The sequence below is a fragment of the Alteripontixanthobacter maritimus genome, assembly GCF_003340475.1.
GTDB lineage: Bacteria > Pseudomonadota > Alphaproteobacteria > Sphingomonadales > Sphingomonadaceae > Alteripontixanthobacter > Alteripontixanthobacter maritimus.
The window spans coordinates 171844-228240 of record NZ_QBKA01000002.1 but is presented as its reverse complement, the minus strand read 5'-3'; the positions used below and the strand labels follow the sequence as shown (position 1 = coordinate 228240).

The 56397-nt window shown below is 61.8% G+C and carries 50 protein-coding genes, 2 tRNA genes and 2 pseudogenes (2 of these 54 cut by a window edge); 22 read left to right on the top strand and 32 right to left on the bottom strand.

Translation table 11 applies throughout. The features are described from left to right. A tRNA-Ser gene (locus HME9302_RS01235) sits at positions 1-53 on the top strand; it begins 37 nt to the left of the window's first position. Between the two features lie 373 nt (positions 54-426). Here the strand turns inward: HME9302_RS01235 and HME9302_RS01230 are convergent. The 5 genes and pseudogenes from HME9302_RS01230 to HME9302_RS01210 all read right to left on the bottom strand — a co-directional run bounded on the left by HME9302_RS01230 (position 427) and on the right by HME9302_RS01210 (position 4048). Then, positions 427-2028 carry a recombinase family protein gene (locus HME9302_RS01230; RefSeq protein WP_115365497.1) on the bottom strand — a complete coding sequence of 534 codons (1602 nt, stop codon included), beginning with the start codon at positions 2026-2028 and terminating at the stop codon, positions 427-429. Beyond that, positions 2025-2429, bottom strand: coding sequence for a DUF2924 domain-containing protein (locus tag HME9302_RS01225; RefSeq protein WP_115365496.1), 405 nt, complete (start codon positions 2427-2429; stop codon positions 2025-2027). Before HME9302_RS01225 ends, HME9302_RS01230 begins: the two co-directional genes overlap by 4 nt. Further along, a complete protein-coding gene (locus tag HME9302_RS13390) occupies positions 2426-2647 on the bottom strand; it encodes a DUF3489 domain-containing protein (RefSeq protein WP_230079819.1) in 222 nt (73 codons plus the stop codon). The genes HME9302_RS01225 and HME9302_RS13390 overlap by 4 nt, the downstream gene beginning before the upstream one ends. Positions 2648-2959: 312 nt before the next feature. Then, positions 2960-3481: pseudogene (locus HME9302_RS01215) on the bottom strand (chloramphenicol phosphotransferase CPT family protein). Between the two features lie 132 nt (positions 3482-3613). Further along, positions 3614-4048 carry a GNAT family N-acetyltransferase gene (locus tag HME9302_RS01210; protein WP_115365494.1) on the bottom strand — a complete coding sequence of 145 codons (435 nt, stop codon included), beginning with the start codon at positions 4046-4048 and terminating at the stop codon, positions 3614-3616. A 289-nt stretch (positions 4049-4337) separates the two neighbouring features. Here HME9302_RS01210 and HME9302_RS01205 point away from each other — a divergent pair. After that, positions 4338-4970, top strand: a pseudogene (locus HME9302_RS01205) (tyrosine-type recombinase/integrase). Between the two features lie 165 nt (positions 4971-5135). Here the strand turns inward: HME9302_RS01205 and HME9302_RS01200 are convergent. Beyond that, positions 5136-6296: a copper resistance protein B gene (locus tag HME9302_RS01200; RefSeq protein WP_407641327.1), complete on the bottom strand. Its 1161-nt coding sequence runs from the start codon at positions 6294-6296 to the stop codon at positions 5136-5138. An 83-nt stretch (positions 6297-6379) separates the two neighbouring features. Beyond that, positions 6380-8191, bottom strand: a complete 1812-nt coding sequence (locus HME9302_RS01195; protein WP_115365492.1) for a copper resistance system multicopper oxidase — start codon at positions 8189-8191, stop codon at positions 6380-6382. Positions 8192-8282: 91 nt separating this feature from the next. Here HME9302_RS01195 and HME9302_RS01190 point away from each other — a divergent pair, with 91 nt between their 5' ends. Genes HME9302_RS01190 through HME9302_RS01170 form a run of 5 tightly spaced genes read left to right on the top strand, consistent with a single transcriptional unit; the run spans position 8283 to position 10944 of the window. Beyond that, positions 8283-8558, top strand: a complete 276-nt coding sequence (locus HME9302_RS01190; protein WP_115365491.1) for a metal-sensitive transcriptional regulator — start codon at positions 8283-8285, stop codon at positions 8556-8558. Beyond that, positions 8555-9145, top strand: a complete 591-nt coding sequence (locus HME9302_RS01185) for a DUF2231 domain-containing protein (protein ID WP_147270739.1) — start codon at positions 8555-8557, stop codon at positions 9143-9145. The genes HME9302_RS01190 and HME9302_RS01185 overlap by 4 nt, the downstream gene beginning before the upstream one ends. 13 nt (positions 9146-9158) lie before the next feature. Then, entirely contained in the window at positions 9159-9635 is a 477-nt protein-coding gene (locus HME9302_RS01180; protein WP_115365489.1) for a DUF411 domain-containing protein, read from the top strand. Next, entirely contained in the window at positions 9635-10393 is a 759-nt protein-coding gene (locus HME9302_RS01175; RefSeq protein WP_115365488.1) for a glutaredoxin family protein, read from the top strand. The genes HME9302_RS01180 and HME9302_RS01175 overlap by 1 nt, the downstream gene beginning before the upstream one ends. Before the next feature lie 23 nt (positions 10394-10416). After that, on the top strand, positions 10417-10944 hold the full coding sequence (locus HME9302_RS01170) for a DUF305 domain-containing protein (RefSeq protein WP_115365487.1): 528 nt from the start codon (positions 10417-10419) through the stop codon (positions 10942-10944). A 507-nt stretch (positions 10945-11451) separates the two neighbouring features. Here HME9302_RS01170 and HME9302_RS01165 read toward each other — a convergent pair. Continuing rightward, complete coding sequence (locus tag HME9302_RS01165; RefSeq protein WP_230080017.1) at positions 11452-13752, bottom strand: TonB-dependent receptor; 2301 nt, start codon at positions 13750-13752, stop codon at positions 11452-11454. Positions 13753-13942: 190 nt separating this feature from the next. On the opposite strand from HME9302_RS01165, the gene HME9302_RS01160 reads away from it, so the two are divergent. Beyond that, on the top strand, positions 13943-14566 hold the full coding sequence (locus tag HME9302_RS01160; RefSeq protein WP_115365485.1) for a TetR/AcrR family transcriptional regulator: 624 nt from the start codon (positions 13943-13945) through the stop codon (positions 14564-14566). Between the two features lie 201 nt (positions 14567-14767). Here HME9302_RS01160 and HME9302_RS01155 read toward each other — a convergent pair whose 3' ends face one another. Further along, positions 14768-15928, bottom strand: coding sequence for an acyl-CoA dehydrogenase family protein (locus tag HME9302_RS01155; protein WP_115367379.1), 1161 nt, complete (start codon positions 15926-15928; stop codon positions 14768-14770). A gap of 80 nt (positions 15929-16008) precedes the next feature. On the opposite strand from HME9302_RS01155, the gene HME9302_RS01150 reads away from it, so the two are divergent. The 3 genes from HME9302_RS01150 to HME9302_RS01140 are packed head-to-tail and all read left to right on the top strand — an operon-like array spanning position 16009 to position 19500. Then, positions 16009-17574, top strand: coding sequence for an acetyl-CoA acetyltransferase (locus HME9302_RS01150; protein WP_115365484.1), 1566 nt, complete (start codon positions 16009-16011; stop codon positions 17572-17574). 49 nt (positions 17575-17623) lie between these two features. Beyond that, complete coding sequence (locus HME9302_RS01145; protein WP_115365483.1) at positions 17624-18631, top strand: cupin-like domain-containing protein; 1008 nt, start codon at positions 17624-17626, stop codon at positions 18629-18631. A 17-nt stretch (positions 18632-18648) separates the two neighbouring features. Then, positions 18649-19500 carry an aldose 1-epimerase gene (locus HME9302_RS01140; RefSeq protein ID WP_181815640.1) on the top strand — a complete coding sequence of 284 codons (852 nt, stop codon included), beginning with the start codon at positions 18649-18651 and terminating at the stop codon, positions 19498-19500. A gap of 36 nt (positions 19501-19536) precedes the next feature. Here the strand turns inward: HME9302_RS01140 and HME9302_RS01135 are convergent. The 4 genes from HME9302_RS01135 to HME9302_RS01120 form a co-directional block, all read right to left on the bottom strand. Next, a tRNA-Lys gene (locus HME9302_RS01135) sits at positions 19537-19612 on the bottom strand. Continuing rightward, positions 19603-20160 carry a 2-amino-4-hydroxy-6-hydroxymethyldihydropteridine diphosphokinase gene (gene folK, locus HME9302_RS01130; RefSeq protein ID WP_115365481.1) on the bottom strand — a complete coding sequence of 186 codons (558 nt, stop codon included), beginning with the start codon at positions 20158-20160 and terminating at the stop codon, positions 19603-19605. Before folK ends, HME9302_RS01135 begins: the two co-directional genes overlap by 10 nt. Then, complete coding sequence (gene aguB, locus HME9302_RS01125; protein WP_115365480.1) at positions 20157-21035, bottom strand: N-carbamoylputrescine amidase; 879 nt, start codon at positions 21033-21035, stop codon at positions 20157-20159. The genes folK and aguB overlap by 4 nt, the downstream gene beginning before the upstream one ends. Before the next feature lie 28 nt (positions 21036-21063). Next, positions 21064-21873 (bottom strand): class I SAM-dependent methyltransferase, encoded by an 810-nt coding sequence (locus HME9302_RS01120; protein ID WP_115365479.1) that lies wholly within the window; start codon positions 21871-21873, stop codon positions 21064-21066. A gap of 142 nt (positions 21874-22015) precedes the next feature. Here HME9302_RS01120 and msrA point away from each other — a divergent pair, with 142 nt between their 5' ends. After that, positions 22016-22573, top strand: coding sequence for a peptide-methionine (S)-S-oxide reductase MsrA (gene msrA / locus HME9302_RS01115; RefSeq protein WP_115365478.1), 558 nt, complete (start codon positions 22016-22018; stop codon positions 22571-22573). Positions 22574-22610: 37 nt separating this feature from the next. On the opposite strand, the gene HME9302_RS01110 is transcribed toward msrA, so the two are convergent. Further along, positions 22611-23891: an RsmB/NOP family class I SAM-dependent RNA methyltransferase gene (locus HME9302_RS01110; RefSeq protein WP_115365477.1), complete on the bottom strand. Its 1281-nt coding sequence runs from the start codon at positions 23889-23891 to the stop codon at positions 22611-22613. A 53-nt stretch (positions 23892-23944) separates the two neighbouring features. On the opposite strand from HME9302_RS01110, the gene HME9302_RS01105 reads away from it, so the two are divergent. Continuing rightward, a complete protein-coding gene (locus tag HME9302_RS01105) occupies positions 23945-24136 on the top strand; it encodes a DUF1674 domain-containing protein (RefSeq protein WP_115365476.1) in 192 nt (63 codons plus the stop codon). 15 nt (positions 24137-24151) lie between these two features. On the opposite strand, the gene HME9302_RS01100 is transcribed toward HME9302_RS01105, so the two are convergent. The 4 genes from HME9302_RS01100 to HME9302_RS01085 are packed head-to-tail and all read right to left on the bottom strand — an operon-like array spanning position 24152 to position 30032. Further along, the gene (locus HME9302_RS01100) at positions 24152-25567 is read right to left on the bottom strand and encodes a cytochrome P450 (protein WP_115365475.1); all 1416 of its coding nucleotides are present in this window, start codon (positions 25565-25567) and stop codon (positions 24152-24154) included. 57 nt (positions 25568-25624) lie between these two features. Then, positions 25625-26659, bottom strand: coding sequence for a ferrochelatase (gene hemH, locus HME9302_RS01095; protein WP_115365474.1), 1035 nt, complete (start codon positions 26657-26659; stop codon positions 25625-25627). Further along, complete coding sequence (locus tag HME9302_RS01090) at positions 26656-28956, bottom strand: molybdopterin cofactor-binding domain-containing protein (protein WP_115365473.1); 2301 nt, start codon at positions 28954-28956, stop codon at positions 26656-26658. Before HME9302_RS01090 ends, hemH begins: the two co-directional genes overlap by 4 nt. Next, on the bottom strand, positions 28956-30032 hold the full coding sequence (locus HME9302_RS01085; protein ID WP_115365472.1) for an Mrp/NBP35 family ATP-binding protein: 1077 nt from the start codon (positions 30030-30032) through the stop codon (positions 28956-28958). Before HME9302_RS01085 ends, HME9302_RS01090 begins: the two co-directional genes overlap by 1 nt. A gap of 76 nt (positions 30033-30108) precedes the next feature. Here HME9302_RS01085 and hflK point away from each other — a divergent pair, with 76 nt between their 5' ends. From hflK to HME9302_RS01070, 3 genes are all read left to right on the top strand, one after another. Next, entirely contained in the window at positions 30109-31329 is a 1221-nt protein-coding gene (hflK, locus tag HME9302_RS01080) for a protease modulator HflK (RefSeq protein ID WP_230079818.1), read from the top strand. Position 31330: 1 nt separating this feature from the next. Then, complete coding sequence (gene hflC / locus HME9302_RS01075; protein ID WP_115365471.1) at positions 31331-32179, top strand: protease modulator HflC; 849 nt, start codon at positions 31331-31333, stop codon at positions 32177-32179. A 163-nt stretch (positions 32180-32342) separates the two neighbouring features. Then, positions 32343-33875, top strand: a complete 1533-nt coding sequence (locus tag HME9302_RS01070; RefSeq protein ID WP_230079817.1) for a Do family serine endopeptidase — start codon at positions 32343-32345, stop codon at positions 33873-33875. A gap of 81 nt (positions 33876-33956) precedes the next feature. Here the strand turns inward: HME9302_RS01070 and HME9302_RS01065 are convergent, their stop codons facing one another. The 5 genes from HME9302_RS01065 to HME9302_RS01045 form a co-directional block, all read right to left on the bottom strand. Next, entirely contained in the window at positions 33957-34346 is a 390-nt protein-coding gene (locus tag HME9302_RS01065) for a hypothetical protein (RefSeq protein WP_115365470.1), read from the bottom strand. A 120-nt stretch (positions 34347-34466) separates the two neighbouring features. After that, positions 34467-36791, bottom strand: coding sequence for a transglycosylase domain-containing protein (locus HME9302_RS01060; protein ID WP_115365469.1), 2325 nt, complete (start codon positions 36789-36791; stop codon positions 34467-34469). A 149-nt stretch (positions 36792-36940) separates the two neighbouring features. Continuing rightward, a complete protein-coding gene (gene msrB, locus HME9302_RS01055; RefSeq protein ID WP_115365468.1) occupies positions 36941-37339 on the bottom strand; it encodes a peptide-methionine (R)-S-oxide reductase MsrB in 399 nt (132 codons plus the stop codon). 61 nt (positions 37340-37400) lie between these two features. After that, positions 37401-38075 carry a glutathione S-transferase family protein gene (locus HME9302_RS01050; protein WP_115365467.1) on the bottom strand — a complete coding sequence of 225 codons (675 nt, stop codon included), beginning with the start codon at positions 38073-38075 and terminating at the stop codon, positions 37401-37403. Between the two features lie 65 nt (positions 38076-38140). After that, entirely contained in the window at positions 38141-38539 is a 399-nt protein-coding gene (locus HME9302_RS01045; protein ID WP_115365466.1) for a hypothetical protein, read from the bottom strand. 122 nt (positions 38540-38661) lie between these two features. Here HME9302_RS01045 and HME9302_RS01040 point away from each other — a divergent pair, with 122 nt between their 5' ends. Then, on the top strand, positions 38662-40092 hold the full coding sequence (locus tag HME9302_RS01040; RefSeq protein ID WP_115367376.1) for an NAD-dependent succinate-semialdehyde dehydrogenase: 1431 nt from the start codon (positions 38662-38664) through the stop codon (positions 40090-40092). Positions 40093-40136: 44 nt separating this feature from the next. On the opposite strand, the gene arfB is transcribed toward HME9302_RS01040, so the two are convergent. The 3 genes from arfB to pabB are packed head-to-tail and all read right to left on the bottom strand — an operon-like array spanning position 40137 to position 43088. Further along, the gene (gene arfB / locus HME9302_RS01035; protein ID WP_407641302.1) at positions 40137-40541 is read right to left on the bottom strand and encodes an alternative ribosome rescue aminoacyl-tRNA hydrolase ArfB; all 405 of its coding nucleotides are present in this window, start codon (positions 40539-40541) and stop codon (positions 40137-40139) included. Next, positions 40534-41250 carry an RluA family pseudouridine synthase gene (locus HME9302_RS01030; protein WP_115365464.1) on the bottom strand — a complete coding sequence of 239 codons (717 nt, stop codon included), beginning with the start codon at positions 41248-41250 and terminating at the stop codon, positions 40534-40536. Before HME9302_RS01030 ends, arfB begins: the two co-directional genes overlap by 8 nt. Continuing rightward, a complete protein-coding gene (pabB, locus tag HME9302_RS01025) occupies positions 41247-43088 on the bottom strand; it encodes an aminodeoxychorismate synthase component I (protein WP_115367375.1) in 1842 nt (613 codons plus the stop codon). The genes HME9302_RS01030 and pabB overlap by 4 nt, the downstream gene beginning before the upstream one ends. 61 nt (positions 43089-43149) lie before the next feature. Between pabB and HME9302_RS01020 the strand changes: the two genes are divergently transcribed. Next, positions 43150-44736 carry a helicase HerA-like domain-containing protein gene (locus HME9302_RS01020; RefSeq protein WP_115365463.1) on the top strand — a complete coding sequence of 529 codons (1587 nt, stop codon included), beginning with the start codon at positions 43150-43152 and terminating at the stop codon, positions 44734-44736. Here HME9302_RS01020 and HME9302_RS01015 read toward each other — a convergent pair. The 5 genes from HME9302_RS01015 to HME9302_RS00995 all read right to left on the bottom strand — a co-directional run bounded on the left by HME9302_RS01015 (position 44733) and on the right by HME9302_RS00995 (position 50079). Beyond that, the gene (locus HME9302_RS01015) at positions 44733-46205 is read right to left on the bottom strand and encodes a sensor histidine kinase (RefSeq protein WP_115365462.1); all 1473 of its coding nucleotides are present in this window, start codon (positions 46203-46205) and stop codon (positions 44733-44735) included. The genes HME9302_RS01020 and HME9302_RS01015 overlap by 4 nt on opposite strands. Further along, positions 46202-46945 (bottom strand): response regulator, encoded by a 744-nt coding sequence (locus HME9302_RS01010; protein ID WP_115365461.1) that lies wholly within the window; start codon positions 46943-46945, stop codon positions 46202-46204. The genes HME9302_RS01015 and HME9302_RS01010 overlap by 4 nt, the downstream gene beginning before the upstream one ends. Before the next feature lie 96 nt (positions 46946-47041). Continuing rightward, the gene (locus HME9302_RS01005) at positions 47042-47632 is read right to left on the bottom strand and encodes an EF-hand domain-containing protein (RefSeq protein WP_115365460.1); all 591 of its coding nucleotides are present in this window, start codon (positions 47630-47632) and stop codon (positions 47042-47044) included. 213 nt (positions 47633-47845) lie between these two features. Continuing rightward, positions 47846-48250 carry a cupin gene (locus HME9302_RS01000; protein WP_230079815.1) on the bottom strand — a complete coding sequence of 135 codons (405 nt, stop codon included), beginning with the start codon at positions 48248-48250 and terminating at the stop codon, positions 47846-47848. Further along, positions 48247-50079, bottom strand: a complete 1833-nt coding sequence (locus HME9302_RS00995) for an aminopeptidase P family protein (RefSeq protein WP_115367374.1) — start codon at positions 50077-50079, stop codon at positions 48247-48249. The genes HME9302_RS01000 and HME9302_RS00995 overlap by 4 nt, the downstream gene beginning before the upstream one ends. 133 nt (positions 50080-50212) lie before the next feature. On the opposite strand from HME9302_RS00995, the gene HME9302_RS00990 reads away from it, so the two are divergent. Continuing rightward, on the top strand, positions 50213-52399 hold the full coding sequence (locus tag HME9302_RS00990; protein ID WP_230079814.1) for a S9 family peptidase: 2187 nt from the start codon (positions 50213-50215) through the stop codon (positions 52397-52399). Then, a complete protein-coding gene (locus tag HME9302_RS00985) occupies positions 52396-52821 on the top strand; it encodes an acyl-CoA thioesterase (protein WP_115365457.1) in 426 nt (141 codons plus the stop codon). The genes HME9302_RS00990 and HME9302_RS00985 overlap by 4 nt, the downstream gene beginning before the upstream one ends. Here the strand turns inward: HME9302_RS00985 and ald are convergent. Continuing rightward, a complete protein-coding gene (ald, locus tag HME9302_RS00980) occupies positions 52818-53948 on the bottom strand; it encodes an alanine dehydrogenase (RefSeq protein WP_115365456.1) in 1131 nt (376 codons plus the stop codon). The genes HME9302_RS00985 and ald overlap by 4 nt on opposite strands. Positions 53949-54110: 162 nt before the next feature. Here ald and HME9302_RS00975 point away from each other — a divergent pair, with 162 nt between their 5' ends. Both HME9302_RS00975 and HME9302_RS00970 read left to right on the top strand, forming a co-directional pair. Continuing rightward, positions 54111-55664, top strand: a complete 1554-nt coding sequence (locus HME9302_RS00975; RefSeq protein ID WP_147270738.1) for a DUF2868 domain-containing protein — start codon at positions 54111-54113, stop codon at positions 55662-55664. Beyond that, positions 55661-56397, top strand: the 5' portion of a protein-coding gene (locus HME9302_RS00970) for a GTPase domain-containing protein (protein ID WP_115365454.1). It continues 724 nt past the right edge of the window; 737 of the gene's 1461 nt are visible here — the first part of the coding sequence; it begins with the start codon at positions 55661-55663; its stop codon lies beyond the right edge, outside the window. Before HME9302_RS00975 ends, HME9302_RS00970 begins: the two co-directional genes overlap by 4 nt.

The window sequence follows — 56397 nt, the reverse complement described above, 5'->3', positions numbered from 1 at the left end:
AAGGAACCATAGGAGTAATCCTATCGAGGGTTCGAATCCCTCCGTCTCCGCCACCTACCCCCAGCACTAGTCTCTGATTGCGCGCTATGCGCTGAAGCCCGCGGAACAGGAGGGTTTGCAGAGGCCATTCCGTAACGAGCACATCATTTCGGCGGTCTCTTCTGCGCGAACAGGCCGCGTTTGGCGGGCCCGTCTCTGTCGGGATGACAATCGGTTGGGTTTCCCTGCTTAACAGGGAATAACAGGGTAAAATGCTCATTTGAGGCAAATAGCAGGTGGATTTGACCGATTTCGAGGGATCTTGCTATCGAGAAACGACCATATTTCAGTAGGTTATACAGGCAAAAAGAGGGTTTTCCCTGTTATTCGACGAAACAGGGAGTTTGATCGTCGCAACAGGGGCCTATATGGACCATAGCAGGGGTATTAATCGGCAGAACAGGGATTTTCGGTTTCGCTAAATCCCAGCACTTTGCGCTGCCGGGACCATGATAGTGGGAAGTCGATTTTCTTCATTGTCTCGAGGTTGAGATGATACGGCTGGCGTCCTTCGAGCAGCGCGCGTTGAATGTCCGGCGCCAGGAATGCGAGCCGCAGGATGTTGCGATCATAGGGCGAGGTTGGCACTGTACTGATCATCGGCATACCGCGTTCGGTGTCCAGCATCGCGTGAGCTTTGCGGAGCGCTGCTACAAGGATCGGATCGGGCTGAGTGCGGCGCTGGACTGATGGCACGACAAGCCTCTTGCCGCCGCGCATTGGCAATGCGACCGGCAATAGCACGGTGGTGTAATCAGCGGTGTGATCCGCGATTGTTTCATCACCGGTCAGCGCTCTAGCGATGCTTCCACCATCTTTCGCCTCGATCGAAACATGCAGCCCGCGCGCCGACATGTGGACCGAGCGCAAGATTGCAAACGGATCAGAAGCTCTCGGTACCCAGCGCTGGATCGCTTCGCCGACAACCCGCTCAATCTCTAAAGCTGAAAGGCGTTGGAGCGATGTCTCATCTGCTGGCCTGGTACGCTGCTGCAACGATGCAGACACATAATAGCGATAGCGCTTGCCCGACTTGCCGCGCGAGGTGGTCGGACTCATCGGCTCGCCCGCCGCATCAAACAGCTTGCCCATCAGCGGAGCTACGACCTTGCGGCGACCGGCTTTCGCGCGATGCCGCCGTGCATTGCCATCGAGATGCTGCTGGACTTGGTCGAACAAATCTTGGTGAACGATCGCAGCATGACCTCCCTCGTGCACTTGGTCCTTGTGAACGATCTGCCCGAGGTAAAGTTGGTTGCGCAGAAGATGGAACAGCGCCCCTCGGCTGAACGCTTTGGCTCCCATGATCCTGCCTTTTTCGGTTATCCATCGCTTGGAGCAAATTCCCCGTTCAGCAAGGCTAAGCTGAAGAGCATGAACCGAGCCGAGCCCAAGATATTGCGTAAACATATCGCGGACGATTTTAGCTTCTACCTCGTTCACGCGAAGGATACGCCTATCATCCTCGGGCTTGTCGTAGCCTAGCGGAGGGTTGCCACCCATCCACATGCCCTTCGCTTTCGACGCCGCAATTTTGTCGCGGATCCGCTCGCCGGTGACCTCGCGCTCGAACTGGGCGAAGGAGAGCAGAACGTTGAGCATCAGCTTGCCCATCGAACCGGTGGTGTTGAACGACTGGATCACCGAGACAAAGCTACACTCTGCAGCGTCGAAGATTGCAACGATGCGCGCGAAGTCGGCAAGGCTGCGGGTCAGCCGGTCAATTTTGTAAACGACGACAACATCAACGCGTCCCGCTTCAATGTCGTCAAGCAGCGCCTTCAATCCAGGACGCGTGGTGTTGCCGCCGGAGAACCCGCCATCGTCGTAGCGGTTTGGCAATGCCTCCCAGCGTTCGCTGGCTTGGCTCAGCACGTACGACTCGCAAGCCTCGCGCTGTGCATCAAGGCTGTTGAACGATTGTTCGAGGCCTTCCTCAGAGCTTTTGCGAGTATAGATGGCACAGCGCTTAGTTGTCTCGAGTATCAACTTTCCCTCAGGCCAAAGAACCGAGGCCCGTTCCAGCGAGAGCCAGCAATCGCGGTAGCCGCTGCCGAGAGGCTGGGGAACATCTCACCCTTCCACCGGAACCCAGTTTCCTCGACCACAACGGTCACTTCCCGTCCTTTCCAGTGGCGGGTTAATCTCGCGCCGATGCCAAGATGCTTGCCTTCCGGCTGCACAGAGCCGGATCGCGCCAGTGTCTTGCGGATCTCGGTATTCAAACCGCCAAACGCTTCGGACTGTATTCGCCATCCTAGTAGTTGCCGCATTAGAAGAGTTGAACGGAGCATGGGAGGAGCGCCGTAGCGGCTCCTCCACGTGGTGCGCAGTGCTTCGAGATCCATTTCTGCGATTTTGGTCACGGCATTCTCGACATCTGCAGTCATTGTGACGCCTCGATCCGATAGCGGCGCACTCCATCGGTGTTGTCTGAAGTAATTGCATATCCGCGCTTCTTCAGCGCGCCTGCCACCGCACCGCGCACCGAATGTTGCTGCCAGCCCGTTGCTTTCATCATCTCGGCGATGCTCGCGCCGTTCTTGCGCTTCAGCAACTTCTCGAGCGTATCGAGTTTAGTTGGCGGGTTTGTGGTTTTGTTGGTCATCACTGTTCTCCGGTTTAAACGGAGGCCGCAATTGGCCGCCGCTACCGAAGCGAACCCGGACTGGCCGGGCGCAGGAACAGCAATGCTCGAAAGAGGGGCGTAGTCCAGTCGAAAGGGAGGATTCCGCGACAAGTCCTCACGCGTTGGCAATAGGCGTAGAGTTGCTTGGGAAACATCAGTTGTTGGGCCGGAAGCAGTCGGTCCGGTTTCGATACCTTGACGGTGGAAAGCTGCCATTCGGCTTTCGACCCCAATGTCAGCCGTTCGAGATCTTCTATTGAGGACCCAAGAACGGACAAGCCTCGCGGTAAGTTAGAGGGAGAAAGCCTTACAAATTTCTTGAGCAATCTGATCCGGGGAGTTGTGCGAGGTGTCCAACTCAAGATCATAAACTCGGTTCCTGTGGACACGATCATACTGGCCTTTCGCTAGGCCAATATCCCTATCTCCGCGTATGCGTTCCCGCTCCTACACAACCTCCAGCGGTGCGAAAAGCCCAACCAACCGAACATCATATTGCTTTAGCAATCGGCGGTAATCAGCGTCTTCGTCCGCAAAAAATACGTCGTCGACTACCATGTCGTTGCCGCATTCAGCCATCGAGGCGACGGCATTGCGCATGCCAGCCAGAGCGCGCTCGACCAGATCGCCGGATTGCACATCAATCGTATGACTGTCGATGCGTTTGAAAATCAGTCCTTCTTGGCCCTCAAAAGCACGGCGGGGAAGCATCCTCAAGAAATCATCCATTTGTACATGCAGAAAAGCTCTGCTCGCGTGATTTTGAATTGCCTTGGCCACAGACGTCTTACCAACGCTGCTAACCCCATTCATCACGACGATCTTGGGTGGCATGAACCGTTTTGTCTTCACGTTTTCCATAAGCGAGAGAATTGCTCGATCATGTCCGATTGGCAATACTGGTGCTCAGAACCAGACCTTCCGCTTTCCACCCAATCGTGAATGTCAGGATAACCGGAAACGGTGCACGACGGTTGTCATAGGACTCGTTTCTGCTGCCTCCGCAACTGAACGGTATAGCCGGTTCGCTGCCAAGTTATCGGGCTCTGTCAGAACCCACGCTTCCTGACACCCAAGCGATCTGCCGTGATCGAACATCATAGTCAGCAGACGGCTCGCTATACCGTGTTGCCGCCAGGTTGCCGCCACACCGACCTCGTTCAACCAAAGCTCATGGGGTTTATCGGGGTGAAAATAGTCTACTGCCGAAACAAAGCCTACAATGTGGCCTTCGTCTATTGCGACCACGATATGATGTCGCTCGTCTGTCAGGAACTGATGAAGCGAAACGGCGGAGATTGCCTCATCAAAAACATCTTCATCGACCTGATTAAACAGAGCCTTATCTTTGGTGGAAGCGAAGCGGTATTCGATCGGCATTACCCAATACTAATACATGCCGCGGCGGATGTCAGCTATCGACCCGCCAAGAGCTGAAACCGGACAGTCCGCTTGCCACCCCAAACTCCGATATTCCATGCTCCAAATCGTGAAGCTGAAAGCTGCCGATCACAATCAATTCACGTTGCGGCAGAAAATGGGTCGTTAGCTGAACGACAGCTTATCACGTTCTACGTGCCATAACCGGACTGACCGCTTACGACCCCACAAACAGCTACCTCACTTCTGCGTTATCTTCGAAGGCCAATTCCGGCCTTGGAGAACGAACATGGGCTACTCACGATATGATCCTGCGATGCACGCTCGCGCGCCTTGGAACCATGGTAAAACCGTAGGCGTCAAACGGCCTCTCACACAGAAGCAGATTTGGGCGATACGCTTCTTTCTGGATCGCGAGGTGCGATTGCGGGACCGCGCGCTTTTCGATTTGGCAATCGATAGCAAGCTCCGCGGTTGCGACTTAGTGAAAATGAAGATCGGAGACATCGTTGCCGGCGAAGAAATTTGAACACGCGCGATCGTCATTCAGCAAAAGACCAACAAGCCGGTTCAGTTTGAATTGACCGGCGATGTCCGCGCCTCCCTCTTATCGTGGCTGGAACGGCGTGGTGGAACCTTGACCGACTACATCTTTCCCAGTCGTGTCGACCACGCGAAGCCTATGAGCACTCGTCAGTATGCTCGCTTGTTGGATGAATGGGTAACAGCGATAGGCCTGCGCAAAGCAGAATACGGGACACACTCCCTCCGTCGCACCAAAGCTGCAATGATCTATCGTGCCACCGGAAACATTCGGGCGATCCAGATTTTGCTTGGTCATTCAAAGATTGAGAACACGGTTCGGTATCTCGGCGTCGATGTCGAAGACGCGTTGCTGTTAGCGGAACGGACCGAAATCTGACCTTCGGGGCGGTCATTCCGCTATGTGAAATGGCCGCTTCCGAGACATTTTACAAAGCCGCCGCCTGTAGCTTCCAGCATACGTTGAACCACAGCTGAAAAGACGAAATGGCTGGATCGGATAATCATTCAAGCAAGCCGCATCAGTTACGGAGGTTGCGTCATATCAAAACCAGAATCTCAAACCCACGACATAGTTTGTGACGCTTGGGTCTTCCCCGGTCATGCGAGCATAGTCCGCGCTGCCATCGACTTTCCATTCCTGCTCTATGCCGATGTAGGGTGCGAATTCTCGGGCGAACTCGTAGCGCAGACGTAGCCCGGCTTCAATCGTGTCTAATCCGGCTCCGATGCCCACTTCCGGAACATCCTGCGCGGCCAGATTTATTTCCGCTCGCGGTTGCAGGACTAGCCGCTGAGTGATTTTCTGGTCCAATTCGACCTCGATCCGGGCGGTCAGGTCACCTTGGTCGGACAGGAATGCAGCCGCATCTACTTCAAACAGATATGGCGCGAGACCTTGAATGCCGACCACGGCATAGGTTCGGTCAATCGGCGCGAAATCCTGACGTATACCGGTTTGCAGATCGAAGAACGGCGCGATCGCGCGGCTGTAGAGGGCTTGGACTTCTGCGCCTTCAATCTCCTCGCCAAAACTGCCTTCGCCTTCGGACTTGAACCAGAATTTGTCCAGGTCACTGCCGTAGTAACCTTGCACATCCCACAGATAACCATCGCGTCCTTCGCGTGCGCGATATTCCAAGCGGTCGCCCTGGAACCAGAGCGTTTTCATCCCGCCGTTTTCTTGGGCGAGCGCTTTGCGGCTGTCACGCATGGCTTCCGCGCCCCAGATCGCATCGGCGGCGCGTGGGGGACCGGCTCCAGCCGCAGCAGGAGGCGGCCCGGAGGGGATCGCCGTATCGCTGGCGTGACCCCACATTGAATGACCCATCGCGGCGTGATCCATGGGGGCGTCAGCAGTGCCCATATCCATTTCCCCATTTTCCATAGGCTCACAGCTATCGGCGGGAACCGTGTGGCCCATCGCGCGGTGGCGGGCCGCTTCCGCCTCGCACTCCGTAACTGCATCAGCGGCTACCTGAACTGTTTGCGGTGCTTGGTCCGGAGCGCATTGGTTCGGCGGGACGGGATGGCCCATTGCCCGATGTCTCGCAGCTTCAGCTTCGCATTCAGCGTTAGTATCAACAGATCGCTGCGGGACGTCTTCTGCTGAGGCCGGCGCGCACTGGCCCGCAGGCACAGGGTGCCCCATCGCGCGGTGACGGGCCGCTTCAGCTTCGCAATCGCTCAACTCTTGGGCCGGCATTGCGGCGTGACCTGAATGATCCTGAGCCGACGCGGCGCTCGGAAATGTGACGGCCAGCGCGACTGCGGCGTATGATAGGCGGATCATGCTCCGGTTCCTTCCGGTGTGACCGTTACGATCTGAAACATGCCCGAATGCATGTGATAGAGCAGATGGCAGTGGAAGGCCCAGTCGCCTTCCTCATTCGCGGTGAGATCGAACGTTGCGCTGCCGCCGGGCTGGACGATCACCACGTTCTTGTGCGGCTGGAAGCCATCGGGTGCCCCATTGACCAGTTCGAAGAACAATCCATGCAAATGGATTGGATGCGCCATCATGGTGTTATTGACCAGCTTCACCCGGACCCGCTCGTTATAGGCGAACCGGATCGGATCGTCGCTGACGGCAGTGAACTTCTGCCCGTCGAACGACCACATGTAGCGTTCCATGTTACCGGTGAGATGGATCTCCATCTGCCGCGATGGCGTTCGCCGATCCGAATTGGGCCGGAGCGCGACCAGATCGTTGTAGGTCAGAACGCGGTGATCGACATCGCCGAGGCCAATGCCAGGATCGCCCATCCGATCGACCGGGTTCATCGATACCATGTCGATGCCAGGCCCGACCTTTACATCCGGCGGCAGCAGGGACGTGTCGCGCATGTTCATGCCGTCCATGGACACACCCGCCATCGAACCCGCGTCCGCATCATCGCCATGACCCATCGCCGAATGGTCCATGCCGGACATCGGCTCAGCTTTTCCGGCAGCGGCCATGTCGCCATGACCCATACCACCGTGATCCATTCCGCTCATGCCCATATCCGCCATCGTCAGAAGCGGCGGATCGCGCAGGGCGGGGATCGCCGCCCGCGCACCCGGCGTGCTTGCCAGCGTGGCCAGCGCCATGCCGGAACGGTCCATCGATTCCGCAACGATGGTCACGGCTTCGCCTACCGGCTCCACCAGCACATCATAGGTTTCGGCGGTGCCAATCTGGAACTCCTGCACCGGCACCGGGCGCACCGGCAGTCCGTCCGCTGCGACAACGTTCATTGTCGCGCCGGGAATCCGGATGTTAAAGAAACTCATCGCGCTGCCGTTGATGATGCGCAGCCGCACGCTCTCGCCGGGATTGAAGAGGAACTCGGGCATCTCGTCCGGCCCGAAGCCGTTGGCGAGGTAGGTATAGGTCGATCCGGTCACATCGATAATGTCCGTCGGCATCATCCGCATCTCGGCCCACATGCGGCGCTCTTCGGCAGACAGGGGATAATCATCCGTCATCGTGCGCTGCTGATAGTTGAAGTAGCCTTCTCCCTTCTTCAGCTTGCTCATGATCGTATGTGGGTGGAGCGGCGTGAACTCGCTCAGCAACAGCACATATTCCCGGTCCGCCTGGATCGGATCGGGTCCGGCAGGATCGATAATGAGGGGGCCGTAATGTCCGGACTGTTCCTGCATGCCCGAATGCGAATGCCACCAATAGGTCCCCGCCTGCCGGATCGGCGGTAGGTCATAGACGAACGTTTGTCCGGGCATGATACCGGGGAAGCTCACACCTGGAACGCCATCAAATTGAAATGGAACGAGCAGTCCGTGCCAGTGGATCGAGCTATCCTCGTCCAGCATGTTGGTCACGTTAAGCTTGACCGGTTCGCCTTCCTTCAGGCGGATAAGAGGGCCGGGAACGCTGCCATTGACCGCGATCCCATGACCGCGCCGACCCTGCACGATGCGTCTGCCTTCCGCGATGGTCAGATCGATGCTGGAGCCGGAGACTTCATCGAACCCCTGACGTAGCATACCGCCGTGGCTAATATCGCCGCCCCTTGCCCATGCGGGAACCGCAAGGGAGGCTGCGCCGACTACGCCCGCGCCCAGCAAATGCCGCCGGGAAATCGATAGATCGGTCATGGGTCTTGCATCTCCTTTGGAAGCTCCTCTATATACCCCCCATATGTATTGCAAGATACCCAGTAGGGTATTTTCATATGAGGAGTTTTATATGGCCGGCGCGCAAGACAAGAAGATCGTGAACCGGCTTCGGCGGGTCGAAGGGCAGGTTCGCGGCGTGGCGCAAATGGTCGAGGACGACCGTTATTGTATCGACATTCTCAACCAGATCCAGGCCGTGAAATCCGCCCTTGGGCGCGCGGAAAGCGAAATTCTCAAACGCCATGCCGCCTGCTGCGTCACCGAAGCCATCGGCAGCGGCGATGCGGAAGAGCAGAAAGTCAAGTTCAACGAGTTGATCGACCTGTTCGAAAAGGCGAAGCGTTGAAGCGCCTACTTTTCCTGTTGATTGCCCTAATGGTGGTTATGTCCGGTCAGGCAGTGTCAGCGCATGGCCCCGACGAGCACGAAGGGCGGCAAACCGCGCAGGTTACTGCGGCAGCCGAAGCGGCAGCCACGCCCGTTTCGCCAGAAAGCATCAGGCCTGCGCGCGACGCTGGCGACGATGCGCAGGATGGCTCCATTCTCAGCAACATTCATCCCGCAACCGTTCATTTTCCGATTGCCCTCCTGTTGATGGCAGCCCTAACTGAGCTTGCGGTGATGGTCCGTCCGTCCCCAGCGCTTCAGGGAACGGCGCGCATCATGCTGTGGGACGGCGCAGTCGGCGCAGTCGTGACCGCGATGTTCGGGTGGTTTCACACCGGCATTTGGTTCGGTGGAAGCGGAACGATGCAATGGCACCGGTGGATCGGCACATCCATCGCCATCGTCGCCCCGCTTGCGGCCTTCTTGGCCGGGCGCGGTCATATCGCGATCTCAAGATTGCTTCTGTTTGGATGCGCTGCGCTCATTCTCGCTCAAGGTTATCTCGGTCCCGAGCTTGCCCACGGTCCCAATCATCTCGGTTTCTGACAGGAGTATCCCCATGTTCAACACTATCCGTTCCGCAATCGCCCGTCGTTCCCTCGCCGGCATGCTCGCGCTCGGCGCGACGCTCTCGGCCTGCGCTGCCCAGGCGGCGGCCATCACTATGTATCGCGATCCGAATTGCGGATGCTGCCTCGCTTGGGCGGCGCATCTGGAGAATGGCGACGCGCATAGTGTTGAGACGGTCGACCACCCCGATATGGCTTCGGTCAAAACGGAACACGGCGTGCCGGACGGCCTACGATCCTGTCATACGGCGATCGCCGATGGATACGTGATCGAAGGCCATGTTCCCGCCGCTGACATCGAACGGCTGCTGGCCGAACGCCCAGAAGGCATTGCTGGTCTCGCGGTGGCCGGAATGCCCATGGGTTCGCCCGACATGGAGCACAGGACGCATCGCGAGGCCTATCAGGTCATCGCCTTCGGTCCGTCCGGCACGAGCGTATGGGCCGACTACGGAGGGACCATGTAATGCCGCAAAAGAAGACCGCGACCGTCTACCGTATGGTGATGCCGGACCATACCTGCCCCTACGGCCTGAAAACGATCGACCTGCTCGAACGCGAAGGGTTCGCCATTGATGATCACCATCTGGAAACGCGCGAGGAAACGGACGCGTTCAAAGCTAAGCACGATGTCGAAACCACGCCGCAGACCTTCATCGATGGCGAGCGGATCGGCGGTTATGACGATTTGCGCGAATATTTCGGCAAGAGCGTTAAAGAAGAAGGCGCGACCAGCTATCAGCCGGTGATCGCGATCTTCGGAATGGCGCTGCTGATGGCTCTGGCTTTGAGCTGGGCAGCGTATGAAGAGTTGCTGACCCTGCGCGCAGCCGAGTGGTTCGTCAGCCTGTCCATGTGCCTGCTGGCGATACAGAAACTGCAGGACGTGCGGAGCTTCTCGACCATGTTCCTCAATTACGACCTGCTCGCCAAACGGTGGGTGCCCTACGGCTTCGTCTATCCGTTCGCGGAAGCGCTAGCGGGAATCCTGATGACCGCGCATGCGCTGCCCATCATTTCCGTCCCTGTCGCGCTGTTCATCGGCGGCGTTGGGGCGTTCAGCGTCTTTAAGGCGGTCTATATCGATAAGCGCGAACTAAAATGCGCGTGCGTCGGCGGCGGCTCCAACGTGCCCCTCGGCTTTGTATCGCTGACCGAGAACCTGTTCATGATCGGCATGGGCCTGTGGATGGGTGCGAAGGCGCTGGGATGGATCGCGATTTAACACCGCAAAGGAAGGAGAATGCCATGGCCCGCAACGAAAAACAGCATGATGACGGCAATTATGGACGGTTCATGGCGATGGTCGGAACCTCGACCGCGATCATGTTCGGCCTGATGTATCTGAACACTTTTGTGCTTGATCATGTGTTCTGGAGCGAAACGCGCTTCTGGATGACGTTCGTCATGGGCGCGGTAATGGCGGTGGTTATGCTGCTCTTCATGCGGGGCATGTATCGCAACGCGGCGAAGAACTGGGTCATTCTGGGCACCGCCGCAGTCGTCTTCGCGGGCGCGCTGTTCCTGGTTCGCAGCCAAGCAACCATCGACGACAGCGAGTGGATGTCAGCCATGATCCCGCACCACTCGATCGCCATTCTGACGAGCGAGCGAGCGGAAATCGATGATGTGCGCGCTCGCAAACTGGCGGACGAGATTATCGAAGCACAGCGACGCGAGATTGCGGAAATGAAGTGGCTGCTTGCCGATATCGAGGCCAATGGGGAGGCGCAGAATGACGATGTTGCTGCGGCAAGGCCGGTCCCAAAATTCTAACTTCACAACGCGCTAATATCTTCAAACATCGTGAAATGGGCTGAGTCAAAAAATCTGAAATGGTTGATAGCGGAACGTCTGAAAGCGCGTGCATGTGACGATAAGGCGGACAGTCCGCTTCCGGCCCGCTGCAGACATTCTAGCCGGTCAAAATATCCGCTCGTTTTTTGACTTTCAGGCATCTGAACGGCGAGAATTTGTGCGGACAGCGTTCGTTCGATAGGAGACAAGTTGCGGTTGGACTGAACACACCGCCATCTACCTTCTTCCGAACAATCTTCTTTAGTCCTCAAGCCTGCCAAAAGCGGACTTTCTGCTTTTCGTCGTCTGCGTGGTTCTTTGTATGCCGCTAAGCGGGCGAAACAGGGTGTGGGTCTGACAGGACCGGACAATGGGTGCTCGAACCCTTTGTGTGTTAGGGATCGTCGATATCCGCAAGGGTAAACGGGCGGACGTTGCCAGGTCTGGAGGGCTGCGTTTGAACAGACCGCATTCACACCGGCACCATCAGAATTCTATGGTGCCGGTTATGAACACCTGTCTGGGGTTGCCGTAGAAGGCGGTCAGGGTGCCCTCCGGACCCAATGTAGGGATCGGGAAACCATTGGCACCTAGCGGTATTTCACCAGTGACCGGATCGGCGACCACGAATGTATAGCCGGATGTCTTGTATTCCTTATCAGTCAGGTTGCGTCCATGGAGCCCGATGCTCCACCGTCTGTCCGGCGCGGTATAAACAAGATTCGCATCCAACGTGGCGTAGCCCGGTTGATCGATAAATGGATTGGGTATCTCGAACTGGAATGTTTTCGAACGGTAAGCGACGGTGGTCGAAAAATCGAGATCGCCCTCACCAAGTTGCGCTGAATAGGCGAGTGTCGCGCTGCCGGTAAATTCAGGTGTATTCTGCACTTCACGGAATTCGGCCACATCGGTTGGCGTTCCGCCGATGTTCGTTACGTATTCCTTGTACTCTGCATCGATATAACCGCCCGTCAGCGCGATGTTCAACCTGTCTCCGACACCGAAAAGGTCGCGGCCCACGCGCATATTGGCTTCGCCCTCGATGCCCTTGAATTCCGCCTTGCCTGCATTCGATACGATCCCGCAAAAACTGGGTAGGCCGCCGACTTCGCAGGCGACCGATCCGGGGATCTGCACATCGGTATAATCGGCGTAGAAGCCTGCAACCGCCAGGTTCAACGCCCCGCCGAACAAGCTGCCCTTGTAACCGATTTCGTAGCTATCGACGGTTTCGGGGGCGAAGCTGAGGAACGCCGCCACTTCGTCGTCCGACCGCACACCGTCGTCATTGAGATCGGGCGCGTTGACGCCTACTCCGCGCGGGTCGAAGCCGCCGCCCTTGAACCCTTGGGAATAGCTTGCATAAACATTGTGATCCGGTGATGGTTGGAAGCTGATCGATCCGCGCGGGGTAAACTTTTTGAATTCGCGCGCCCCATCGAAATCGGTGCTCGGGCTGCCGAAAGGGATGCCCGCTCCGCCGAAAAACGGCGAACCGCCGCCGAGATAGTTCTGCCGCAGAATATCAGCGCTGCGTTCGTCCCAGGTATAGCGACCGCCCAGCGACACGCTTAGGCGCTGCGTGATGTCATAGGTGAAGTCACCGAAGACAGCATAGGTCTCGGTATCTACGTTTGCCGCAGTAAAAGCCGTAAGGCCCGGGAAGGTGGTGAAAATGCGTACGTCGAACAGCGTGTCGGCCTGCGCATCGAGGTAGTAGAACCCGACCAGCCCCGACAGCCGGTCGCTTTCGTAAAGAAGCTGGAATTCCTGGCTGATCTGTTCATTGAAATAGCCGCCAGGCACATCGAGATCGACTGCGGGCAGCGCGTCGAAGTCGATCGGTGTGAACGTTTCGTCCTTGCGCCATGCACTGATCGAACGAAGCGTCACTGTATCGCTCAGTTCCGCGGACACGTTCATTGCGAGACCGTAGGAGTCTACATGCTGCGCCGGATCGTTAAGCGCGCCGCGCGTATCGTAGACGTCCTCCAGCACCGGTGCGCCGGACAGCAGGCCGGGAATGACCCGGTGGCCCCCGCGCGGATTGCTTTCATCCTTGGTATAGTCGCCCGAGATTCGGATCAGCACCGGTTTGCCATACCCGCCGATTTCGAGCGTCGCGCGGCCAGCCCAGATGTCCTTGTCGTAATTGTCGAGCCCGGTGGTCAGGTTTTCGCCAAAACCGTCACGCGTCAACCGCGCGACGGCACCGCCCGCGCGGACGAGATCGTTCAATGGTGCGGAAAGGCTGAGTACGCCGTCCAGCTGGTTATACGTACCGTAGGTAGCACGGGCGCGCAGCGAGAAGTCCTCCGGCAATTGGCGTGTGACATATTTCACCGCGCCGCCGATGGTGTTGCGCCCGTAAAGCGTACCTTGCGGGCCACGCAAGACCTCGATCCGTTCGACATCGTAAATGTCGAGTACTGCAGCCTGAGGCCGGTTAAGGTACACATCGTCGAGATAGATACCGACACCCTGCTCGAACCCGGAAACGGGATCCTGCTGGCCCACGCCGCGGATGAATGCGCTCAAGGTCGAATTCGTGCCGCGCGATGTTTCAAGTGTGGTGTTGGGCGTAGTCTGCGCGATGTCGGTAATGTCGAGGGCACCCGCCTGTTGCAACGCCTCCCCGCTATACACGGTAATGGCAATCGGAACATCCAACAGGTTCTCTTCACGGCGCCGAGCGGTCACGACGATCACGTTGCCGTCTGCATCGGCCTCGTCCGTCGTGTCTTGCGAAGTTGGCAGCGCATCTTGCGCCATTGCAGGCTGCATTGCTCCACCTGCGAATATCAGGACAGCGCCAATGGCGGCAACGCTCGCTTGGTTTTTGATTGTCGAAATTCTTTTCATAGTCGCTCTCCCAATCGAACCTTTACGTCCTGTGAGACAGGTCATATTGTAAGTTGAACCACCATTCAACTATCTTGTTGTCAGGCCATGCCGGCTGGCGTAGAGGCGCAACATGATTTCAGCCACCGAGACTGCCAAGGACCCACCTGCAAAGCAGCCGCGTACCGAGCGGGGGAGACGCACCCGCCAGAAACTCATCGACGCCGCAGCCGTGGAATTTGGTGAGAAGGGGTTTCACGAAGCTTCGATCATCGGAATTACGGGGCGTGCCGGAACGGCGCTGGGCAGCTTTTATACGTATTTCGATTCCAAGGACGAGATCTTTCGCTCTCTGGTGAAGGAGTTGGGAGATATGGTGAAGACGCGCGCTGCGGCGGCGCTGGAGCCAGAGCAGTCGGCATTGGAAGCGGAACGTGCGGCCCTGCACGAGTTTTTGGAATTTTCACGCGAACACAAGGAGATATACCGAATTATCGATGAGTCGGAGTTCGTCGACCCACAAGGCTATAGACATCATTACGAACGGACCGCGCGGCGGATCATGGAACGGCTGGCGCATGGTGTAGCGGCGGGTGATTTGCGCAGCGACGTCGGCGAAGTCGAGGCCTGGGCAATCATGGGTATGAACGTCTTCCTTGGCCTCCGTTTCAGCATATGGGCCGAAGACGCGGACCCGATCGGCATTGCGGACACGGCCAATGCCCTGCTGAAAGCAGGCATTTCAGCACACTCTTGAGTAGTAGAGGCGATCCAGGCGACATGCCGGAACGCGATGAACAGCCTCCCGCTACAACCGCTTCCCTTTCGAAGGACGCGACTATTTCGTACATGCAATTCGGGGGCTAGAACCAACCGATGCTGGTCATGGACAAGGCGTCGGGCAACCCGCCATTTCGGCCAGATTCGCAAAAAGCCGCGAGGTCTCGATTGCGTCTGCCTATCGCCGTTGATCGAAGCGGCGGCCGACCAGCGATGCGGCGATGTTGGTTTTCTGCACGTCGGTCGTGCCGCCCGCAATGCCCCAGGCGAAGCCGTCGCGCACGCGCTGTTCCATCGGGTAATCCTTGGAATAGCCATAACCGCCCATCAGCTGCATTCCATCGGACGTAACCTTGCGCACCATTTCGTTGGAGAAGCACTTGGCCATGCTGCTTTCTATGATGCCGGGCAGGCCGTTCTGCGCCGTTACGGCGGCGCGGTGGATCAACAGGCGAGCAGCCTCGACCTGCATCGCCATATCGGCCAGGCGCAATTGCACGGCCTGGAAATCGACGATCGGTTTGCCGAACTGGGTGCGCTCCTGAACATAGGCGGTCGCATCCTCCAGCGCGGCCGCCGCAATGCCCAGGCCCATGGTGGCGTTACCGCAACGTTCCAGACTGAAGGCGCTCATCAGCTTGCCGAAGCCGCCTGCGGGCACGATGATATTGCCCTTCGGCACCCGCACTTCGTCAAGATAGATATCGGCAGACGGAATGCCGCGAAAACCCATCAGCTCCTCAGCCTTGCCGAAGGTGAGGCCATCGCGATCCTTCTCTACCAATACCGCACCCACACCCTTGGCGCCGGGCGCGTCGGAAAGGCGGCAATAGACGATGTAGATGTTGGAATGCCCCGCCCCCGAAGACCATCGCTTTTGCCCGCTGATGACAATGTCGCCTGCATCTTCGCGGCCCGTCGTGATTAGGTCCGTCAGGGCAGTGCCCGCGCCCGGTTCGGACATGGCGACCGCCACCAGCTTCTCGCCCCGCGTGACTTGCGGGATGATAGCGGCTTTCAGTGCCTCAGGTGCGAAATGTTCGATCGTGCGGACGGGGCCGGTCAGCGCTTCGAACACCGGCCACGCCACCGCGACGGAGATCTTCGCAAATTCCTCCAGCACCAGCAGCGCTTCCAGATGGCCCAGACCCAGCCCGCCGAACCGTTCGGGCAGGTTGACGCCAAGAAACCCCATCTCGCCATAGCGCCGCCGCATTGTGTCCGGCACCGGCGTCGCCTCACGCTCCATCTCACGCGCAAGGTCGGGCAGTTCGCTTTGTGCAAAACTGCGCGCGGCTTCCTGCAAGGCGCGCTGATCTTCGGTAAGCTGGAAATTCATGGACATGTTCCTGTGCGGGCGAGACAGCCGAACCATGGCAAAGGCTGGCGGCATTGCAACTGCCGCGATAGGACGGGGCGATGACCGCTTCGAAGCATCTTCCCGGCAACACGCCCGTTATCGTCGGAGTGGGCCAATATTCGGAGCGTATCGGGGAGGACACCTACAAAGCGTTGTCGCCGATGGATCTGGCGGGCGAGGCGCTGCAGGCGGCGATTGCAGATTGCGAGACCACTGGACAGGTTGCGGCACAAATCGACACCCTGGCCGCCATCCGCCAGTTCGAAATCTCCACTCCCATGGCGCAGGCTCCGTTTGGGAAGTCGGACAATTCGCCGCGCTCTATCGCCAGCCGCGTCGGCGCGGACCCGGCGCGGGCAATCCTCGAAGTGACGGGCGGCCAGGCACCGCAGAAGCTGGTCGGCGAACTGGCGAGCGATATTGCCGCCGGTCGCAGCAACTGCGCCGCCATCGTGGGGGCGGAAGCCATCTCCACCATGCGGGCGCTACAGACTGAGAGGCAGGTGGAAGGGCAGCCAGACGGGGCGGTACCGGACTGGTCGGAGGAGATCGGCGGGCAGCTGGAGGATCGCGGTTACGGGCTGGAGAATCTTGTTGCGACGACCGCGCTGACCAATGGGCTGATCGGTCCGATGCCGCTTTACGCCATGTTCGAAACCGCACGGCGCGCGAAGCTGGGGCTGGACGAGGAAACATACCGCCGCAAAATCGGCGCATTGTTTGCTCCCTTCACAAAAGTTGCCAGCCGGAACCCGCATGCTGCCAGCCGTACGGTTCTCAGCGCCGAGGAACTGGCTACCGTCACGCGAGACAACCGCATCGTCGCCCAGCCCTATACCCGCAAGACCGTTTCGCGCGATCAGGTGAACCAGGCCGCCGCGATCATCCTCTGCTCTGCCGACACAGCGCGCGAACTGGGCGTGCCGCAATCGCGCTGGGTACATATCCATGCCAGTGTCGATGCGGTGGACACGTCCGCCCTTGCGCGTGACGATCTGGCGGCGAGCGCCACGGCAGCCGACGCCTTCCGCCGGGCGCTGGGGGTCGCCGGCATTACGCTGGCCGATGTGGACCACCTCGACCTTTACAGCTGCTATGCCATCGCGGTGTTCGACATCATCGATGCGCTGGGGATCGCGCCCGACGATCCACGCGGATTGACGCTGACCGGCGGGCTGCCGTTCTTCGGCGGTCCGGGCAATAATTACTCGACACACGCAATTGCGGAAGCGGTCGCAATATTGCGCGATGCGCCGCACGATTACGCTCTTGTTGGCACCAATGGCGGATATATGAACAAATGCTCGGTCGGGGTGTACTCCGCGCAGCCTGCCGACTGGTCGACCGGTCGCCAGGAAAGTCTGCCAGCTAAACGCACGCGGATCGAGGTGCTGGACACGCATGACGGCCCCGCATCGATCGAAAGCTATGCCGTTATACCCACACGTGACCACCTCGCCTTGACCGTGGTTGCATGCACCGCAGAAGGTGAGCGCGTGATCGCCATGGCCCACCCGGACGACGCGGAAACCCTGCGGCGCTTCAACGAGACCGAGGCTGTCGGGCGCGTAGTGCGGATCACTCCGGGCGAACGTGGCCGCAATCACTTCACCTTTGCAGACTGACCGCATCGCCGCTCGCCCGCCGGACCCAACCCATGATAGGACTGCCGATATGCAAGCCGTCCAGAAAATACCGCTCCCTTCGCCCGCCACGTTCGAGAAAGAATTGCGCGATCAGTACCAGCCGCTCGTCATGCGCGGCGCGGCGGCGGACTGGCCATTGGTCGAGGCCGCCCAACGCAGCCCGGACGAGGCGCTGGCAATGGTGCGTTCCGCAGATACGGGCCAGCCGGCGGATATCATGCTGACCGTACCAGAGGAAAAGGGACGGTTCTTCTACAATGCCGAAATGACCGGCTTCAATTTCGCCCGCAAGCAAGCCACGCTCACACAACTGGTAGACGAGCTGCAGCGGCAAACGGCCGACGCCGCGCAGCCGAATGGCATATATGCAGGCGCCACTCCGATGCGAAGCCATGTACCATCGTTGATGGCAGCCAATCCTTTCCCTTTGGCCGAAACGCTGGACGATGCCACCGCACGTCTATGGCTGGGCAACGCGACACAGGTGGCGACGCATTTCGATATGTCGGACAATTTCGCGGTGGTCGCGCTGGGCAAGCGGCGCTTCACGCTGTTTCCGCCTGCTGCAACCAAGGACCTTTACGTTGGCCCTTTCGATAACACCCCTGCCGGACAGCCGGTCAGCATGGTCGATCCGCTGGCGCCGGACATGGACCGCTATCCGCGTTATGCCGCCGCGCTGGAGCAGGCGCAGTTTGCCGATCTGGAAGCTGGTGACGCGATCTATGTGCCGACCCTGTGGTGGCACCATGTGGCGGCCAGCACGCCGGTCAATATCCTCGTCAATTACTGGCACAACGATGCAGCGCATGGCGGCGGGTTCATGGCGCTGATGCACGCCCTGCTATCAATCCGCGACCTGCCGGCGGTGCAGCGCGAAGCATGGCGGGCATGGTTCGACCACTTCATTTTCGATGCAGACGCTCCGGCAGCGGCCGATCACCTGCCGCCTGCTGCACAAGGCATTCGCGGCCCCGCCTCGAACGAGCGCGATGCGATGATGCGGCAATATATTGCCCGAACCCTGATGCGGTGATGGGAGAACCGCAAACGATGTCGCCGATCGTCATCGCGTCCGGCGGGTGGGAGGCGCGCATCCGGCCCGATATCGGCGGAGCGCTCGCTACGCTCAGCAAAGATGGCCGACAGATGCTGCGCCCCATGCCCGATATCGCGAGCGACGTTCGGGATTCCGCCTGCTTCGCGATGCTGCCGTTCTCCAACCGAATTGCCGGGGCGCAGTTCGAATGGGATGGTAGGACGGTCAGCCTAGAGCCGGATATGCTGGCCTACCCGCACGCCCTGAACGGCACAGGCTGGCAGGTACCGTGGGAAGTCGAGGTAGCAACCACCGACACTGCAATCCTTTGTCACCATCATGAGCGAGACACGCAAGGTTGGCCTTGGGCGTTTAGGGCGCAGTTGCAGTACAGCGTGTCCGGCGAAGGACTCGCTGTTTTGCTTTCGATGACGAACCTGTCGTCGTCACCCATGCCTGCCGGATTGGGTCTGCACCCATACTTGCGCCGTTCGTCCCAAACATCGGTCCGTTTCGAAGCGGAGGAGGTGGTGCTGACAGACGCGGACGGGATTCCCACTGGCGAAAGCGCCTCGCCCGGCCGGTTCGCACAATGGGCGCAAGGCGCGGAGCTGCCGAATGTGTTGGTCGATCACTGCCACACGGGCTGGACGGGCACGGCAGAGGTTTCCGATCACTTCGGAACCGTCACCTTGCAAGCCGAAGGTGCGCCCCATTTGCATATCTACGCCCCACCGGAATCGGGCGTTCTGTGCTGCGAACCGGTCAGCCATCGCCCGAACGCGCTCAACCAGTTCGCGCAGGATGTGATCGTGCTGAAACCGGGCGAAACACAAAGCCTCACCCTGCGGATCGGCCATCGCTGACCTGCCTCACGAGGCTTTCTCTATTATGCAAAAAGGTGGTGAGCCCTGCTGGGTTCGAACCAGCGACCTACTGATTAAAAGTCAGTTGCTCTACCGACTGAGCTAAGGGCCCCCGGGACCGGGAGTGTGCAGGTGAGTTTCGGTTGCCTGCGCGCGCCGTCCCCTAGGTAGCGGGCGGCGGCGGGTCAAGCGGGCATATAGCTGACGCAGCGTTTTGCCGCTTACAGGATCGCTCCAATCAGGCGCGATCTGCGCCGCCGGGCCGAGGACAAAGCTGCGGCTGCGAAACTCCGGATGCGGGATCAGGAGATCGGGCGCGGCATACACGCCGCCGCTCCACAACACGATATCGAGGTCGAGCGTGCGGGCCTGCCACCGCGCCCCGCGTCGCTGCCTGCCAAAACGCGATTCGATGGTTTGCAACATTGCCAACATGGCGGGCGGCTCCATCGCCGAAGCGACCAGCGCAGCGGCATTGGCGTAGGTGCGCGCAGACGGGCCGAGCGGCCTGCTGGAGATGATGAATGATACTGCCAGCACTTCGCAGTCCGCATTATCGATGGCTTCGACCGCCGCATCTAGAACCGCGGCAGGTCCGCCGATACCCGTCACGCGTATGTTGGACCCCAGTGCGATCAGGTAGGTATGGTCCGCAGTCAAATATCCTGCACCAGCCGGCCGTACATATCCGGTCTGCGGTCGCGGAAAAACCCCATGCCAGCGCGGTGTTTGGCCGCCAGGTCGAGATCGATGGTGGCAACCAGCACGCCATCCTCCGTACCGCCATATTCGACCACCCGGTCGCCCCATTCGTTGGTGATGAAGCTGTGGCCATAGAATTTCTGCGCCGCATCCGCCGTACCTTCCGATCCGATCCGGTTGGCGGCGACCACCGGCATGCAATTCGATACGGCGTGTCCTACCATCGCGCGGCGCCACATGCGGCTGGTATCGAATTCGGCGTCATAGGGTTCGGAGCCGATAGCGGTGGGATAGAACAGGACTTCTGCACCCATCAGCGCCATCGCGCGAGCGGTTTCGGGGTACCACTGGTCCCAGCAGATGCCGATGCCGATACGCGCAGTTTGGCCGCCCGCCAGCGGCACGTCCCACACCCTGAAACCGGTATTGCCAGGGCGGAAATAGAACTTTTCCTCGTAACCAGGCCCATCGGGAATGTGGCTCTTGCGATAGACGCCCTGCACGGCGCCATCGGGGCCGATCAAGGCGAGAGAGTTGTAGTAATGCTGGCCATCGCGTTCGAAGAAACTGGCGGGGATCGTGACCTTCAGGCGTTTCGCCAGCCGCGCCATGGCCCGCACCGAGGGATGCTCCGACGTGGGGCGCGCGGCGGCGAACAGCGCCTCGTCCTCCTCCCGGCAGAAATACGGACCAGAGAACAGTTCAGGTGGCAGGACCACATCTGCCCCTTCGCCGGCGGCCTTGACCACCATATCCTCAACCGCCGCGATGTTGGCGGCCTCGTCCTCCTGGCCCAGTTCCAGCTGGAGGGCGGCGACGGTTATCTCGCGCATGGCGTATCTACCCCGTCGCCGCCTTCGATCAGCGCTTGCGGAACAGCAGCGTCATGCGGTCGCTCTCACCCAGATCCTTCAGATCGGCGCGCTCGGTGCCAAGGCTTGGCGGCATTTCCCACACCCCGCGCGGATGGTCTGCGGTATCCTTGGCGTTGGCGTTGATCTCGCTAGTGGCGACCAGATCGAACCCATGCGCTTCCACCATGCCGATAATGTCCTGCTGGCGCATATAGCCGCGGCTGCCATCGGCGTAATCGCCCGGCGCCCAAGCCTTTGCGCGGTGCTGCACGATACCGAGCATCCCGTCATCCTTCAGCATGGTCCGTGCCCCGCCAAGGGTGGAATGAAGCAGGCCGAAGCGGTGCAGATTGTGCATTTCGCGGAAGATCAGCACCCGGTCCACCGTACCGGCCATATCCTCGCCAGCATCGTCAATATTCATGCCGACAGCGTTCATCCCACTGAGGTTCCATTTGGCAAGCTGCTCGGGGAACTTGCCTGCAAGCCCGCCCCACGCAGTAGCGATCCGTTCGCTCGTGGCGCGGCTCATGTCGGGGTTCAATCCAATATAGCGGCCATCAGCGCCCAGATACGGCACCAGCACACGTGTGTACCAGCCACCGCCCGGCACCACATCGGCCACGGTCATGCCCGGCTTCACCTTGAAGAAATGCAGCGTTTCTGCCGGATTACGGAACTGATCGCGCGCGCGGTCATCGGCGCGGCGTTCGTCCTGCATGGCGGCGGTCAGTTCCGGCGTGACGTGATGTTCCGCGACGGCCGGCGCGGCGAAGGCGATGGCGGCTACAGCAGCGGCTAGACAGAGACGGCGCATGGTAATTCCCCAAATTCGTTGAACGTAGTCCGCATGATAGACGCGCCATGGCTGGTGACAACCATTTCAGCGCCGATCGATCCGAACCGCTCTCGCAATTTGTCCCGCAGCTCCTATCTCCCGATGCAAAGGAGACAAGACGATGGGCGAAACGCAGCAAATCATTCTCGCCGGTGGGTGCTTCTGGTGCACCGAAGCAGTGTTCCGCGACGTGGTGGGCGTGAGCGAGGTGGAAAGCGGCTATATCGGCGGCACGACCGAAAATCCGACTTACAAGGAGATTTGTACCGGGCGAACCGGCCATGCCGAGGCGATCCGCGTAAGCTATGATCCCGATGCCATCGCACTGGACGATCTGCTCGACGTGTTCCTCGGCACGCATGATCCGACCCAGCTGAACCGGCAGGGCAACGATGTCGGCACACAATATCGCAGCGCTATCTTCCCGGTGAACGACGAGCAGCGCGCGGCTGCCGAAGCGGCGATCGCGCGCGCAAACGAGGACCATGGCGGTAAGGTCGTCACCACGATCGAAGGCGCGGATCAGGACGGCGGGGCGAAATGGTACCCGGCTGAGGATTACCACCAGGAATATTGGGAAGGCGAAGGCAAGCGAAACCCCTATTGCCTCGCCACCATCCCGCCGAAGCTGGCAAAACTGCGCAAGAGCTACGCTGCCAAGGTGAAGGCGGACGCCTAGAGCTAACTAGCAAGCTGGTCCCGGCTCCGGCCGGGACCTATGCTTTGAGCCGGACAATGAAAAAGCCATCCATTCCGCCCGTGTTAGGCAGAAGTCCGGGATGTGTGCGCACCCAGCCTTCGCTTGCGGGGTCGACTCCGTCGGGCAATTCTGCGGCTGTTATCGGGTCGGTAGTGAGGCCAATGGTGGACGGTTGCGCCTCGCCTTCCTCCTGCTCCAGTGAACATACCGCGTAAACCAGCGTACCGCCCGGGGCGAGCCAGTGTGCCGCCCGCTCCAGCAACTTAGCCTGCAATGCCGCCATCGCGGTGATATGCTCCGCGCCGATCCGGTGCAGCACATCGGGGTGACGGCGGCAGGTGCCGGTGGCGGTGCATGGCGCGTCGAGCAAGATGGCGTCGAACTGCCCGGTCGGTTCCCAAGTCAGGGCGTCGGCGGACACCAGCGTCGCCGAGAGGCCGGTCCGCTTCAGGTTCTGTTCGACCCGGTCGAGTCGTTTGGGCTTCACGTCGAGCGAGGTTACGTCCCAGCCCTGCGCCGCCAGTTGCAACGTCTTGCCGCCCGGCGCGGAACATAGGTCGAGCGCCTTGCGGCTCTCACCCGGGCCCAACAGGCGTGCAGGCAGCGAGGCGGCGATATCCTGCACCCACCATGCGCCGTCCGCGAAACCGGGCAGCGCCTCGATCGCTTCGCCGCGCGGCAGGCGAATGTGACCCGGCATCAGGCTCACCCCGCCCAGTTCTTCCGTCCAGCGTTCGGTTTGCGACCAGTCGCGCACGGTCAGGTCGAGCGGCGGTGGTAACGCAAGCGCGCCGGCAATTGCTTCGGCCCTGTTGCCCCATCGCATTCTGACTGCATCAGGCAGCGTGGGCGCTTCGGGTAATGTGGCGGGACGCTTCGTCAGGGTGGAGAATACGCCGTGGGCCAACCGGCGCAGCCCTCCGGTCAGCAAGGGCAGCCCGGTCGCAATCACCGCATGCGGCGGCGTATCCAGCCGCAGCCATTGCGCCAGCATCAGGCGCAGCACCTGCCGCGCCTTGGCCTCGTGCTGCAACGGTTTGCGGGTGGCGCTGTCGATCAGCGCGTCGAGATCGACCAGCCAGCGCAGCGTCTCGCTCGCTATCGCGCGGGCGAGAGCGCGGTCGGCAGGGGCAAGCGCCTTGGCAGCGCCGCGTTCCGCCATGTCCAGCGTTTCGCCGCGCCGCAGCACGCCGTCGAGCATCGTCAGCACAGCCTTGCGAGCGCGGAGCCCCGGCAAATCGGGATTATTCGAACGGGGAGCGGACAGATCGCCGGAAGGCAGGGATGGTTTGGCCATGTGCGCCCCTACCCGCCCTTGAAACCGACCGCCACCCTGCGCATTTCAGGTATATGGCCCAATCGAAAACAGAACGCGCGACGAAACGCCCCGATAACTTCACCAAGCCCGAACATTGGAGCAACGACCCGCCGCCTGCGCCCAAGGCTCCGATACCGGAAGAAGAGCGTAATGATCCCGAAGGCCTAAGCCCGACGCGCTATGGCGATTGGGTTCATAACGGCATCGCCATCGATTTCAGTTGAATTAAGCCAGCCGGCTTAGAGGCGCACCAGCCGGATCTGCATACCGTCCTTCGGTTGCGGGATTGGCCATGCCTGCCATGCGGGATCGTACCCATCGGCCACTTCGACGCGGTAACGGGTCAGCATATGCGCCATCAGCACTTTGGTCTGCATGTACGCGAAATGTAGGCCGAGACACATATGCGCCCCGCCGCCGAACGGAACCCAGGCGTATTTGTGGCGCGCCCTCACCAGTTCGGGCGTGAAACGCATCGGATCGAACTTGGTAGGGTCAGGCCAATGTTCTTCCAGGTGATGCACCAAATGCGCATTGATCCCGACATTAGCGCCTGCGGGAATGGTGTACCCCTTGAACTCGAAGCTCTCCAGCGCACGGCGCGGGGTGCTGGGCACCGGCGGAATGAGGCGTAGCGCCTCCTTGAAAGCCATTTCCGTGAGTTCGACTTTGCCGAGATCGTCATAGGTCAGGTCGCGGCCTTCCCCGCCGACGGTCGCCATCAGTTCGGCGCGCAGTTTCTCCTGCCATTCGGGGTTCTTGGCGAGCAGGTAGACGAGCGAGGTCGCGCTCGACGTGATGGTGTCGTGCGCCGCCATCATCAGGAAGTTCATGTGGTCGACCACTTCGTCCACCGGCAGAAGCGTGCCATCTTCGCGCGTGGCGGTGGCAAACTGGCTGAACATGTCCTGGCCCATTTCGCCGTCCGCGCCCCGCCGCTTCAGCGTTTCTGCCGTGAAGAAATCAACTAGATAGGCGCGGCCGTCCACTCCGCGCTTCATCTTGGTAAAGGGCAGCGGCTTGCGGATTGGTGCGACGCTGGCCTGTACCATATCGACAAAGGCCTGGTTGATGCGGTCGGCTTCCGGTCCGAATGGCAGGCCGATGAAACTTTCCGCGGCGAGGTCCAGCGTCAGCTGCTTGATCGCCGGGTAGAAGCGCATGTCGGTTTCGGCCGCACCCTCTCCCCACGCTTCCACCTGCTTCGATATCCCGCGATTAAGCGCATCCGCATAATGCCGCATCGGGCCGGGCTTGAACGCGATGGACAGAGCGCGCCGATCTACCCGGTGATGGTCGAAATCGATCAGCATCAGCCCGCGCGGAAACAGCTTGTCGAGCACCGGGCCCCAGCCTTGCTTGCTGGAGAATATCTTGCCCCGGTCGAACAGCATCAGCTCGTTCGCATCTGCGCCCATCAGCGCGACGTTCCAGCGGCCAAAGCTGCGGACCTTGTATACCGGGCCATAGGTTTCATACATCCGCCGCGCGAAAGTGTGAGGGTCGCGCAGCTGAGTGAAGGTATGGCCGAAGAACGGCATGCCTGCCTCGCCCGGAATATGCGCCAGCGCATCGTCGTCCAGCAGCCCCTGCGACCAGTGTTCGGGACGGGTCGCCGCAAGGGCATCCTGCGTGGGGGCTGCGACACTGGCCATCGTAAAACTCCTTACTTACCCTGATGTAAGTAAGGCGGTTGTAAGTAAGCCGCGCGGCTAAATCCAGCCCGAAAGCTCGCGCCGGACGATCGTTTCCAGCATGGCCATGCCTTCGGGGCGGTCGTTGAGGCAGGCGAGCGTGGCGAAATGTTCGCCGCCCGCGTCAAGGAACTGCTCGCGCCCCTGGATCGCGATTTCCTCCAGCGTTTCGAGGCAATCGGCGGAGAATCCCGGCGTTGCGACCGCCATGCGCTTGGTCCCCGCATCCGCTTCCAGCCCGATGGTTGTGTCGGTCGCAGGCTCAAGCCATTTCGCCGGGCCGAAGCGCGACTGGAACGTGATGAGGATGCGCAGGTCCGGCCGCGCTAGCCTGTCTTCCAGCAGGCGCGCCGTCTTACGGCAATGGCAGTGATAGGGATCGCCCAGTTCCAGCGTGCGCTGCGGCATACCGTGGAAGCTCAGCAACAGCACTTCGGGGGTAAAATCCAGCGCGTCCAGCTGCGCGCCCAAATCGCTTGCCAGCGCACCGATATAGGCGGGGTCGTCGTGATAGGGCGGCAGGGTGCGCAGGCTGGCCTGCCAGCGCATCTTGCCCAGCGTTTCAGCGGCCTTGTCCACCACCGTCGCGGTCGTCGCGCCCGAATATTGCGGGTAGAGCGGAGCGAGCAAGATACGCTCGCACCCATCGGCCATTAGCGCCTCGATCCGGCTCTGGATCGACGGATTGCCGTACCGCATGGCCCAGTCCACCTTTACGCCCCCTGTTTCTGGGGCGCCCAGCATCGGTTGCAGCTTTTCCGCCTGCGCGCGGGTAATCGCGGCCAACGGTGAACCGTCCTCGGTCCAGACCTGGCTATAGGCATGCGCGCTCTTCTTCGGGCGGGTGTTGAGGATGATACCGCGCAGGATCGGTTGCCAGGCGATCGGCGGGATTTCCACCACCCGCCGGTCGGACAGAAACTCCGCCAGATAGCGTTTCACCGATTTCGTATCGGGCGCATCGGGCGTACCCAGATTGACGAGCAGGACGGCGATGTTCCCGCTGTTCACGGGCGGATGATCGGCGGGGAGCTGTTGCGGTTGGTGGGTCATAGGCCTTCTGAAAGTAGCGGCAGGCGGCGCAGGCGCAGGCCAGTGGCGGAAAACAGGGCGTTGGCGATGGCAGGCGCGGCGATGACCGCGCCTAGTTCACCGGGATCGAACGGAGCCTCGTCGGATGCGACAAACTCCACCGTGATATCGGGCGAACTGGCCAAAGTCGGCAGGTCGAGATCGGCCAGTGATCGCGCCGTGGGCAAGCCCTGCCGGTACCCGGTTGCGCTCCCGACCGCCAGCCCCAGCCCGTAAATCAGGCCGCCTTCGATCTGCTGGCGCGCAATATCGAGATTGACGATGCGCCCGATATCGACCGCTGCGTGGAGGCTGGTCACGCGCACGCCGCCGCTCGCTCCGCCATCCTCGCCCCCGCTATCCGGCCTCGCGGTGGCAATACAGGCAATACGCCCACCGCTTTCGGTATCGCCCATGCGGTGGCAGGCGAGCCCTTGTCCGCTGCGGTCCCCTCCGCCGCCCCATTGAGCGATGCGCGCCGCACGCTGGAGGCATTCCACCATGCGCGGATCGCCGCCGAGCATGGCGATGCGGTAGGATAGCGGTTCGCGCCCCGCCCTCGTCGCCACTTCATCGATGAAGCTTTCGGTGATGAAGGCGGTGATACCATGCCCCTGCCCGCGCATCGGTGCGACCGGCAGGCCGATATCGACGGGCGCATGTTCGACGGCGGCGGCGGGGAGATTATAGGGTGGCAGCGCGCCCTCCAGCGCCAGCGGATCGGGCTTGCCGACGCTTTCGCGGCGTGCAGCGGCGGGCGTCAGATTGCCGAACAGGCGGTGGCCGAATTCCAGCATGGCAGGCGGCGCAGCGATCCGCGTCTTCATCGTCCGCAACGTGCCATCGCTGGTCAGCTTGGCGGTGACCACGGCAGCTGCCGGAGTGCGCGGATAGCCTGCCAGATGTTCCTGCCAGCGCGACCATGTAAGCTGGACGGGCCGCCCCTCCATTTCGCGCGCCAGCAAGGCCGCCTCGATCGCATGGCCATGCTCCAGCCGCCGGTCGAAACTGCCGCCTGCGGGCATAGGGTAGAGCACTGTATCGGACAGCCTGACACCCACTGCCTTCGCCGCCGCTTCCCGCGCGCGCTCGGGTGCCTGCGCCGCCACCCATAATTCCAGCCGCCCGTCCTTCAAGCGTGCCGTGGCGGTGGTAGTTTCGAGCGTGGCATGGAGCGCCGGCGCAATATCGTATCGTAATGCGAAATCGGGGTCGTAGAAGCTGGCCTCCGCGTCACCGGACCGCGCCACGACTGCGGATTTTCCGCGCCGCACGCCTTCATCCAGCGCCGCCTCTATCACAAGGCTGTCAGCACGATCTTCTGCCCGGAATACTGGCGCAAGGTGGGCCAGCGCGCGTTCCGCCAGCCAGCTTGTTTCGGCAATCGCGGCCAGCCAGTCCTTGCCTTCCACGATCTTGATCAGCCCTGCCATGTCCTTGACGGCAGCGGTTCTGAAACGGCCGAGCGAAGCAGTTCCGGCAGGCGCATGACGGATCGCCGCATAAGTCATATCGGGCAGCCGCACATCCCCTGCAAACAACATGCTGCCATCGACCTTGGACGGCAGATCGAGGCGCGGGAATGTCAAAGTATCCTCGCCAATGCCGGGCAGCACGGTCTCCCCCGCCGGTTCCGCGCGCAGCACCAGCGGATCGGGTAGGTCCCGCTGTGCGGCATCGTCCGCCAGTTCGGCGAAGCTGGCCTGCTGCCGGTCGTGGCGTACGAACCCGTCCGCGACCGTGCAGGCAAGCGGATCGACATTCCAGCGCGCGGCTGCTTCTTCGGTCAGCATCATGCGCGCGGCCGCTGCCGCTTCCCGGCATGGCAACTCGTAGGCCTCCAGCGTGGAACCGCCGGCCGTCGCAGTGAAGCGGGTTTCTTGCGCGTAGCGGCTTGCGAGCCAGGAATCCTGCGTCATGTCGCGCAACATCGATGCACTGCCGGGCAACCATAGCGGAGCCCATTTCGCGGCCATCGGGATGTTGGCATAGGCTCCGCTGACAGGCGCAGGCTCGACCGCTATCTGCCGCCAGTCGGCGCCCAGTTCGGTGGCGATGATCTGCGGCAGGATGGTGGTGACGCCCTGCCCCATTTCCAGCTGCGGAACGGCAACCGTCACTACCCCGTCATCGCCGATCGTCAGCCATGCGCCAAAAGCCTGCTCGCCCCGGCCGGGCGTCAGCGGGGTGGAGAAATTACGTGGGGCAAGCCCCCACGCGGCCAGCAACCCACCGCCAAGGGCCGCGCCCACCAGCACGCCGCGGCGGGTAACGCCCATTAGGGGGCGGTTTCCCGGACAGGTTCCAGGCCCAGCTTCGCCGCCAGCGCATCGGCAATGGCAGCGAAGGCCAGGCCCTGCGGTCCGTCACTGAGGGCGGGCGGCACGCCGGCATCGCCAGCCTCGCGTATTTCGATCGCCAGCGGTACGCGGCCCAGCATGTCGAGCCCGCTTTCGCGCGCCGCATCTTCCGCTCCGCCGCGCCCGAACGGGTCGCTGATCTCGTGGCAATGCGGGCATTCGTAACCAGCCATATTCTCTACCATGCCCAGCATCGGCACGCCGCCTGTTTCGAACAGCTGCATCGCGCGTTTCGCGTCGATCAAGGCGAGGTCCTGCGGGGTCGAGACGATCACCGCGCCATCCGGTTTGAAGCGTTGCAGCATGGAAAGCTGCACATCGCCAGTGCCGGGCGGCAGGTCGACCAATAACAGCTCGGCCTCGCCCCAGTCGGCTTCGATCAATTGCGCCAGCGCATTGCCTGCCATCGGGCCGCGCCAAGCGATTGCCTTGTCGGCGGCGACCAGGTGACCCATCGACAGTAGCGTCACACCGTGCGGACTGGTGACGGGCTGCAATTGCTTGCCCCTGGCCACCGGTTTTGCGTCCTTCGTTGCCAGCAAGGTCGGCTGGCTGGGCCCATAAATATCGGCATCGACCACGCCCACTTTCACGCCGCGCCTCGCCAGCGCCACAGCCAGATTGCTGGTCAGCGTCGATTTGCCCACGCCGCCCTTACCAGAACCGATTGCGATCATGGTGCGTTTGGGTTTCGCCGCAGCCGGAACCGCCGTCTCGTCAGAAGAAGCATCCGGCGCACGGTCCGCCGTCATGGCCACGCGCACTTCGGCCACGCCGTCCACCTCGCCCAGCATGTCGCGGATCGCGGTCTCCAGCTGGCCGCGCTTGTCTGCCGCAACGCCGCTTGCGTCGAAAACGATGGTGGCGACGCCGCCTGCAAGCCGCGCCGACTGGACGCGCCCGGCCAGTTCGGACGGCAAGCGGTCGGTCAGGGATCGGCTGTCGCCAGCCGGTTCGGCGGCAGTGTCTGGCTCACGGTCGGTCGGTGCGGTCATCGCCGGGAGCCCTAGCAGCAAATTGTCCGCCCTCACCCCCTGTTTTTCCACGCGGGCTATCCCTATAAAAGAACCTATGAACATTATGGGCGGGTTTCAGAAGCGTTTCGGCCTTGCGATGGCAGGCAAGAATCCTTGGGGTGGCGGTAAATCGGGTGGTTCATCCGGTAGCGGCTCTGACAGCGATTCCGGTGGCGGAGATACAGGCGGCGGGAATGCTGGCAGCGGCGATACGGGCGGCGGCCCGCGCAACCCGTGGCTTCCCGGCGGCGGCAAGGGGTCGGATGGCACCCCGCCGCGTCGCAGCGCAAGTATCGAAGACATTTTCAAGAACCGCGGGCCCGAAGGTCCACGCCGCGGCGCGCCTGGTGGCGGGTCCGGCGGTGGTACAGGCTTCCGGATGCCCGAACGGCCCGGCGGGAAGAGCTGGTTTCCGCTGGCTATCGGCGCGATTGCCATTGTCTTCCTCGGCATGACCATGGCGCATCAGATCGGGCCGAAGGAAAAAGGCGTGGTCACCACGTTCGGTGCCTACAGCCGGACTCTCGATCCAGGTTTGAAGTTTACCTTCCCATGGCCATTCCAGTCGGTGAACGTGGTTCCCGTCAGCACCATCCGGTCGGAACGAATCCCCGATAATGGTCAGCAAAAGCTCATCTTGACCGGTGACCAGAACCTGGTCGATCTTTCCTACATCATTCGTTGGAATATCAAGGACCTGAAGCAGTTCCAGTTCCAGCTCGCCAGCCCCGAAGACACGATCCGCGAAGTGGCCGAGGCGGCGATGCGCGCTTCGGTCGCGGAAAAGACGCTGGACGACACATTCTCCGGTGCAGGCCGCGCAGAAATTGAGGCCCGGGTTCGGACGCGTATGCAGGCCATCCTCGACGCCTATCGCAGCGGTGTGGCCGTGCAGGGTGTGGAGATCGACAAGACCGATCCACCCGCCGAAGTGAACGAGGCGTTCAAGGACGTATCGGTGGCGGAACAGGACGCCAACGCCGCCATAAACACTGCGCGCGGTACAGCGCAGCAGATCCTTCAAACGGCGCAGGGTGAGACCGGCGCGTTCGATCGGGTCTACGAAGAGTATCGCCGCGCGCCCGAGGTTACTCGCCGCCGGCTCTATTACGAAACCATGGAACGTGTGCTGAGCCAGACGGACAAAACCATCGTCGAAACCGATGGGGTACAGACTTACCTGCCACTGCCGGAAATCCAGAAGCGTACGCAGGCGGGGCGTAATGCGGCCGCAGCCGCCACCCCGGCACCCGCGACTACCGAAGGGAGCCGCTGACATGGAAAACCTCTGGAATTCCTACAAGCTGCCGATCATTGCCGCCATCGTGCTGGCCATGATTGCGCTTTCCAGCATCGTGGTCGTGCCCGAGACGCAGCAGGCCGTGGTCATCCGCACAGGTGAGCCGGTACGTGTGGCCAACCGGTTTGAACCGGACCAGAACTTCGGCGACACAGGCGCTGGCATCGTGGGGCGTATCCCGCTGATCGAACGCGTTCAGATGGTGGACAAACGCGTTCTGAACCTGGCGATGGAAAACGAACAGGTCTTGTCGAACGACCAGCAGCGTTTGCAGGTCGACGCCTATGCCCGCTTCCGCATCATTGATCCTGTGCTGATGGTGGAAACCGCAGGCGATACCGAAGGCGTGCGCAACCAGCTGGAACCGATCCTGAACTCCGTGCTGCGGCAGGAACTCGGCCGGCGCACCTTTGCCGCCATGCTAACGGCCGAGCGCGGCAATGCCATGCGCAATATTCGCGACAATCTTGACAAGGAAGCCCGCCAGTACGGTGCGCAGGTCATCGACGTGCGAGTGAAGCGCACCGACCTTCCCGAAGGCACGCCGCTGCAATCCGCCTTCAACCGGATGCGTACTGACCGTGAGCGCGAGGCTCGCACCATACGTGCGACCGGTGGCCGCAACGCCCGGATTATTCGCGCGGATGCCGATGCGGAAGCGGCGCGCATGTATGCCGAAAGCTATGGGAAGGATCCCGGCTTCTACGACTTCTACCGCGCCATGCAGAGTTACGATGCGACTTTCGCCAAAGGCGCGGAAGGCGAATCTAGCATCATCATGTCGCCCGACAACGAGTATCTGCGCCAGTTCCGGGGAAGTCGCTAATCGGTCTAGCATGTACGATGGTCGATCGGGGACAGGCGGTGGACGTAAGTGTTCAAAGCCGGTTCACCCGCCAAAGCCATGATACGGCAATTCGAGGGATAGTTTACAATGTGGGCCCCTTACGGCCCGCCCGAACAAAAAGGAACGAGAGGACGTGAAGCCAGTGCGTTATGTATATGGACTGACATCGGCATTGCTGATGGGCGGCGCCGCAATTTCCCTCAGCACCGGATATCCCGCAGGCGCGCAGGTCGCCCAGAACGACGACCGCCGCATGGCTCAGGTCGTCCCGCGAGCGGGCGCTCCTGAAAGCTTCGCCGATCTGACAGAGCAATTGCAGCCGGCAGTGGTCAATATTTCCACCCGCCAGCGCGTCGAAGTGCAGGCAAATCCCTTCGCCGGATCGCCCCTCGCCGAACTGTTCAATCGTCGCCGGGGACAACAGGGCCAGCAGCGCGGCGAGCCGCAAATTCGTGAAGGTCAGTCGCTCGGCAGCGGGTTCTTCATCTCTGCCGACGGTTACGTGGTGACCAACAACCACGTCGTCAGCCCGGCGCGTAACGGTACGGTGACCGAAATTACCGTGACTCTCCCCGACGGGACCGAATACGAAGCGGAATTGGTTGGGTCCGACAGCCAGTCCGATCTCGCGGTGTTGAAAGTGACCGGGAACGGTGCTTTTCCGTTCGTCACATTCGGCGATTCCGCACAGGCTCGCGTCGGTGACTGGGTTATCGCGATCGGCAACCCGTTCGGCCTGGGTGGTACGGTGACCAGCGGGATCGTATCTTCCGTCCTTCGCAATACCGGTGACGGCGCATATCAGCGGTACATCCAGACCGACGCCAGCATAAACCGTGGTAATTCCGGCGGACCATTGTTCGACATGCAAGGCAATGTAATCGGCATCAACAACGCGATCTTCTCACCATCGGGTGGCAGCGTCGGTATCGGTTTCGCCATCCCATCGGAAGTGGCCGCACCGATTGTGTCGAAACTGCGTGCAGGCGAGGAGATTTCGCGCGGCTATCTCGGTATCGAGTTTGCCCAGATCAATGATGATCTGGCCGACTCGCTCGGTCTGGAAGAAAAGGGCGGTGCGTTCATTCAGAACGTCATCGATGATGGGCCAGCATCGAGGGCAGGCTTGCGTGAAGGTGATGTGATTGTTGCCGTCGGCGGCGAGCCGGTTACGAATGACGAACCGCTCGGTTATCTGGTGGCGAATATCGCGCCCGGTCAGACCGCTCCGATGACTATCATCCGCAACGGCGACCGCCGCAGGATCAATGTCACTATCGGGAAGCGCCCATCCGAAGAGGAAATGCGCCAGTCCCAGATGTTCGGTCAGGACGACGAGGACAATGCCATGCCTCAGCCAGAGGCTGACGACGCGGTGCAGGAGTCGCTCGGACTGAACCTGGTTCCCCTGACACCACAAATTGCCCGCCAACTTGGGGTCGATACCGATATGCAGGGTTTGGCCATCGCGTCGGTCAATCCCAATTCGGACGCGGCGCGTAAAGGTTTGCAGCGCCGCGATATCATCCTGTCGGCCAATTACCGGGATGTAGCGACCGTCACCGATCTGGAGTCCGTCGTGGCTGCGGCCAAGAAAGATGGACGTGAAGCCGTACTGCTTCGTATCCGGCGTACCAACGGACAACGCGTCTATGTACCGGTGCGTCTGCGCTAGCCGGACGGGTTTCAAACCAATCGAAAGGCCTCCGGCACGACCAGTGCCGGAGGCCTTTTTCATTTGCGAAGTCCTGTGGCCTTATTTCACCGACATGTTCCAGCGGTTCTTGCACACCCAATCGAAGGATGATTTCGTCGAGCCAACGGCATTGTAACTGACATCGCCCGACGCGCGGTACGTATAGTATTTGTAATCCGAATTACCCCGGATACCGAACGCGCCGCAATCCCTGCCGCCATCGTTTTGGTCATGGCAAACCTTGGCATAGATGCGCTCACCGCAGACATTCCGGTACGTGACCGTAATCTTGTCCTTGTTCCAGCTGTGGTCTGACTGGCGGATGCATTTGCCGCCACGCGGTTGTTTGGCATCCCAGCACCCGTCGTTATCGACGGAACTTGAATAGCTTGCATTGGCGGAACTGGCCGCGACGAGCACGGCGGCGGCAAGGGTAAAGCGAATGGACATCAATTATCCTCCTGTCTGACCATCGTGTCGATGGCGGTGGAGAAGTTCTAGCCGCCCGGGTGCGGCTTGGCCGTGACGCGGATCACGGCGCCCGAACCGATGCCCGAATTCATGCCGGTTTCAGTTTGCAGGAGCCTGCCGGGCAGGCCCCGCCTGAAACCGGTCCGATTGAGAAGGCGAAGTTGCCGGGGCATCGCGCGGGTCTTGCCGAGGAGCGGGCGCCGGCCCCGGTGCGGGCGGAAGCCGTGGGTCGCGCGGCGCCGGCCTGGTTACCGCTCCACCGGGGTTGCCGGTTCCAGGACCTGGACTGGCCCTGTCGCGAGTACGTGCGCTGCCAGCGTTACCGCCGCCGCCAATAGCCTGCCGCAGGAAATCGTCGCTGGCTGCCTGGTCGGGCTCCGGCACAATGTCGGGCGTGCGGGGGCGGTCGACAGGAGCGCGGGGCTGGCGTTCGCCCGACTGGTCGAAAGGCGAATTGCCCTCCCCATATCTGCGGCCCGGCTCCACCAGATTGCCCTGATCGTCGACATAGTAATACTCGTCCGGATCGCCGTAGAGAAACTCGTCATCAGGCTCGAGCTGCCATTCGGGCAGTTTCAGATCGGTGTCGAACGGTTCGATTGGGCGGTCTTTCACGGCATAGCGCATATAGGCCGCGAACGCCTGCGCCGGGGCCCGGCCGCCCTGCAGGCCCGACACCTTCCGATTGTCGTCCCGCCCCATCCACACGCCGGTGGTGATGCCGCTGGAAAAGCCCACGAAGTAGCCGTCCTTGTTGCTGCTGGTGGTGCCGGTCTTGCCCGCGACCGGCCGCCCGATCTGCGCTGCGCGGCCTGTGCCGGTCGCAACTGCGGTCTGGAGCAAATCGGTAATACCGGCAGCGACGTAATCCGGCACCAGCTTCACCTGCCGCGCGTCTTCATGTTCGTACAATACATCGCCGCTCGCCGCAGTGACCTTCACGATGCCGTAAGGCGTGATGGAATTGCCGCCCGCCGACACGCCGGCAAAGGCGCGGGTCATGTCGATCAGCCGCGTTTCGCTGCTACCCAGCACCATGGCGGGATAGGTGGAAATGGGCGTGGTGATGCCAAACCGGCGCGCCATCGATGCGACCGTTCCGAAGCCCACTTCGTTGCCCAGCTGCGCCGCCACCGTGTTCTTGGAATAGGCAAATGCCGTGCGCACATCGATATCGCCGGCATAGCCGCCGCCTGAATTGCGCGGTGTCCAACCTTCGATCGTTACCGGAGTATCGACCACCCGATCATCCGGTTTGTACCCCGCCTCCAGCGCCGCCAGATACACGAACAACTTCCAGCTCGAGCCGGGCTGCCGCACGGCGTCCGACGCGCGGTTGTAATTGGTGGTCACGTAATTCGTGCCGCCGATCATGGCGAGGACCGCGCCGTCGCGGTCGAGACTGACCAGCGCCCCTTCGCTACCGCTGGGGACATTGGAATTGATGGACGTGCTGGCGGCCTCCTGCATCCCCACATCCAGCGTGGTCCACACTTCGATCGGCTCGAATGTCTCAGGCAGCAGCAAATCGAGCTGCGGGATCGCCCAGTCGGTGAAATAGCGTACCGAGTTCTGGCTGCGGTCCTGCTTCAGCTTGACGGTGGTCGGATCGACATTGGCCTGGCTGGCCGAAATGCGCCCCTGTTCGCGCATCAGGCGCAGCACCACATTCGCGCGGCCGACCGCTGCATCGACATCGGCGGTGGGGGAGAACCGGCTCGGTGCCTTGACCAGCCCGGCAATGATGGCCGCCTCCGCTGTCGACAGATCGGTACCAGGATGGCTGAAGAATTTGCGGCTGGCGCTGTCTATCCCATAAGCGCCGCCGCCAAAATAGACCTTGTTGAGATATAGTTCGAGGATCTGCTCCTTGGAAAACTTGCTTTCCAATGCCATCGCCAGCACCGCTTCGCGCATCTTGCGGTCGAGCGTGCGATTGGAATTGAGGAAGATATTGCGGGCGAGCTGCTGAGTGATGGTAGACGTCGCCGACACGCGCCGGTCGTCGGTGAACGAGGTGTAGAGCGCGCGGCCCAGCCCCAGCACATCGACGCCGAAATGCGAATGAAACCGGCGGTCTTCCACCGCGATCATCGCGTCCTTCATAACCGCCGGGATTTCGCTGGAATCCAGCCATTTGCCGTAGCTCGGACCCAGTTCCACGATCTCGGTGCCGTCGCGTGCGCGCACCACGATGGTCTGTTCGTTGCTCTGCGCTTTCAGTGCGTAGTAGCTGGGCAGCGAACGCGCAGCGAAGCCAACCGCCACCGCGACAAACAGCGCGCCGAGCAGCACGGTGCCGAACCCGAAAAACACCAACCGCCTCGTCCAGCGGGAAAAGGCGGAACGCGGTTTTTCCGCCGCGGCGTTTTCCGCTTTCCTGCGCCTTTCCGACTTGCGGCGGCGACTTCCGCGCTGGCTCATCTGGCTCGTCTGACCCCGTATGTGTTGCTGCAATCCCCCATCGGAATGCGCACGATGGACCGTGCATAGGGATTACATAACTAACCGTGAACGGCAAACAGCCAATTGCCTGTCTGCCGGAGTCTCACGTCATCGGCTCGGCCGGTCGATCAGCCTTCCGGTTCGAAATCCAGCGCCGCGCTGTTGATACAATAACGCAAGCCGGTCGGCTGCGGGCCATCGGGAAACAGATGGCCTAGATGCCCTTCGCACACCGCGCATTTCACTTCGGTGCGGACCATCCCGTGGGACGTATCGCGTTCCTCCTCGATCGCATCGCCTTGCGCCGGGGAGGTGAAGCTCGGCCAGCCTGACCCGCTGTCATATTTATCGCTGCTGTCGAACACCTTGGTGCCGCAGGCGGCGCACAAATATTCGCCGTCCTGCTTGTTCTTGTCGTATTTTCCCGTGAAGGCACGCTCCGTCCCACCTTCACGCAGCACCTGATACTGTTCAGGCGACAGTTTTTCGCGCCATTCCGCGTCGGTCAGGGTCATCTTGTTGGTCATGGAAATCTCCTTCGTTGGGGAAGGATATGGGCATTTGGTGCCAGCTATCAATCAGGCGCTATCAATCCACATCAAGCTGCGCGTAATGGGCAGGCGGATGGATACCTTCCATCTTTTCCGCCAGCAGGGGCCGGAAACTGGGGCGGCATTTGAAGGTGAAATACCAATCGCGGCTCTGTTCGTGACCCGCCCAGTCGATCCCGCCGAGGTAATCGGCGACCGAAATCTGTGCAGCGGCTGCAAGATCGGCCATGCTTTTCGTGGGTCCAGCCAGCCAGGCGCGCGTATCGATCAGCCAGTCAATATAGTCGAGATGTGCGTGCGCATTCTTCATCGCTTCGCGCAGAATGCCGGAATTGGGCGGTTCGCGCAGGAACAGGCGCTTCTTCATGCGCTCGTGCATGAGCGGAGCCGTCACATCGCCATAGAAGTTCTCATCAAACAATGCAGTCAGGCGGCGGATTTCCGCCCGATTGACCGCTGTGCCGTTAATCATCGGCGCCTGTTCGACCGTTTCTTCGAAATATTCGCAGATCGCGCGGCTGTCGCACAGTGTGCGGTTCTTTTCCGCATCGTGCAGCACCGGGGTGCGGCCTGCCGGATTGAGGGCGTAGAATTCGTCGCCCGCGCTCCACGGTTCGACGCGCTGCAATTCATAAGGCACGCCCTTTTCGCTCAGCAGCAGGCGAACCTTGCGGCTGAACGGGCAGAGCGGAAAATGAAAGAGGCGCCACATGATGCGCCTCATGCAACAGGCGCGGCGGCGAATCCAGCGCCATCGGTGCCGCTATGCGATCCGGACTAAAGGCCCGACGCGTCGAGGAGCATCAGACAGGTCGGCATGATCGCTTCCAGCCCGCCATCGGCCTCGAGCGCAATGCGTTCTTCTTCTACTGCGGCCATGATCCAGACGCGCGAATATTCTGCGCTATCCATCACACCGGCCAGATTACGGACGAAAAATTCGCGGCCCGCAGGTCCGATCTTCGGATAGGGCCCGTTCTCGTCGCCCGGGGTTTGGCCCGCACCCTGCTTCTGCGCCACCATCGCCAGCGCCACCGAGCATCGCAGGGCGGTCTGCTCCTCCAGCGACAATCGCGGACGCACCGGTTCGGCCTGCATAGCCGGCGGAGGCGCAGCGGTATCGGCCGTCTGCATGGCAAGGGGGAGTAAGGCGGCAGCAAAAATAGATGTGAGCATGGCAAAAGCTGTAGCGCAGGAAATATGAACCCGCCATGCTTGACGCGCGCCCGCCCCTGCCTTCAACGCCGCAAACCATGACAGCAATCGTTGTTGCATCTGCTTTGCCCGGAGAAACCGCCATGACCGATTACCCCGCACTCCATAATCTCATCGCTGGCGAGCAGGTGACAGGCGGCGGGCGCGAAACGTTCGACGTGCTGGACCCGGCCACAGGTGCTTCGCTGGGCCATTTGCCCAAGGCGACGGCGGACGATCTGGACCGCGCGCTGCAAGCCGCCGACGAAGGGTTCAAGACATGGCGCGCCACACCGGCGGCCAAACGCGCTGGCATTATTATGAAAGCGGCTGCCCTGCTGAAAGAGCGCGCCGCAGACATCGCCCACTCGCTCACCCGCGAACAGGGCAAACCGCTGGCGGAAGCCAAGGGTGAGGTGATGTACACCGCGATGCTGCTGGAGTTTTACGCCGGTGAATGCCAGCGGCTTTACGGCCGGTTGCTGGTTCGGCCAGAAGGGGCGCGTGCCGAAGTCCGATACGAACCCGTCGGGCCGATTGCCGGGTTTGCGCCGTGGAACTTCCCCATCATCAATGTCGTGCGCAAGATCGGCGGCGGAATCGCTGCTGGCTGTTCCGTAATCGTGAAGCCTTCCGAAGAAACGCCGGCCAGTGCGCTAGCGCTGGTTCAGGCATTCCTCGATGCTGGTGTGCCCGGAAATGTGGTGCAGTGCGTGTTCGGCGACCCCGATATGGTCAGCCGCCATCTGATCGACAGCCCGGTCATCCGCAAGATCACCTTCACCGGTTCCACCCCTGTGGGCAAGCATTTGGCCAAGCTGGCGGCGGAGGACATGAAGCGCGTCACCATGGAACTGGGCGGTCATGCGCCGGTACTGGTATTTGCCGAAGCTGATATCGACAAGGCGCTCGACACCATGGCAGCGACCAAGTTTCGCAATGCCGGGCAAGTCTGCATTAGCCCGACGCGCTTCCTGGTCGAGGATTCCGTGTTCGAGGAATTTCGCGACGGCTTCGTGGAACGGGCCAAGGCGATTAAGGTCGGTAACGGGCTGGAAGACGGCACGCAGATGGGCCCGATGGCCAACCCGCGCCGCCCCGACCAGATCGGCGGAATGGTTAGCGACGCGGCCGACAAGGGCGCCACACTGCATACGGGCGGAGAGCGGATCGGCAATCAGGGGTTCTTCTTTGCGCCGACCGTATTGAGCGATGTGCCTTTGGAGGCCGACATCATGAATGAGGAACCGTTCGGCCCCATCGCGCTGATCAACCGCTATGCTGGGGAAGACGAGATGATCGCGGAAGCCAACCGCCTGCCATACGGCCTGGCCGCTTATGCCTGGAGCAACGACGTCGCCCGCCGCCGCCGTCTGGCGGACCGCATCGAAACCGGAATGTTGGGCATCAACAGTGCGGGTTTAAGCGCGGTCGACGCGCCGTTCGGCGGCGTCAAATGGTCTGGCTATGGCAGCGAAGACGGGCCGGAAGGCGTGATGGCCTGCATGGTCACGAAAACGGTGCACGAAGGGTAAAAAGGGTGCGGGCCGCAGCAAACATGCTGCGGCCCGGTGGTCATCTACCATTCCACCTTGCCGCGCTTCGTTTTTAGGTCCCCGCGGGCCTTCTTGCCCTTTAGCCGCTTGACCTTGCCGATGCGGTTCACCCGCGTTTTGGCTCGTGTCTTGGGTTGTTTCAGCGCTTCGTTCAGCAGTTCCGCCAGCCGGTTGCGCGCATCCGTGCGGTTGGCTTCCTGCGTGCGGTAATTGCGCGCGGTCAGCACGATGTCACCGGCCTGTGTCATCCGGCTTCCAGCGAGAATTTTTAGCCTGTTGAACACCGCCGGGGCTAGCCGCAGCGCATAGGCGTTGACGCGCAACTGCACCGCGGTCGCCACCTTGTTCACATTCTGCCCGCCCGGGCCGGAGGACGCGATAAAGCTCTCTTCCGCCAGCGCGTGCGCCCGGTCGATCAGGTCAGCCATCATGGGCTTCCGGCACGCGCTCTGCAGACTCGCCGGGATCGGCGAAGCCCAGCGCGAGGAAATCTTTCGGCATGGGGGCAGCGGCCTGGATCAAATCTTTCTTCTCGCGTGGCACGACCAGTCCGGCGGCGTGCAGCATGGTGCGCGGCGCGCCTTTGCCGCGACCCTTTTCGGGACCGTAGATCGGATCGCCCAGCAGCGGGAAGCCAAGCCCGGCCTCGGCATGGATACGGATCTGGTGGGTGCGCCCGGTTTCGGGGCGGAATTCAACCAGCGTCCTACCTTCCAGCCGCTCGACCACGCGCCAATGTGTGACGGACGGCTTGCCCTTGCGCGCCGCAATCATGCGCCAGCCTTTCTCTGCGCTGCTGATCTTGGCAAGGCTTAATTCGATGGTGCCTTCGTCTTGTGTCAGCGGCCCGGCGACCACGCCGAGATAGCGTTTTTCCACCAGCCGTTCCTCGAACGCGCGGGCTAAGCGTTTCAGCGCCTTGGGATTGCGCGCCAGCAGCAGGCAGCCGGTGGTATCGGTATCCAGCCGGTGGACTGCGGAAGGCGGCCGCTGGAAACCCAGCTTCAAGTGCTCCCAGTGATCTTCGAGGCACGGCCCGCCCTTGCGCGGCCGATCGACCGAGACACCTGCAGGCTTGTCGATCACAAGTGCCTCGGCATCTTCGAACAGAATAGGGATATCGCCGACTTGGATCATGGCAGGAGTTTCGCTTTCATCAGGCCGCGCACCGCGTTGCCAAGGCTGAATCCGTCAGCCAGATCGTCAAGAGTAAGCCGCGCTTCGGTCGCGCGGCCTTGTTCCATAAGGGATCGCCGCAAGACACCGGGCAATAGGCCGGAAGCGGCAGGCGGCGTTAGCAACGCCCCATCGCGCTCTACAAAGATGCTGGACCATGCGCCCTCCGTCAGGGAGCCGTCGGGAAGGACGAACAGGGCCTCGTCCGCACCGGCTTCTGCCGCAATTTCGCGTGCGTCCTCGTAGAATTCCCGGTCGGTGGTCTTGTGACGCAGCCGCCAATCGCCCGGCCCGACCGGCAGAGGAAGCGCGATGCAAGGTAGCGGTACAGCGGACTCCGCCGGCAAAGACGCCAGTTCCAGCGCGATATGGCCACTGCGCGCCAGTTGCAGGCGCAATTTTGCAGATGCGTCGTGATCGAAGCACAGCGCCTGAATCTGGTTGCGCGCCGCGTGCCGGTCGAAGCTGAAGCCAAGCTCGATGGCGCTCGCCTTCATCCGTTCCAGATGCAGTTCCAGCAGCGGAATACCTGTTTCAGGCTCGAACCGCATCGTCTCGATAAGGTCGAACCCGGCCACGCTGGCCCGCACTGAACTGCCGCGCGCTGAACTGGCGCGCGCAAAACCGCCTTTTAGGATGCATTCGCGCCATTCGTCCATCGGATCGCTGTCGGCCACGATCGCGCTGCCGACACCCAGCACGGCATCGCCGCGACCGTTCTCGATCTCAGTCAGGCGCAGCGTGCGGATAGCCACGTTGAAGGCCGCGCTGCCGTCGACGCCGATCCGGCCCATCGCACCGCAATAGGCTCCCCGCGCATCGCGCTCGATCGCGCTGATGAGTTCCATCGCGCGGATTTTCGGCGCGCCGGTAATCGATCCGCACGGGAAGATCGCGCGCACCAGGTCCATTGCAGTCTTGCCGTCTGCCAAAGTGGCGCGCACCGTGCTGACCATCTGGTGCACGGTGGGGTAGCTTTCGACGGCGAACGGCGCGTCCACCCGCACCGATCCGGGCTGCGCCACACGCGACAGATCGTTGCGCATCAGGTCCACGATCATCAGGTTTTCCGCCTTGTCCTTGACCGATCCGGCGAGATCCTCGGCAAGCGCGGCATCCTCCGCGGCATCGCGCCCGCGCGGCCGGGTGCCCTTCATCGGCTTCACCTTCACGGCGGACCGGTCGTGCGTGAAGAACAGTTCGGGCGACAGGCTGGCGAGCCAATGCGATCCATCGAACAACAGCCCGCCATATCCGGCTTTCGCATCCTGCCGCAGCGCCCGGTAAAGCGCCACCGGATCGCCCGTGAAGCTGCCTGCCAGCGGGAATGTCAGATTGGCCTGGTAGATATCGCCCGCCCGGATCGCCTCCTGCATTGCCGCGAATTTTTCCAGATACGCGCCGGGTGAAATTTGGGGGCCAAGCGGACCCAGCGACGAGCTGCCCGAACCGCTCTCGCCCGAATCCTGCGCAGCCAGCCATCCATCGACTTCGCCAGCGGGAATTATCGTAACGTCATAGAACAGGCCCAGCCATACCAGCGGCCCCGCCGCGCCGGTACGATCATCTGCCAGGGATGACAGGCGTGGTTCGAGAGCCAGCCCCGCTTCATAGGCAATGATGCCTGCCAGCGTCCCACCCTGCGTCCGGCGTGCGTCGTCCGCGGCGGTCAGTACGCCTGCAACCTCGTCTGCCCGGCGCGCAATGAACATCTCACGCGGTCCCGAAAACAAATGTGCGTCCGCCGCGCCGTTTTCGCGCGCATCGTCGAGCAGGAGGAAGGGCTGTCGCTTCGCCATATCGCCTGCCATAGAGCGGCCTACGCAAAATGGAACACCGAGGGGAAGCGCGGGCATGGGAATGAACCAGAAGGCAGGCAGCATATTTCTGGGGCAGGCGGAAAATGGCGAGAAGCAGTATCTCGACCTCAGCCGCGCCAACCGCCACGGTCTGATCGCGGGCGCAACGGGCACCGGTAAGACCGTGACCCTGCAGGGCATGGCGGAAAGCTTCTCCGCCAATGGCGTCCCGGTGTTCGTCGCTGATGTGAAGGGCGATCTGTCGGGCGTGTCAATGCCCGGCTCGCCCACGTTCAAACATGCGGACACGCTGGAAGAACGCGCAGCCAAGCTTGGCATGGAGAAATACGCCTATTCCGATAATCCGGCGGTGTTCTGGGATTTGTATGGCGAACAGGGCCACCCCATCCGCACTACGGTTTCCGAAATGGGGCCGTTATTGCTGGCCCGCCTGCTGGACCTGAACGACACGCAGGAAGGCGTGCTGCAAATTATCTTCCGTCATGCAGACGATCACGGGCTGCTGTTGCTCGACTTCGGCGATCTGCAATCGGTGCTCGCCTGGGCGTCGGAGAACAACAAGGAGCTAAGCGGAACGTACGGCAATGTCAGCCGGCAATCGGTGGGTGCGATCCAGCGGCAATTGCTCAGTTTCGAAAGCCAGGGCGCGGACATGTTCTTCGGCGAACCGGCGCTGGAGATCGACGACTTTTTCACCACCGACGAACAGGGCCGCGGCACAATCAACATCCTCGCCGCAGACCGGCTGATGCGCAGCCCGAAACTGTATGCGACATTCCTGTTGTGGCTGCTGGCGGAACTGTTCGAAACGCTGCCCGAAGTCGGCGATCCGGAAAAACCGAAACTCGTATTCTTCTTCGACGAAGCGCATTTGTTGTTCGACGATGCACCCAAGGCGCTGGAGGATAAGATCGAACAAGTAGTGCGCCTGATTCGGTCCAAGGGCGTGGGCGTGTTTTTCGTAACGCAGAACCCGATCGATATCCCCGAAGAAATCGCCGGTCAGCTGGGCAACCGTGTGCAGCACGCGCTGCGCGCTTTCACTCCGCGCGACAAGAAAGCGATCCGCGCCGCTGCCAACACCTTCCGCATCAACGAAAACCTCGACGTTGAAGAAGCCATCACGCAGCTGCGAGTGGGCGAGGCGCTGGTCAGCATGTTGATGGAGGACGGTGCGCCGTCGGTGGTGCAGCGCACTTTGATCAAGCCGCCGCGTAGCCGCCTCGGCCCGGTTACGGCGAAAGAACGCGCCATCATCAAATCGATCAGCCCGGTCGAAGGCAAGTATGACACGGCGGTGGACCGCGAAAGTGCGGAAGAAGTTCTGCTCGCCAAAGCCGCCGACGCCGCTGAAACCGCGCAGGAGGTCGAGGAAAAAGGCGAGGAGGAAGTCCGCAAGAAACCCCGCAAGACCAAGACGTTGTGGGAAAAGGCCGGCAAAGCCGCAGCAGGCGCCGCCGCATCGAGTGCTGCCAGCATTCTTGCCGCCAAGATCATGGGCCGCAAATCGCGAGCCAACCCGACCCGCAGCGCTGCCACGTCGGCCGCAGGCACCATCGCGACCAGCCTTGGCGGCGCGACAGCGGGCCGGTTTGTGCGCAACCTGATTGGCGGCTTGATGCGTTAGAAGAGCGGCGCATCCCGCTTTGACGGCTGTGTCGGCAAGCGTATCTCCGCTCGCAAGCCGCTGCCTTTGCGATTGGTCAGCAGCAATTCGCCGCCATGTTCCTGGGCAATCGCGCGGGCCAGCGTCAGGCCGAGTCCCGCACCGCCTGTGGCGCGGTTGCGGCTTGCCTCGCCTCGCGTGAAGGGTTGCAGCATATCCTCGATCCGGTCCTCCGGAATGCCGGGCCCGTTATCCTCCACACGCAGAATCGTATGACCATCCGACTGCGTGACGGTGACCAGCGGCGGCTCATCCCCGCCATAGCGCAGGGCGTTGGACACTAAATTGCGCAACGCACGGCGCATCCAGCTTATGTGAACCGGTGCCGTGACCCGGCTTCCCTCCGCCAGTTCGACCGTGCTGCCCATATCCTCGAATTCCTCCACCACACCGGCCGCAAGGGCGCGCAGATCGGCCATTTCCGGTAGCGTACTCGCCTTGCCCACCCGGCTGAGCGTAAGAATATCGTCGAGCGAGCGGGCGATATCGTCGATCCCGTCGGCCATTCTGCTGCGTTGCGCCTCGTCCGTCACGCTTTCGATCCGGACCCGCAATGCGGCCAGCGGAGTTTTCAGATCGTGGCCGATCGCGCCCAGCATCACGTCCTTTTCATCCAGCATCGCGGCGATGCGAGCTTCCATCGCGGTTTGCGCCGCAATCAGATCGGCAATATCGCGCGGGCCTTCTGCAGCGAGCGGTTCCGGCGGCGCACCGGGTTTGCCGACCTTCTGAACGTGGCTGGTCAATCGCGCGAGCGGACGTGTGATCCTCCCCAGCAACAGAGCCAGGAGCGCAAGCAGAACCGCAAACAGCACCGCCGTCTGGATGATGATGGTCCGGGTGACCCCTGCCTGGCGCGGGGCGACGAACACGCGGGTGACGCGCCATGGTCCGCCATCTGCAAGCTGTAGCGCGCCGATAGCGACCTGCGCATTCGCGATCCTGTCGCGCGGCCGGGCACCGGCGAACCTGCCCCCATTTTGCTCCAGCCGCTGTTGCGCACGGCGCATGGCGCGCGGATCGTCCGCCAATGGTACGATAGCCATGGCCACCCGGTGCGCATCTATGCCCTGTGCCGCCAGCATCTGGCGCAGCGTTTCCGACCGTTCCCGATCCATCAGAGCGGCCAGGCGCGGTGGAAGCTCATCCGTCGTCCGCGTGCGAAAACGCCCCCCACGGCCTCCCCCGCGGTCCGGACCGCGCCGTGTGAATTGGCCGTTGTCTGCGCGGGAATATGTCCGGGGTTCTGCCGCCAGCCGGAAGGCGAGATTGGTCAGCACTATCTCTTCGCGCCGATTGTCCGCCGCGCCCAGCAGCAGGACCGCCGAAATCGCCTGCGCCAGCAACAGTGCCAGCGCCGCGCCGAGCAGGACCTGCCCGCGCAGGCTTTGCGGCCAAAGATGGAAGCGGCCCGAGTGGTGCTGGGTCATCCTGTTCGGACCCGTTCGACCGTGGCTCCGAACCGGTAGCCACCGCCCCGCACCGTCTGGATGAATTGCGGATCGCTGCGATCAACCTCGATCTTGCGGCGTAGGCGGCTGATCTGGTTGTCCACCGCGCGGTCGAACAGGTTTGCCTCGCGCCCCTGCACCATGTCGAGCAGGCGGTCCCGGTCGAGCACCTGTTTCGGATGGTCGAGAAAGGCGCGCAACATCCGGAACTCTGCGGTCGAGATGCTGACCACCGCGCCTTCGGGATCGGTCAGGCGGCGCTTGAGCGGATCCAGCGTCCATCCTTCGAAGGCATAGGCGCTGTCCTCGGCATCGGTTGCAAGTTCCCTTCCGTTGCCCCTCGCCGCGCGTCGCAGGACGGAGCGAATGCGCGCCACCAGCTCGCGCGGTTCGAAGGGTTTCGTCACATAGTCATCGGCCCCGATCTCGAGGCCCACGATACGGTCGGTCGGTTCGCCGCGTGCCGTCAACAGGATGACCGGGACGCCATGCGTTTCGACAAGGTGTCGGCAGAGCGAAAGCCCATCCTCTCCCGGCATCATGATGTCGAGCAGCACGAGATCGGGCGATTGTTCAAGCAACAGGCTGCGGGCGCGCGCAGCACTTTCGGCCTGCGTCACGGCAAAGCCCTGCCCTTGCAGATATTCCGCCAGCGGCTGCCGCAGCGAAGCTTCGTCATCGACAAGTAGCAGGCTAACCGGGGGTGTTTCGGTGGTCATCGCGCGAAACCTGCTGAACCGCAACGCCGCCCGCTGCAAGCCTTGGGAAAGGTCTTGCAAAGCGGGCGGCGCGCAGGTCCGGCCAGTGTGCCTGTATCAGTTGGCGCGATTTCCGCGACGCTCCATGCGTTCGGCACGCATCGCCTGCCGGGCGGCCCGGCGTTCCTGGGCGGTGACGGTTCCGTTGTTGTCGGCATCCATCCTGGTGAAGCGCGCCATGGCCATCGCGCGAAATTCGGCCTGCGATACGGCACCATCATTGTTTGTGTCTGCACGTTTCAGCATGGCCATGCCGCGACCGCCGCGGCCGCCGCGCATACCGTAACGCTGGCCGCCACGGCGATTGTCGGCGCGCTCGCCGCGGTTTGCCCGGCGCTCTGCCATACGCTCTGTGCGTTGCGCCATGCGGGCTTCACGCGCGGCGTTCATTTCAGCCTCGGTGACGGCGCCGTCATTGTTGGCATCCATCTTCTGAAAACGTGCGGACCGGCGAGCGGCCCGGTCGGCATCGTCCAGTATGCCATCGCCGTTTGCGTCCATTTTCGCAAAACGCGCATCGGCCCTTTCGGTCGCGGTTTGCAGCGTGATGGGAGCGCCTCGATCAGTCTGTTGCGCAGCGGCGGCGCCGCCCATGGCAAGCGCGCCAAGCGAAACGGCACCGGCGAAAGTTGTAACGATCTTTCTCATATCATTCTCCAATCAATCCAGGTCGAGCTGCGACGAAGTTTCGAGGGGAGGGAAAGGGAAACATCACGTCCGCCGCAGCTCTTGGAACCTGTTCTAGCGGCCGGGTGTCGCGCCAGTATCGCAAAATCCGGCCAATGTGTCGCGGCTTGTCGCAGTTACCGCGTTTCGTTCAGTCGGCCGCAAGCAGCCAGCCAACCAGCGCGCGAGCAACGCTTATCGCGGGCGGTGCTCGGTACCCTCCCCCGCCGTGATGAAGATTGCAGTCGCCCGCTCAGGCACGTCGGCAGTATGCCACACTGCGGGCGGATTGATGGCATATTCGCCCGTGACGAGCGGCGTGGTGACCGTTTCCCCGTCGGGCATTTCCTGCAACAACGTCATCGCGCCGGCAGTGCAGATCACCACTTCGGCGCCCACCGGATGCATTTCCCAGACGTCCCAGTTGGTGGTAAATTCGTACTGCGAAACCAGCCGGCCCTCGGCCCCGTCGCCGCCATGCCGGGCACCGTATCCTTCGTACCAATCCAGACCGGTGAAGGGCGGCTGGGACACCGCGCTTGCCCCCAGCCCCAGATGCACGAAATTGTCCGCGAGTTTCAGTGCAGCAGAGGGGGTCACATCGGACGGCATTGTTCCTCCATCCAGGCCAGTACATCGCCTTCCAGTTGCGGCGCGAGGATGGCGCGGGTCCGGGCGTGGTAATCGTTCCACCACTGTTTTTCTTCGCGTGTCAGCAGCGTTTCATCGACCAGCGTCCGGTCGATCGGTACGTATGTCAGCGTTTCGAAACCAAGATATTCGCCTTCAGCGCCGGCAATGTCGCGGCGTTCGGTCAGCACCAGATTCTCGATCCGGATGCCGTATTCGCCGGCCTTGTAATAACCCGGCTCGTTGGAAAGGAACATGCCCTCCATGATTTCCTGGCTGGTACCGGCCTGCCCGCCGCCAGGCTTCGCAATCCGCTGCGGACCTTCATGCACGGCAAGGAAACTGCCGACGCCGTGGCCGGTGCCATGCGCGTAATCGACCCCGGCTTGCCACAGATACTGGCGCGCCAGCACGTCGAGCTGCCCGCCATTGGTGCCTTGCGGAAAGACCGCCTGAGCGATGGCGATATGGCCTTTCAGCACGCGGGTGAAGCGGTCCTTCTGCTCCGCAATCGGCTCCGCCGTGCCGTCCTCGCTGCCGATCCACACGGTGCGGGTGATGTCGGTGGTGCCGTCGGGATATTGCCCGCCGCTGTCGCACAGAAAGATGCTGCCGGGGGGAATCGCGATGTTGCTGTCCTCGTCCACGCGGTAATGCGGCAGGGCGGCGTGGCCTGACGCGGCGGAGATCGTGTCGAAGGACAAGTCGCGCAGCAAGTCGGATTCTTCGCGGAAGGCGCGCAATTGCGCCGCTGCGCTCAATTCGGTTTCGCTGCCGGTCGGGGCGTTGACGTTCAGCCAGTGCAAATATTTCGTGACTGCCGCGCCGTCGCGTTCCTGGGCGTCGCGGTGGCCCTGCTGTTCGGCCGGGTTCTTGCAGGCGCGCGGGATGACGGTGGGATCGCGTTTCGCCACGGCCGTCGCGCCTCCCGCTTCCAACGCATGCGTAATGGCCGCCACGCCGCTTTCGGGATCGACCGCGATGCGTTTGCCCGATAGTTCGCCCAGCGCGCTTTCGAAGTCCGTGCGTTCGCGCAGCACCACGGCGTTGCCCAAGTGGCGTTGCAGTTCGGGCGTGACCTTCGCGCCATCGATGAACAGTTCCGCCGTGCCGTCCGCATGGGCGATGGCGTAAGCGAGCGTGACCGGGGTGCGATCGATATCCGCGCCGCGGACGTTCAGCATCCATGCGACGGAATCGAGCGCCGCGATGACGGCGCCGTCCAGTTCTTCTGCCCGCAGCCATTCAGCGATTGCGGCGCGCTTCTCCGCGCTGGACTGCCCGGCATGGCGCTCGTCATGCACCATGGCCGATGCGATGGAGGGTTCAGGGCGGTCCTGCCATACGGCGTCCACCGGATTGCTCTCGACTGCCACCAGTTCGATGCCCTTGGCAGCGAGCAGCGCCGCCGCATGCTCTGCCCATTTGGCGGAATGCAACCAGGCGTCATAGCCGATGCGCGCGCCCTTCGGTGCGTTTTCTGCCACCCAAAGTTCGGCGCTGGTTTCGGGCACGTTGCAATATTCGAACAGCTTGCCGTCCACCTGCTCGCACACCTGCACGGTGTAACGCCCATCCACGAACACGGCGGCCCCCTTGCCTTCATAAGCGCCGCCCAGCACCGCCGACGATCCAACCGAGCCGCCAAAACCCGTCAGCCAGGCCATGCGCGCGGCATAGCTGCCGATATATTCGGACATATGTTCATCGCTGATCGGCACGATCATCCCGTCCAGCCCGCGCCGTTTCAATTCTTCGCGCAAGGCGGAAAGGCGGGCTTCGTGTGTCTGCATCAGCATGGAATATCGGTCCTTCGAAAACGTCTGTGTTCTTGCCGCATTGTCGCCGCGCAATTAGGAGGCTTAGCAACGCGCTTTTTCATATAGAAACCTGATAGCATAGCTGACCCGAATTCAACAGGCGGAACCCACGATGACACGGCACACCAGACGTCTTTCGATGACCTTCCAAGTGGCCATGGCTGCGCTTGCCGCATCGCTGGCTTCCGCCCCGCTTCATGCCGAGGAACAGACATCTGTGACCAACACCGCACCTGATTCAGCTAAACCGCCCGTGGCGGAGAAGCGCGAGCATTCCTACACCCATCACGGCATCACCATTGCCGATCCGTATCACTGGATGAAGGACCAGTCCTATCCCAAGATCGACGATGCCGATGTCATCGCGCATCTGGAACGCGAAAACGCCTGGTTCGAAGCGAAGATGGCTCCGCGCGAGGCTCTGGTCGAGGAGCTGTTCGAAGAGATCAAGGGCCGCATCAAGAAGGACGACAGCACCGTTCCGCAGAAGGACGGCGACTGGATGTACTGGAGCGCATTCGAAGACGGCAAGGAGTACCGCATCCATTACCGCCGCCCCGTTGCAGGCGGCGATGATACGGTGGTGCTGGATGAAAACACGCTGGCCGAGGGGAAGGAATATTTTCGCCTAGGCGCATTCACCATCAGCAAGAACGGCCGCTATCTCGCTTACGCTTATGACGACAATGGCTCGGAACGCTTCACAGCGCGCATCCGTGATCTCGAAACCGGGGAATTGCTGCCCGACGTGATCCCCGAGACCCTGTCCGGCCTGACCTGGGTGATGGACGGCACCGCGCTCGTCTACGGCAAGGCCAACGAAAACTGGCGGGTGGACAATGCCCGCCTGCACATCCTTGGTACGCCGGTATCTGAGGATGTCGAGATTTTCCGCGAAGAGGACGAAGGCTACCGCGTGGGCACCGGCCTTACTGCGCAGGAAGACTGGCTGGTTATCGCGACGGGCGACAATGAAACGAGCGAAGTGCGGCTGGTGCGGGCCAGCGATCCCACCGGCGAGCAGATCCTGGTGCGACGCCGAGAAAAGGGCGTGGAGTATGACGTCGATGTCCGCGACGGCACATTGTTCATTCACACCAACAAGGACCACGTCAATTTCAGCATAGCCAATGCCAGTCTGGACGCGCCGGGCGAATGGACCACGCTAATAGCTGGGTCGGACGAGTTCTACCTCACCGATATGGACCTATATGAAGGGTTCTACACCACCGAAGGGCGACTGAACGGCCTCGACCAGATCCAGCTGCGATCCTATGCCGATCCGGCGAAGATTACCCCCGTCGCCTTCCCCGAAGCCAGCTATTCTGCCGGGCTTTCGAACAATCGAGAGTATGCGACTGATACCCTCCGCCTCGCCTATGAATCCATGGTCACGCCTGACACCGTGTATGATTACAACGTGGCTACGGGCAAGCTCACTACGTTAAAAGTGCAGGAAATCCCGTCAGGCTACGACCCGTCGCTATACGTGACGGAGCGGCTGACCATCATCGCGCGCGACGGGGCGCAGGTTCCTGTCAGCGTGGTGCGGCGCAAGGACCGTCCTGCTGGCGGCCCGATGCACCTCTATTCCTACGGCGCTTATGGCATCGCCATCCCGCCGGGCTTTTCCACCACCCGCCTGAGCCTGGTCGATCGCGGCATGGCCTATGCCATCGCGCATATTCGCGGCGGGGACGATCTGGGCCGCAATTGGTATCTGCAGGGCAAGCTGAACGACCGGACCAACACCTTCAATGATTTTGTGGACGTGGCCGAGGGGCTGATTGAGCGCGGCATCACGTCGAAGGGCAAGATCAGCATTTCCGGCGGCAGCGCGGGCGGAAGCCTGATGGGCGTGGTCATCAACACCAACCCCGACCTGTGGGGCGCTGTGGGCGCGCATGTGCCGTTCGTCGATGTGCTCAGCACTATGCTCGACGAGGACCTGCCACTCACACCGGGCGAGTGGCCCGAATGGGGCAACCCGATCGAAAGCAAGCAGGCCTTCGCCTACATCCTCAGCTATTCTCCCTATGACCAGGTCATCGCGCAGAACTATCCGCCGATGCTGGTCACCGCCGGCCTCAACGATCCGCGCGTCACCTATTGGGAACCGATGAAGTGGGTCGCCAAGCTGCGCGAATACAAAACGGGCGATAACGAGCTATTGTTCAAGACCAATATGGGCGCAGGCCATGGCGGCAAGTCGGGGCGCTTCACCGCCTTGCGCGAAACGGCGGAGGAATTTGCCTTCATCCTCGATCATCTGGGACTGGCCGAAACCGCTGCAAAATGACGGTGGAGGCTGACCACGCGCCGCGCTTCTCACGCAAATTCACCGCCCGGCCCGAACATATCGACGAGCTGGGCCATGTGAACAACGCGGTGTGGGTGCAATGGATACAGGATCTGGCGACGCAGCACTGGTACGCCGCCGCCCGCCCGCAGGACCGCGACGCCTATATCTGGGTCGTGGTCCGGCACGAGATCGATTATCGCGGCAATATCCGTGACGGCGAAAGCGTGACCGGCGAAACCTTCATTCCAGACGGCCCGAAAGGCGCGCGGTTCGGGCGGGCAGTCGAATTTCGCAATGCATCGGGCAAGATCGTGGTCAGCGCGCTCACGATGTGGGCCATGCTGGATGCGGTCAGTCTGCGCCCGCAACGCATCGGCGCGGACATTGCCGCTCCGTTTCTTGAAAGCACCGCGCCCTAGGCGATCGGCGTTTCGCCCAGAATATCGTCCACGCTGCGGTAATCGTAGCCGAGCTCGCTCGCTACGGCCTCATACGTCACCGAACCGGCATGGACGTTCAAGCCCTGCGCCAGATGCGGGTTGTTACGCAGCGCCGCCTTCCACCCGTCGCGCGCAATTCGCAGCGCATGAGGCAGCGTAACATTGTTGAGCGCATAGGTGCTGGTCCGCGCCACCGCGCCCGGCATGTTGGCGACGCAGTAATGCACGATGTCGTCGACGATATAGGTCGGGTCGGCATGTGTGGTCGCTTTGGAAGTCTCGAAGCAGCCGCCCTGATCGATGGCAACATCCACCAGCACGGCACCGGGCTGCATGTCGGACAACATCTCACGCGTTATCAGCTTGGGCGCAGCGGCACCGGGGATCAGCACTGCGCCGATGACCAGATCGGCCTGACACACCGAATCTTCCAGATTGGCCTTGTTGGAGAAGCGCGTGGAGGCGCGGCTTTCGAAATGGGTGCCGACCTTTTCCAGCACTTCCGGATCGCGGTCGAGGATGGTTACGTCCGCCCCCAGACCGACTGCCATCTGCGCTGCGTTGAAACCGACCACGCCGCCACCGATGACCGCGACCTTGCCCGGCATCACGCCGGGCACGCCGCCCAGCAGCACACCGCGCCCGCCATGCGCCTTTTCCAGCGCGGTGGCGCCTGCCTGGATGCTCATCCGCCCGGCCACCTGGCTCATCGGTTTCAGCAGAGGCAGGATGCCATTCGGGCCGGTCACCGTTTCATAGGCAATTGCGGTCACGCCGGATTTCACGAGGTCCGCCGTCTGCTCCGGATCGGGCGCAAGGTGGAGATAGGTATAGAGGATCTGCCCCTCGCGCAGCTTGGCGCGTTCGGCAGCTTGCGGTTCTTTCACCTTTACGATCATCTCGCATTCGGCAAAGATTTCGTCCGGCCCGCCTACGATCCGCGCACCGGCGGTTTCATACTGATCGTCATACGCACCGATGCCTGCACCGGCGCCGGTTTGAACCCACACCTCATGCCCGTTTGCCACGAGTTCCCGGGCGCTTTCGGGCGTCAGGCCGACACGATATTCGTGGTTCTTGATCTCGCTTGGGCAACCGATACGCATGGGGGACAGGCTCCGATAAGGTGTGACGGGTCGGTACAAAGGTAACCACCGGCGGGCAAGTGCGGCACCGCGTCCGGATGCGCAATCGCCTTGCACAACCGCACGGGCGGGAAACCTTGCAGCGACGCGCCCGTTGGCTAGGACAGCGAGACGAGCAGAAACTTGAACAGGCCTGATGGCAGCAAGGATGGGGGCGCGGCGATGACGGAAGACGATGCACGGCGCGTGCTGCTGGTCCGCGCCATTGAGGAAGAAGATGCCGCGGGCGACCTGCTGACCAAGCAGGATCGCGTCGCCGCGCATGAGGCTGGGCGTGCCGCGCTGTCGGGCGCCGGGGCCAAAACTGGACGCAAGGGCGACGATCTGTTTCTTGCGCGCCGCGCCGAATTTGCCGCGGGTCGGCTTGCCAGCCGCGTTCCCGCAATCGCCACTGCCCTGCGCGCAACGCGCTGGCCGCGCTGGATCGGCTGGGCCGTGCCGCTTGGCGCATTCCTGATCGGCCTTACGCTGAATGAACTCGCAAGCGGACGGCGGCTCGACTTGTTGGCGTTCCCGCTTATCGGGATGCTGGCGTGGAATGCGCTGGTCTATTTCTGGATGCTGGTCACGCTGGTACCGCGTTCGAGCAAGGGCGGCCCCGGCGGCCTGTCGCGCGTGCTGGAACGGCTTGCCAGGCTGGGGCAGCGCGGGTTCGACAGGGCGACGCCTGTGTCGCGCGCGCTGGGCCGCTTTGCCACCGACTGGAGCGCAGCATCGGCGTCGCTCGCCGCCGCCCGTAGCGCGCGTATTCTGCATCTCTCCGCTGCGACCTTTGCGCTCGGCGTGGTGGCAGGCATCTATTTCCGCGCGCTGGGCATCGAATACCGCGCAGGATGGGAAAGCACGTTTCTTGGTCCGGAAAGCGTCCATGCGGCAATTTCCCTGGTTCTCGGCCCGGCGGCGGCCGTCACCGGACTGGTCATTCCCGATGTTGCAGGGATTGCAGCGATGCGCTGGACCGGCGCGGATAGCGGCTTGGACAGTGGGGGCGTGAATGCCGGGCCGTGGATAATCCTCACCACCGCAACCGTCATCGGCTTTGTCGTCATTCCGCGGCTTGTGCTGGCCCTGCTGGCGGCCGTAAAGACCTGGCGACGGCGCGACAGTTTCACCCTGCCGGAACGCGACGGTTTCTATTTCCGCCGCCTGCTGCGCGGCGCGCACGGCCGTGCCGGGCAAGTGCGCGTGACGCCATATGCCTATCACCCCGATGCAGGCGTGCGCGAGGTGCTGTCGGCGCTGACACAGGATGCGTTGGGGGACGGCACCGCGCTGCAATTCGACCCGCCGGTCGACTATGGGGCGGAAGATGACTGGCTGGCCGCGGCTGAGTTCGACGCGGACGATGATCATCACCTGCTGCTGTTCACGATTTCCTCCACTCCGGAACATGAAAACCATGGCGCGATTGCATCCGGGTTGCGCGATGCGCTGGCGGTGAAGCATCCGGGCACATTGGTGGGCGCAATTATCGATGAAAGCCCGTTCCGTGAACGGTTTGGCGATAACTCTGCCTCAAGCGCGAGGCTGGCAACACGCGGCGAGGCCTGGGATGCGGTTATGGGCCGCGCAGAATTGGCGTCGCTCCGCCTCGATCTTGCGGCAAGCGATCCGGAAAAGGCGCAGCTGATGGAAGATCTCGTAACTGGCAAGCGCCATCCCAGGGTAATTCCATGACCGAGCTGCATACCGAAGGCACGGCCATCAATCTCAGCCTGATCAGCCATACCAACGCCGGCAAGACAACGCTGGCGCGCACCCTGTTGGGCCGCGATGTGGGCGAAGTGCGCGATGCTGCACACGTTACCGATCTGGCCAGCGGATATGTGCTGGTGCAATCGGGCGCGGACACGCTGATGCTGTGGGACACACCCGGCTTCGGGGATACTGCGCGCCTGCTCGACCGGCTGCGGCTGAGCGGCAATCCCATTGGCTGGATGCTGACGCAGGTGTGGGACCGGTTCCGCGAACGCCCGCTCTGGTCCAGCCAGCAGGCGGTCAAGAACGCGCGCGAGCAAGCGGATGTCATCCTCTATCTCGTCAATGCAGCGGAGGATCCGGCGGCGGCGAGCTATGTCGCGCTGGAAATGGATGTGCTGGAATGGATCGGTAAACCGGTGCTGCTGCTCCTCAACCAGATGGGTCCGCCGCGCGAGGATACGACGGACGAGATCATGCGTTGGCAAAACCACCTGGGTGAACGCGGCATCGTTGCGGGCGCATTGCCGATGGATGCGTTTGCGCGGGTGTGGGTGCAGGAAGGCGCACTACTGGATACCGTCGCGCCGTTGCTTCCGCCGGAGAAAGCGGGCGCGATGGCAGCGCTTAAGGCGGAATGGGAGGACATAAACCTCGCCCGCTTCCGCGCGTCCATGACCGCACTGGCCGAGGCGTTGGCGCAGGCTGCCAC

Excerpts from the sequence above, each read along its gene's own strand:
- HME9302_RS01225 (WP_115365496.1), bottom strand. The coding sequence starts at position 2,429 with ATGACTGCAGATGTCGAGAATGCCGTGACCAAAATCGCAGAAATGGAT.
- HME9302_RS13390 (WP_230079819.1), bottom strand. The coding sequence starts at position 2,647 with ATGACCAACAAAACCACAAACCCGCCAACTAAACTCGATACGCTCGAG.
- HME9302_RS01210 (WP_115365494.1), bottom strand. The coding sequence starts at position 4,048 with ATGCCGATCGAATACCGCTTCGCTTCCACCAAAGATAAGGCTCTGTTT.
- HME9302_RS01200 (WP_407641327.1), bottom strand. The coding sequence starts at position 6,296 with ATGCCGGCCCAAGAGTTGAGCGATTGCGAAGCTGAAGCGGCCCGTCAC.
- HME9302_RS01195 (WP_115365492.1), bottom strand. The coding sequence starts at position 8,191 with ATGACCGATCTATCGATTTCCCGGCGGCATTTGCTGGGCGCGGGCGTA.
- HME9302_RS01190 (WP_115365491.1), top strand. The coding sequence starts at position 8,283 with ATGGCCGGCGCGCAAGACAAGAAGATCGTGAACCGGCTTCGGCGGGTC.
- HME9302_RS01180 (WP_115365489.1), top strand. The coding sequence starts at position 9,159 with ATGTTCAACACTATCCGTTCCGCAATCGCCCGTCGTTCCCTCGCCGGC.
- HME9302_RS01175 (WP_115365488.1), top strand. The coding sequence starts at position 9,635 with ATGCCGCAAAAGAAGACCGCGACCGTCTACCGTATGGTGATGCCGGAC.
- HME9302_RS01170 (WP_115365487.1), top strand. The coding sequence starts at position 10,417 with ATGGCCCGCAACGAAAAACAGCATGATGACGGCAATTATGGACGGTTC.
- HME9302_RS01165 (WP_230080017.1), bottom strand. The coding sequence starts at position 13,752 with ATGCAGCCTGCAATGGCGCAAGATGCGCTGCCAACTTCGCAAGACACG.
- HME9302_RS01160 (WP_115365485.1), top strand. The coding sequence starts at position 13,943 with ATGATTTCAGCCACCGAGACTGCCAAGGACCCACCTGCAAAGCAGCCG.
- HME9302_RS01155 (WP_115367379.1), bottom strand. The coding sequence starts at position 15,928 with ATGAATTTCCAGCTTACCGAAGATCAGCGCGCCTTGCAGGAAGCCGCG.
- HME9302_RS01150 (WP_115365484.1), top strand. The coding sequence starts at position 16,009 with ATGACCGCTTCGAAGCATCTTCCCGGCAACACGCCCGTTATCGTCGGA.
- HME9302_RS01145 (WP_115365483.1), top strand. The coding sequence starts at position 17,624 with ATGCAAGCCGTCCAGAAAATACCGCTCCCTTCGCCCGCCACGTTCGAG.
- HME9302_RS01140 (WP_181815640.1), top strand. The coding sequence starts at position 18,649 with ATGTCGCCGATCGTCATCGCGTCCGGCGGGTGGGAGGCGCGCATCCGG.
- aguB (WP_115365480.1), bottom strand. The coding sequence starts at position 21,035 with ATGCGCGAGATAACCGTCGCCGCCCTCCAGCTGGAACTGGGCCAGGAG.
- HME9302_RS01120 (WP_115365479.1), bottom strand. The coding sequence starts at position 21,873 with ATGCGCCGTCTCTGTCTAGCCGCTGCTGTAGCCGCCATCGCCTTCGCC.
- msrA (WP_115365478.1), top strand. The coding sequence starts at position 22,016 with ATGGGCGAAACGCAGCAAATCATTCTCGCCGGTGGGTGCTTCTGGTGC.
- HME9302_RS01110 (WP_115365477.1), bottom strand. The coding sequence starts at position 23,891 with ATGGCCAAACCATCCCTGCCTTCCGGCGATCTGTCCGCTCCCCGTTCG.
- HME9302_RS01105 (WP_115365476.1), top strand. The coding sequence starts at position 23,945 with ATGGCCCAATCGAAAACAGAACGCGCGACGAAACGCCCCGATAACTTC.
- HME9302_RS01100 (WP_115365475.1), bottom strand. The coding sequence starts at position 25,567 with ATGGCCAGTGTCGCAGCCCCCACGCAGGATGCCCTTGCGGCGACCCGT.
- hemH (WP_115365474.1), bottom strand. The coding sequence starts at position 26,659 with ATGACCCACCAACCGCAACAGCTCCCCGCCGATCATCCGCCCGTGAAC.
- HME9302_RS01090 (WP_115365473.1), bottom strand. The coding sequence starts at position 28,956 with ATGGGCGTTACCCGCCGCGGCGTGCTGGTGGGCGCGGCCCTTGGCGGT.
- HME9302_RS01085 (WP_115365472.1), bottom strand. The coding sequence starts at position 30,032 with ATGACCGCACCGACCGACCGTGAGCCAGACACTGCCGCCGAACCGGCT.
- hflK (WP_230079818.1), top strand. The coding sequence starts at position 30,109 with ATGAACATTATGGGCGGGTTTCAGAAGCGTTTCGGCCTTGCGATGGCA.
- hflC (WP_115365471.1), top strand. The coding sequence starts at position 31,331 with ATGGAAAACCTCTGGAATTCCTACAAGCTGCCGATCATTGCCGCCATC.
- HME9302_RS01065 (WP_115365470.1), bottom strand. The coding sequence starts at position 34,346 with ATGTCCATTCGCTTTACCCTTGCCGCCGCCGTGCTCGTCGCGGCCAGT.
- HME9302_RS01060 (WP_115365469.1), bottom strand. The coding sequence starts at position 36,791 with ATGAGCCAGCGCGGAAGTCGCCGCCGCAAGTCGGAAAGGCGCAGGAAA.
- msrB (WP_115365468.1), bottom strand. The coding sequence starts at position 37,339 with ATGACCAACAAGATGACCCTGACCGACGCGGAATGGCGCGAAAAACTG.
- HME9302_RS01050 (WP_115365467.1), bottom strand. The coding sequence starts at position 38,075 with ATGTGGCGCCTCTTTCATTTTCCGCTCTGCCCGTTCAGCCGCAAGGTT.
- HME9302_RS01045 (WP_115365466.1), bottom strand. The coding sequence starts at position 38,539 with ATGCTCACATCTATTTTTGCTGCCGCCTTACTCCCCCTTGCCATGCAG.
- HME9302_RS01040 (WP_115367376.1), top strand. The coding sequence starts at position 38,662 with ATGACCGATTACCCCGCACTCCATAATCTCATCGCTGGCGAGCAGGTG.
- arfB (WP_407641302.1), bottom strand. The coding sequence starts at position 40,541 with ATGGCTGACCTGATCGACCGGGCGCACGCGCTGGCGGAAGAGAGCTTT.
- HME9302_RS01030 (WP_115365464.1), bottom strand. The coding sequence starts at position 41,250 with ATGATCCAAGTCGGCGATATCCCTATTCTGTTCGAAGATGCCGAGGCA.
- pabB (WP_115367375.1), bottom strand. The coding sequence starts at position 43,088 with ATGGCGAAGCGACAGCCCTTCCTCCTGCTCGACGATGCGCGCGAAAAC.
- HME9302_RS01020 (WP_115365463.1), top strand. The coding sequence starts at position 43,150 with ATGAACCAGAAGGCAGGCAGCATATTTCTGGGGCAGGCGGAAAATGGC.
- HME9302_RS01015 (WP_115365462.1), bottom strand. The coding sequence starts at position 46,205 with ATGACCCAGCACCACTCGGGCCGCTTCCATCTTTGGCCGCAAAGCCTG.
- HME9302_RS01010 (WP_115365461.1), bottom strand. The coding sequence starts at position 46,945 with ATGACCACCGAAACACCCCCGGTTAGCCTGCTACTTGTCGATGACGAA.
- HME9302_RS01005 (WP_115365460.1), bottom strand. The coding sequence starts at position 47,632 with ATGAGAAAGATCGTTACAACTTTCGCCGGTGCCGTTTCGCTTGGCGCG.
- HME9302_RS00995 (WP_115367374.1), bottom strand. The coding sequence starts at position 50,079 with ATGCTGATGCAGACACACGAAGCCCGCCTTTCCGCCTTGCGCGAAGAA.
- HME9302_RS00990 (WP_230079814.1), top strand. The coding sequence starts at position 50,213 with ATGACACGGCACACCAGACGTCTTTCGATGACCTTCCAAGTGGCCATG.
- HME9302_RS00985 (WP_115365457.1), top strand. The coding sequence starts at position 52,396 with ATGACGGTGGAGGCTGACCACGCGCCGCGCTTCTCACGCAAATTCACC.
- ald (WP_115365456.1), bottom strand. The coding sequence starts at position 53,948 with ATGCGTATCGGTTGCCCAAGCGAGATCAAGAACCACGAATATCGTGTC.